Consider the following 57,671-nt stretch of genomic DNA (forward strand, 5'->3'; position numbering starts at 1 on the left):
ATTCCTGAAATTCAGGCAATGCCTTTGTTGACATTTTACACCCTCCCTTACAATTATCCAATATTATACGTATTACGTATTTGCTGATATTATGCCCTAAATACGAAAAACAATATTTTTTCTTTATGAAATAATCAATTAAAATAATCAATTAGAGTTGCATATGTTTCTAACGTGTGCTATAGTGTAAGGAAATTTAGGGAGAAACAAGTAGTTCGTATATTAATTGTTATACCCGAATAAAAAATTAAATAGGTACACAATATTGAGAACAGTATTAGCAACAGATTTGGGCATTTGGCCACTCTTTCAGAATATGCACAAAGTATCTGATTTCATGGTCACTTCGAGAGAAGTAAAACGGTCTTTAGCTAACTACATACTTCTTTATGATCAAATATTTATACCCACAGGTAACTTACAAATATTGCCAGTTCTCCGTATGTTATTAGGTGAGAATATATTTGACGAACTTTTAAAAAACAACATTATCGTTTTAGCACGTTACGACAAGTGGTTTTCATATGTAGGAAATGGAGGAGGATTGATTTTTTTCTCTACTAAATCGGGCGATGTAGAAAACAAACATAATCTATTTCACTCTTTTTTCTCCCCTTTAGATGAATGCATAGAAACAGCACTAATTAGCACCCACCCAAAATCAGATGCAAAAAGAAAAACAATATTAACTAACTTGTTGCTTGATAAAGTAGTTCCAGTTACAAATAATATAAAACCTTCAACATTCAAAAATGAAACCTATCGTGATATCCAAGAAAGCCCTTACCTTAGAAATTTCTTTTCATACAACAGTCGAGGTCGCCCACTATATAGGTTAAGGGGCATAAATAAAAACCAAGTAAGAACTTTCTCTCCTCATAATGATGAGGATGCGAAAAAGAGTCCTGAAATTGCTGCTGTACTTCAAGCAGCATTTGATAACTTTATCTTAGGAATAGGTTCAGACGTATGCGCTGATGAAATCACAGGTGATGAATACTCGCTCGCATTATTAAAGGCAAAAGGTCAGCGTGTTGGCATGCCTATTGAAGGTCAAAAAGCTTTTGCTCAAATCCAAGATATTTCAGGAGTCCCAGATATTGGTTTAGCTTTCGCTGATAAACTAATTACAGCAGAGCAATTACTTGATTTACGTGAATCAAAACACGCTGAGGCATTTCGTACATGGCTTGGTGAGTCTAAGCCACAAGAATCACATGATGAAATTGTTAGAAGATATGTAGAATCTTTAGGTAAGCCTAGTTTAATCGAGTCTATCCCAGCTAAAACACTTCGATTTGCGGCAACAACAGGTATAGGAAGTCTTGAGCCTGTTGCTGGTGGTATAGCAAGTGCCGTTGATAGTTTTTTGTTAAGTAAGTGGTTTCCAGTTAAGTCACCTAGGCTTTTCCTTAAACACGCTAAATCAGTTATTATTAAAAGTGATGAACAAAAATCACCTGGCCGTCCAAAATTAAGTGGAAGAGACAGAAATAGACCATGTTCGTGTGGTAGCGGTCTCAAATATAAAAAGTGTTGCGGAAAATAAGGTATAACAAGTGCATTAACATTGACCGCAAATACGCCGTTTCGCTTTGCTACACTCTGTATTTACGTCAAGTTATGCAGGCGTTCGGCAACTATAAAATGGAAAAATTAAGAATCATTCGTTTGTGTCAATAGGAGGGCTTGCATGAGCAAAAGAATAATAGATTCGCTCGATGTGCTACGACTAATTCGTGATTCTTATCAGAAGGATAATTCGCAAAAGGTAACTGATTTGCGAACCGGAGCAATAAGCATTATTGCTGAAAGAGGCGTTTATGACAAAACAGTCTATGCCCATCTGATCGGTAAAAATGTGCCTTCGAAGTTGCCAGCTGTTGTATTTAATGACTTGCTCAAAAATTGGTTGCAAAATAACTCAACAAAATTAAAAGACTGGTATTTACTTGATGCTGATCGACATGATAAAGTGCTTATTGAAGCTTTTTTTAGTCAACCTCAAGTTTTAGATACTCCCAAAGCCTCAGATATTAATGATCCTCCTGAGACTACTCGAATTGAGACAACAATATATCGAGTTTTACGTGATACAGCTCTTTCACGAGAAGTTAAGATAGCACAAAAATTTAAGTGTCAGCTATGTGCTAAAACTATTCAGTTAAGTGATGGTAGCTTTTATGCTGAGGCTCATCATGTGAAGCCTTTAGGAAGACCATACAATGGACCAGATATAAAAGACAATATTATTTGCGTATGCCCTACTTGTCATGTGCTCTTGGATTACAAAGTAATAAGACTTGATCAATCTCAAATACCCAATGTATCGTCAGCTTATATCGACTACCACAACAATGAAATTTGTGGGCAAAAATAAAAATGCCGAACAAATTGATGGATGGAATGCGAACCAGCAGGCCTCTTTTTGACTTTGAATAGTTTGAGATTTGCAAATCGTTTTTTATGCACTTTGAAGTGCTTCAGGTTCGCATCCCTCATCATGGCGTTATCAAAAATTAAAGATTGATAGAGACAGGCTGATGACCGTTCGACATTTTATTGGTTTACAGATGAGAATGGAACGTTCCAAGTGAACTTTACGGATGGAGATTACTGGGTATTTCTTGCCCTATGTGGGCTTCGCTTCGGGGTCATGGCTTGTTTCTTGCAATTTTACAACAAGACTGATAAAATCACTGCATGGCAAGACCGTTAAGAATAGAATATGAAAGGGCAGTATATCACGTAACCTCAAGAGGCAACACAGGGGAACCTGTGTTTATAGATGACGAAGACCGGGAAGAAGACATACTTGCAACAATAAAAAAAGTGAGGGACCGGTATAACTGGCTGTGTCACGGCTACTGTTGCATATTCCGAGGCAACCCGGCCACTGATTCCAACGCAAAGCGGCCACCCATTCCAAAGTATTCCGGCCACCTATTCCAAGGGAAGGTGGGCGGGGTATAGAGGGAAAAAACTCTAAGCAAAATACCGACCTCAGAAGCAGAAGCCGGCGCTGGTTATTTTCTGAAAAAAAGGTAGCCTGAGCCTTTTTAAATCGAAATGGGGAGGAACTGCTGCCCTACGGAAAACAATATTTTTTTCCTTATAAAATAATCGATTCGTAGAGTTGCATATGTTTCTAAAGTATGCTATATTGAAGGAAATTTGAGGAGGAATAAGTAGTTTGTATATTAATTGATATGTAAAAAAAGAAATGAAAATTATCCGTGCAGAAAAAGAAAACGCAGAAGAAATATTAAAATTACAAAAAAATGCCTATCACAGCGAAGCTGAAATATACAATGATTTCTCCATTCCCCCTTTGACGCAAACTCTTGAAGATATCCAGAATTAAATTAATAACCTCCTAACCTCCCTTTGCCAAAGGGAGGGTTTATCCCCCTCTTTGGCAAAGAGGGGCGAGGGGAGATTTTTAGATTGATGTCAATTCATTTATGAGACTTTTAATATATATGGAAAAAATAAAAAACATATCAATTTAATGGTCTTGAACGAGAGCCAGCGGTGACTGATTGGCTTTTGAGTGCTCTTATACATGGAAACAATATTTTGCTTTCGATTATCATACAGGCTCTCGTCAGACATCATAGCGTTAGGCGATATAAAAACTGAAGAATAGGAAAGATGATAATGTGGTTGCGGATTGGCTTGGGCATGTCAATAGGTATATCGGTGATACTGGGCATATATGTCTTTTCTGAGATAAAGAAGACATATGACAAAAAAGGAACTTATACTAACAAGCTTCTGTCTCTTTGGTTTGCTATGTGGGCCTTCCACCATATTCCATTGATTCTGGCGTCATTCTATGGCGTGTGGCCGATACTGATCGACAAAACATTTGCTATGGCAGGAGGTTTGATTTTATTTGTAATTGGAGCAATCATATTGCCAATGGGAATGATTGAGTTCCGTTCGTTGCGTAGATCCACAGGACAAGATATCTCGAAGCTTATAACCACTGGCATTTATCGGTGGAGCAGGAATCCGCAGTTTGTCGGATGGTTTTTCATGCTTTTTGGAATATCGCTTGCCGGGCGATCTGGGCTTGCATTTGCACTTACAGGCGTATTTGCCATTGTGATTTATCTGTATACTATTCTGTTAGCGGAACCTTACCTTGAGAGTTTGTATGGAGAGGAGTATCGTTTATTCAAATTGAGAACTGCAAGGTGGATTGGGATACCAAGGAATAGATAAAGTTGACATCGCCTAACAACAGCATGCAGTGGACGGCGCAGTACGCCGCCGCTGATGCTGGGTATTATCAAAAATAAAAGATTGATAGAGACAGGCTGATGACGGTCAGACATTTTGTTGGTTTGAAGATAAGAATGAAAAAGAAAAAAACAGAGCAGCAGGAGGTTAAAGGGTGGTCACTTGTTACTTGCGGTATGTAATTGATCCGTACAAAGTTGATGATTTTGAGAAGTATGCCAAAATGTGGATACCGCTCGTAAATAAGTTTGGGGGGACACATCATGGTTACTTCCTTCCATATGAGGGAGCAAATAATATTGCTTTAGCACTATTCAGTTTTCCAAGCCTATCAGATTACGAAAAATACAGAAAAAAAATAAAAAGTAATCCGGATTGTCAGGAAGCCTTTGCCCATGCTAAAAAAACAAGATGTATAATTAGTTTTGAACGAAGCTTCATGCGTCCTGTTTTCAAGTAGTGGAAAATACGGGTTATTTATTAGACTTCGAGATGAGACGTTGTGCTGATAAGTGAGGTGAATATGAGAGACCGTTTAACTTGGCAATTCAATGAATTTAAACAGGTAGGCAAGGACTACAGCACCCCGAATGAGGTTGAGATGTACGATTCAAGCCATTCTGAATTCCGGAATATTGAACAAGAAAGCATTGCTGTTCTTGACACTCTTGGAATCGGTGAAAACGACGTAATAATCGACTTCGGTTCAGGGACAGGCACTTTTGCTATCCAGGCGGCGCTTCGATGTGCCACAGTCTATGCCGTCGACGTTTCACAGGCCATGATCGACTACGCAAAAATTAAAGCTGAGAAGGCGGGTGTCTCAAATATTGTATTTTGTCACAGTGGATTTCTCGCTTTTGAATCTGATGGCCTTGCTGTAGATTTCATTACTACAACACTCGCTTTCCATCATCTACCTGACTTCTGGAAAGGAATAGCCTTAAATCGTATGTACCACATGCTTAAACCCGGAGGTCAACTTTTTATTCATGATGCAATCCTTGAGGAACATCAGGCAATTGAGAATATAGCGTCCTTGATTGAAAAACTGGCAGCAGCAGGTGGTGATTTTCTTCAACAAGACGCAGAAGGGCACTTTAGGGAAGAGTTTTCCACTTATGACTGGATTATGGACGAACTCTTATCACGAGCCGGATTCGTTATCAAGAGTAAGAGAATACAAGAAGGAGTGATTGGAACTTACTATTGCACTAAATAATTAATCAGGAATCGTTGTAATTGGATGCTTTCGCAAATGTAGTCTATGGGGTCAGGCTTGACTATTGATATTTGGCAGTGAATATCTTTTTGCCAAAATAGTTCAAACTCCTGTTTTTTCCTTCCTTCAGTAGACTATTTCCCATATCTTTTGTCAAGATTTCTTTTTTGAGGCAACGATACTGGTTCGTTTCGATTTTTTATGAGGCAATTCGAGGGCTTGACATACACCCGCTACATACACTATTGTTTAAATAACAGGGAAATCACCAATCCGAGTTTGGTGTCTTAGGCCAAACCGCCTGCAAAGGGGAGTAGCTTTATCAGTGGCTGTCGTCAATACGTCTGCCTTAGGCAGACCGGCGCTGCTGGTTAGGTAATTCTAACAAGCGAGACCTTTGTCATGATAAGTTTTTTTATTGTGGCAAGGGTCTTTTTTATTTTTGTTCATAAAGATTAAAATTGAATCGACACAGGGATTGAAAGACCTGTGATAACGAAAGGAGTTTTTATGCACTGGCAGATGGAAGCAGAAAAAGTCGCTGAGGTCCTGAAGACATCACCTCAGGGTCTTTCAAATGAAGAGGCACGTAAACGGCTCAGGGAGTATGGGCCAAACGAGCTTGTTGAGAAGAAGAAAAAAACACCCTTTGAAATGTTCCTTGATCAGTTCAAGGACTTCATGATCCTTGTACTCATTGGCGCTGCCGTTATTTCGGGGATTGTTGGTGAGGTTACCGATACCCTTGTAATTATTCTGATCGTTGTTATTAATGCTGTCATAGGGTTTGTTCAGGAGTACAGGGCAGAGAAGGCAATGGCGGCATTGAAGAAAATGGCAGCCCTGGCAGCAACTGTTGTGAGGGACGGGCAACCTGTTGATATCCCTGCATCAGAACTTGTCCCCGGTGATATTGTAATCCTTGAGGCCGGGAAGATAGTGCCGGCGGATATGCGCCTTATGGAGGTAGCACAGCTGAAGGTTGAAGAGGCGGCGCTTACAGGAGAGTCCGTGCCAGTTGAAAAGGTGGTAACGGCCCTGCATGACGAGAGCCTGTCCATTGGGGACAGGAAGAACATGGTTTATAAGGGCACTATTATTACCTACGGCCGCGGTCTTGCTATCGTTACGGCAACCGGAATGAATACGGAGCTTGGCAGGATTGCCACAATGCTTCAGGATGAAGAAGCAGTAAAAACACCACTTCAGAAGAGGCTTGCAAAGTTCGGCCGTAAGCTTGCCATGGCCGTCCTTGCAATATGTGCCGTGGTCTTTGTCGTTGGTCTCCTCAGGGGAGAGCCCGTGATGTTGATGCTGCTCACTGCCATCTCCCTTGCAGTTGCTGCAATACCTGAGGCCCTCCCTGCTGTGGTAACCATCTCCCTTGCCATCGGTGCAAAAAAGATGGTCAAACAGAATGCCCTGATAAGAAAGCTCCCGGCCGTGGAGACCCTCGGCTCAGTGACCTATATCTGCTCTGACAAGACCGGAACCCTGACACTCAACAGGATGACCGTGGAGGAGCTTTATGTTAACGGAGAGTTGCTTCGCGGTTCAGACCTGAAGGCCGATACTGATCAACTCGTTTCAGGCTCTCCCCTTCACCGTTTAATGACAGCCCTGGCATTAAGCAATGACGCCAGGAGCGGTGTTAACGGTAATATCATCGGAGATCCGACAGAGGCGGCCCTTTACTCCATAGCAAGGAAGCATGGTTTTGACAAGAATAATCTTGAAAAGCTATTCCCGAGGGTGGCTGAGCTGCCCTTTGACTCAGAGCGAAAGTGCATGACTACCTTCCACAGGATGCCTGCCGACTCCCCTTTGACATCAGGGGCTCCGGAGGCATTGACTGCAGGGGGGTATATCTCTTTTACAAAAGGCGCAATAGATGTACTGCTTGATAAATCAACCAATATCCTGACGGCCGCGGGATTGAAGGAGATAGACAGGGAAGAGTTGGAAGAGGTAAATGCGAGGATGGCAGCCGACGGACTCAGGGTCCTGGGGATTGCCTTCAGGTATTGGGAGAACCTGCCTGAAGTTCTGACCCCTTCCGATATTGAAAAGGAACTTACCATTGTCGGTCTTGTGGGCCTGATGGATCCGCCAAGGCAGGAGGCAAGGGAAGCAGTAGCTCTCTGCAAGGCGGCCGGGATAAAACCGGTAATGATTACAGGTGACCACCCGCTTACAGCGGAGACCATATCAAGGAGACTCGGCATCCTTGAAGACGACTCCGAGGCGATACTTACAGGACAGGAACTCGATGCACTCTCTCTGGAGGAGTTTGAAGAGAAGGTTGAGCATATCAGGGTCTATGCAAGGGTGGCTCCGGAGCAGAAATTAAAGATAGTAAAGGCGCTGCAGGACAAGGGCCAGTTTGTTGCCATGACAGGAGACGGGGTTAATGACGCCCCTGCCTTGAAGCGGGCTGATATCGGTATTGCGATGGGTATTACAGGAACGGATGTCTCCAAGGAGGCCGCTTCAATGATACTCATTGACGATAATTTTGCAACGATTGTAAAGGCCGTAAAGGAAGGCCGGAAGATATATGACAACATAAGGAAATTCATAAAGTACATGCTGACCACGAACTCGGCCGAGATATGGACACTCTTTCTTGCCCCTTTCCTGGGGCTTCCCATCCCCCTGCTGCCCATCCACATCCTCTGGATTAATCTTATGACCGACGGGCTGCCGGCACTTGCCCTTTCCGTTGAACCAGAGGAAGGTGATGTCATGAAGAGGCCGCCACGCCATCCCGGCGAGAGTATATTTGCCCATGGCCTCGGCATTCATGCCATCTGGGTGGGACTGCTGATGGCAGGTATTGTCCTGTCAGTGCAGGCGTGGACTATCAGGACGGAATCCGCTCACTGGCAGACCATGGTCTTTACAGTATTATGTATCTCCCAGCTCTTTCATGTGCTTGCCATAAGGTCGGAAAAAGAATCGTCATTCAAGGTAGGTCTCTTCTCAAACAAGCCCCTTCTGGGTGCGGTAATATTGAGTTTCGGCTTGCAGATGGCGGTTATTTATATCCCTTTTCTGAATCCGATATTCAGGACCGAGCCCCTGTCTGCAGGTGAGCTGGCGATTACACTTGCAGTCTCTTCTGTGGTATTCTTTGCAGTAGAGGGTGAGAAATGGGTTAAAAGAAGGTACAGGAAGTAAAGGGGTTATTGATATAAAAGCAGGTGCCTGTTAGAATTTAAATTATGGAAATAGCACTCTTAAATGACATTGTTGTTATATTTGCCTTATCCATTGCAGTGCTGTTTCTGTGCAGCAGGCTGAAGGTGCCCTCTATTGTTGGATTCATCCTGACCGGGGTATTGGCAGGGCCGCATGGGCTTGGCCTCGTGAAGTCGGTTCATGAGGTCCAGGCCCTGGCTGAAGTCGGGGTTGTTTTGCTACTTTTCGCTATAGGGATCGAATTCTCCCTGAAAAGCCTGCTGCAGATCAGGAAATCCGTCCTGCTGGGCGGTTCTCTCCAGGTTTTGCTGACCATACTGGCTGCATCCGTTATAGCGGCTCAATTCGGTCAGCCCATTGGTAAAGCGATCTTTATAGGGTTTCTTATATCCCTCAGCAGCACGGCTATTGTGCTCAAACTCATACAGGAAAGGGCGGAAGTAGACAGCCCCCACGGGCGGACATCTCTGGCCATACTGATATTCCAGGATGTCATCATTGTGCCGATGATATTGCTCACCCCGTTGCTGGCCGGAGAGTCGGGTGGTACAGGCGGGTCCCTCCTCATTCTTCTGGCCAAGGGAATCGCCATCATTGTGCTGGTGGTAGTCAGTGCCAAGTGGGTTGTGCCATGGGTGCTGTACCAGGTTGCAAGGACGCGCAGCCATGAACTCTTCCTGTTGAGCGTTTTTTTAATATGCCTTGCTGTTGCGTGGATGACTTCAAGTGCAGGGCTCTCCCTTGCCCTGGGTGCCTTTTTGGCAGGTCTGGTTATATCCGAATCTGAGTACGGTCATCAGGCGCTTGGTAATATCTCGCCCTTTCGGGATGTCTTTACAAGCTTCTTTTTTGTCTCGATAGGGATGTTGTTTGACGGGGGATTCCTTTTTGAGCATCCTGTCCTCATTCTCCTGATTACTGTGGCCGTCATGATAGTAAAAGCTGCATTGGCAGGCTTTTCAGCAACTCTGCTCGGGTTTCCTGTACGTACTGCAATCCTGGTCGGATTTGCACTCAGCCAGGTGGGAGAGTTTTCTTTTATCTTGTCTAAAACCGGTCTTGAACATGGATTGCTTGAGGGGAATGTTTATCAGATGTTTCTGTCTGTATCTGTTCTCACCATGGCTGCAACACCATTTGTGATGGCCTTTGCGCCGCGGGTGGCGGATTTTGTTTCCCGGCTGCCTTTACCTGTACGGTTGAAGAACGGTCTGCATCCGGTGCAGGTAATAAAGGTTGAAAGCAAAAAAGACCACCTTGTTATCATAGGCTTCGGTGTTAACGGCAGGAATCTGGCACGCGCCGCCAGGGTGGGAAGTATCCCCTATGTTGTCATCGAGATGAATCCCGAGGTAGTAAGGAATGAAAGGGCAAAGGGTGAGCCGATTTATTATGGAGATGCAACACAGGAGGCCGTGCTCCAGCATGCAGATATCAAGAATGCGAGGATTGTTGTAGTGGCCATATCCGACCCGGCTGCAACCCGCAGGATTACCGAACTTGTCCGGAGGCTTAATCCGAACGTTCATCTTATCGTACGGACCCGTTATCTTCAGGAAATGAAGCCCCTCTATGAATTAGGAGCCAATGAGGTTGTTCCCGAGGAGTTTGAGACCTCGGTGGAGATATTTTCCCGGGTTCTGGGAAAATATCTTGTCCCAAGAGACGAGATCGAGCGGTTCATTGCCGAGGTACGTTCAGACGGTTATGAGATGCTCCGGAGCCTTTCCGGAAAGCACGTATCTTTTCCCGATCTGAAGCTTCACCTTCCCGGCGTTGAAGTGAGTGCTTTACGGGTTAAAGAAAAGTCTCCACTGGTTGGTAAAACACTGGCCCAAGCCGATCTGAGGAAAAAACATGGTGTTACTGTAGTGGCAATACGCAGGGATTCACAGATATTGTCCAATCCGGATGGAGACTCGCAGATTCGTGCCGGAGATGTACTCCTCATCCTTGGTTCACCGGAGAAGATTGCCGCTGTCTCCGGCTTGTTCTATCCCTGAGGTAAAAAAAACACGGGATAGCCGGGGAAGTACACGAGCTCCCGGGTACACACAGCTAATTTTACCAGCTTGAATCGAAGGAAAATTCGAAGACTATATTATCTGTATTATTTCCTGAAATATGCCCGGAATCCCTTACCTTTTCGTATCCGCCTTTTAGAGACAGATCCACTCTCTCTGAAACCTTCTGTCTCAAGGCAAGGACAAACTCCTGACTCACCTCGGGATTCTTTCCGGATATGCCCTTTCTCTCCCGGTCATAGTAAAATGAATACTTTGTACTCCCTGTCCCGTAAAGGGATGTGCCTACAAAAAGGTCTTCTGCATCACTGCCCATATGATGGCCGATGAGCCTTCCCTTGTATGTATAGCCGCTTCTGTAAGTATTATGGTGGTAGAGTATTTTCTGGGTTTGTGCATATTCTCCCCTCAGATCAATTGTATCAAGATTAAATATCCTCGGCAGGTATATACCGGCAAGATATCCTCCTTTAATCGTTATGTTCCTTGATATGTCCTCAGCCGCTATCTCTCCATACAGTTGTAATGGCTGCCATTTAAAGGGGAGGGTTATTTTTATATCAGCCCCAACGTGCTGGTCATTTGGTACATCGGGGCCGTCATTCGGTATATCGTATCCGTTCACGAATGTCATTGTCTTATACCAGTTGTTAAAGTCTTCATCTTCGCCCCTTCCACCTAAAAAAAACGTCCTCTGAACCCCTAACTCAAAATATGAGACAGGCTTGAGATTAAAACGGAGTCCCCAGAAATAAGGTTCCGGAAAGGCTCTGTCGGACTCAAGCTTTGTCAAAAAGGTGGTAAATTTAAAAGGACCGATGTATTTAAATATCCACGGCAGGAGTAGGGGGTGCGGATTGGAGAGTTTTATCATTGTCATTGGCTCTGGATTGTTTGAAAAAAGCATGGCTCCATGATTCCCGGGCCCCCACCACTGTGAATCCTTGCCAATCTCAAGCTCCAATCCCAGAAAATCGAGGGTGCCGTAAATTCTCTTCATTGTCAGGTCTGTCTCGTCATCAGAGTTCCTGACCTCGGGATTTATATAGAAAGAAAAGCCCCCGACTTCAACATCCGAGGAAAATCCGAATCTGAAATTGGAGCCTTTTTTGTAGAGGTCACCATCGTTGTTGTAGTTAAGAACTTTTGAGGTGTTGCTGGAATATACATATTTACCATACAGGGTATCCAGGGGTTTAATGGATCGTGCACCCTCTATCTGTGCTCTGAACTTTTCTTTGAGGAATTCTATAATTTGCCGGATATGGGGACTTCTGCCTTCGGAATTCCTTTCTGCCTCGAGTATTAGCCTTGCCACCTCTTTACGGCTTAACGGTTTTGTTGTCATAATTCCGCTCCGTATCAGGCCTTCTGCCTCAAGGCGTAACAGCAGGTCATATGTTATGTTCTCAACTACAACATTGGTGGAGGCAACTGTATCGGGGGCAAATAACAAGAGGCTTATGACTATTAACAGAAAACCAAGACGCCGCAATTGGAACTCCGGTATATACAGTGAATTGAAGAGAGCATTCTGTAAACTGGACCAGACGCTCTTTTATCTCTGGGTTCAGGGCCAACTTATCTTTAGTATAATAGCTTATTTGCCTGTAAAAGACAAGATTCCGGCGAGGAGATCGTGACCGTCAAAAGGTTGCTTTGTAAAAGCTGAGTGGAGATAACCAGACCTGAAGAGAGACCGGGGACTGAATTCCCGGCCTGTCCTGGATATGGTTCGGCAATTCCGCTGCTTATTATACTGTTGACAAGACGTTCAATCTGTGCTAAAAAGAGAGTATGTGGGAATATTCTGAAAAGGTAAAAGAGCTCTTCCTTCATCCAAAGAATGTCGGAGAGATAGAAAATCCCGACGCTGTCGGTGAGGTCGGCAGCATAATATGCGGGGATGCCCTCAAGCTGACCCTCCGGATTGATAAAGAGACCGACAGGATCATTGATGCAAAATTCCAGACCTTTGGCTGTGCCTCTGCCATTGCCAGCTCTTCCGTGCTTACGGAGCTCATAAAAGGCAAGACCCTTGATGAGGCCCTTAAGCTGACCAACAAGGACATAGCAGAGGCCCTCGGCGGCCTGCCAAGGGAGAAGATGCACTGCTCTGTTATGGGCAGGGAGGCCCTTGAGGCTGCAATCGCCAACTACAGGGGTGAGAAGAAACCCGCGGAGACAAAAGAGAGGATTGTTTGCAACTGCTTTCAGGTCTCTGAGGAGAAGATACGGAGGGTTGCCATTGAAAACCATCTCACCACCGTTGAAGAGATAACCAACTATACAAAGGCAGGCGGTGATTGCGGCTCCTGTATTCCGGAGATAGAGGCGATCCTCAAGGATATATGGTCTGCAAGGGGTGCGCCTGAAAGGCCGAAGAAGCCAAAGAAACTGACCAACCTCCAGAAGATAGCCCTCATACAGGATGTTATCGAAAAAGAGATAAGGCCGCGACTTCAGGCAGACGGGGGAGATATCGAACTGATAGATGTTGATGGCAACAGGGTAATTGTGGGCCTGAGGGCGATGTGTGCCGAATGCCCCATGGGTGGAGTCACAATACAAGGTATTCAGGAGAAATTAAGGGAGCTTGTCAGTGAGGATATCGTTGTGGAGGCACAATGAGTGTAATCTATCTTGACAACAATGCAACTACCGCCATAGCCCCCGAGGTCCTGGAAGAGATGTCCCCGTACCTCAGGGATCTATATGGAAACCCTTCGAGCATGCATACATTCGGCGGGCAGGTCCGCAGAAAGATTGAAGAGGCAAGGGCGAGGGTGGCGGCCCTGATCGGTGCTGAGGCAGATGAGATCGTCTTTACAAGCTGCGGTACGGAGAGCGACAACACTGCTGTAATGAGCGCTGTCGAGACATATCCCTACAGAAGACATGTAATCACAACAAGGGTGGAGCACCCGGCAGTACTGAATTTCGCAAAACACCTGGCAAGAAAGGGTTTCCGCGTTACGTTCCTTCCTGTAGACAAATTCGGACGACTCGATATGGAGGCATTTTCCGGGGCACTTGACGATGATACCGCGATTGTCTCGATAATGTATGCAAATAACGAGACAGGTGTTATATTCCCGATACCCCGGTTAGGGGAGCTGTTGCGGGAAAGGAAGATACTCTTTCACACAGATGCTGTCCAGGCAGTGGGGAAGGTCCCCATAAATGTAAGAGAGCTTCCGGTTGACATGCTTTCGCTCTCCGGCCATAAGCTGCATGCCCCGAAAGGGGTGGGTGCGCTTTATGTGAGAAAGGGCACCAGGTTTTATCCTTATATAATCGGCGGGCATCAGGAGCGCGGAAGGAGGGCCGGGACAGAGAATGTGGCCTCCATAATCGGGCTTGGCAGGGCTTGTGAGCTTGCAATGGAGACTCTCGATAAAGAGGCAGAGTATCTGGGCAGGCTGAGGGATAAACTCGAAAGGTCCCTGCTTGAGCGTTGTCCTGATGCCCTGGTCAATGGGGACACTGAACACCGTCTGCCGAATACAACGAATATCAGCTTTCAGTATGTTGAGGGCGAGGCCATCCTGCTGAGGCTCAACGAATACGGCATATGTGCCTCCTCCGGGTCTGCATGTACCTCCGGCTCCCTGCAGCCAAGCCATGTGCTGCGGGCAATGGGTGTGCCTTTTACTGCAATACACGGCTCCGTAAGATTCTCACTGAGCCGTTACAACACAGAGGCTGAAATTGATAGGGTCATCGAGACAGTGCCGTCTGTCATAAAAGAACTGAGGGCTCTTTCGCCGTACGGCAGAGAAGGACTTATAATAAATGCTTCTTCAGGAGGGCTTCATGGCAAAGGTTAAGCTATTCTGGGATCCAAAAGGGCTTGAACTTGACTCCCTTGGCAAAAAGAAACTTCTCAGAATCACAGACGGGGATACCCCCTATATTTCAATGTCCATTCGCATGCTCAGTATCGATACCCCTGAAGTCCACTTCCCGGGAAACCAGAGCCCGTCAAAACATGATGCAAAGTTTCAGGAACTTGCAGACTGGCTACAGGCAGGCAAGGCGCCTGCAGAGCCCGGCCTGGCCTCTTTTCTTTACCCAAAACTTGTTACAGGAAGTGCGGGTACCCTGCAGAAGGAGCAGGGTGTGAAGGCCACAGAGGAATTTCAGAGACTCCTTGACCTGAAACTTGTCAGGCCTAACGGAAAAAAACGGCGACTGTTTCTCAGGGCGGCAGACGAGTACTTCGACGGCTACGGCCGCCTGCTTGCCTACATAGCTCCCTCTTACAGCAGGGATGAGCTAAGCACAATGTCGGACAGGGACCGGGCAACTTTTAACCTCCTGATGATTGAATCCGGATGGGCTGCATCATTTCCGATTTATCCGAGCCTGCCAAAGTACAGGGACCTGTTACTGTTGCAGTCAGTGGCTGAGGATGCCTATAAAAACGGAAAGGGTGCCTGGTCGGATCCCGGGACATTAACAGGCTATGAATTCAGGATGTGTTACAGACTCTGGGAGGTGACCGGCAAGCTGGTAAAGGGAAAACGCTTCACTCCCCGTGAAAAATACGGATGGGTACATCGGTATTGCATCGATATGACGACGCTCGAGATCTACGAGCCGCAACAGTATTACAAGGTCAAGCCATACAATCGCATCTTTATCTGGCCAAAGGATGTCAACGAGGCGGTGGGCAGACTGAATCTTGTGCCGGCAGGATAGCAAGGGGATTTTTTGGCGTCCCCAACGGGATTCGAACCCGTGTTACCGCCTTGAAAGGGCGATGTCCTAGGCCAGGCTAGACGATGGGGACTTTAAATTCAATTAATAACTGCTGATTATTGTGGTGAGCCGCCCGGGGTTCGAACCCGGCACACCCGCCTTAAAAGGGCGGTGCTCTTCCGACTGAGCTAGCGGCCCTGACCTAAAGTCTTATAGAATACTAAGAATTAAACTATTCTGTCAATCCGCCGTTTTTTTCTGTCCCGTCTTTTTCAGTCATGAACCAGGGTTTTCCGGCTACTACCATAAAGAGATAAAAATGTTATAATTACCTGTAAAACTCTAAATGACAGGACATATGTGATTTAAATGCGAAGTGAACTGAGGCGAAACAGGAACCGGAGGGTGATGAGCGAGATAAATGTCACGCCCTTTGTGGATGTGATGCTTGTCCTTTTGATTATCTTTATGGTGACGGCTCCGCTTATGAAGCAGGGGCTTGATGTGGACCTCCCAAAGGCCGGGGGTAAGGCGCTGCCGGTCCAGGAAAGGATAACGGTTACGGTCAAGAAAGACGGCAAGCTTTATTTAAATAACAAGGCGGTCTCAATCCAGGAGATGAGTAGAAGGCTGAAGGCCATCAGCAAGCTGAACCCGACCCTCTATCTCAAGGCAGACAGGCGTGTTTCCTATGGCAAGGTTATGAAGGTGATGGCCAAGATAAAGGATGCCGGGATTGAAAAAGTCGGCTTGATAACAGAGCCGTGGGCAAGGGTCAGATGAGAGAGCCTTCCCTGAAAGAGACGGCTGTCCTGTCACTCATCCTGCATGCCCTTGTCTTCTTTACAGCCTTGCTGTTAATAAAAAAGACTTCACTTGTTACCCTTCCCTCCCCGTATATGGTCAGGCTTGTAAGCCCTGCAAAGGTCACGGTCACCAAGGTCAGGACCGCAAAAAAGGTGAAGGCAAAGAAAAAACCAGCGGCAAAGGTTGAGACTGCCAGGAAGAGCCGGCCTGCCAAGGTGGCGAAGAAGAAGGCAGTGCCAGTAAAGAAAGCGCCTCCGCCTTCTGATGGCGTGACACTCGAGGAGAGGATTGCCGCCATAAGGGCAAAGAAACGGATAAGGACGGTTGTTGCACTCAGAAAAACCGTGCTGTCAGTCAAAAAAGAACAGAAGCCAAAGGAAGTTCAACCGCCTGCAGGGCAGGAGGCAACCACATCCGAGAATACTCCCGGAGGTGGAGAGTCTTTAATCGCAGGGTACTATGCGCTTGTTCAGGAGAGGGTCTGGAGTGAGTGGGTCTTCCCGGAGTTCAGGACAGGGCAGGGGCTTGAGGCAGTGGTTAACATAAAGATTTACAGGAATGGCAGGGTGAAGATACAGGGTATAAAGAAGTCATCAGGAAATACCCTTTTTGACCGCTCTGTGCTGAGGGCCATCTCAAAGGCCTCGCCTCTTCCACCGCCTCCCTATGAGCTGGAAATTGCGGTCAGGTTTACCCCATGAATGAAGTAAAGAGCAGACGGTATGCGGTATACAGCAGGCTGATACTCATTATGCTTGCCGCCTTCTGCCTTCTGCCTGTTTTTATGCATACCCCTGCAGAGGCAAGGGTCTATATCGACATCACCTCACCGGGTTTCAGGCAGATTCCTATTGCAATTTACAGGCTTTCAGGGGCTCCGGCAGGTGGTGAGATTTCAGGCATTATAAAGGACGACCTGCAGTTCTCCGGAGTGTTTTCATATGTTGACAGGGCTGCATACATAGAGACTTCCCTGCCCGTCTTTGACCCGCAGAACTGGTCTCCCCTTGGTGTTGAAATCGTGGTTAAGGGCTCTGTGACCATGGACGGCGATCAGGTATCGGCAACGATCTATCTTTATGATGTGGTTGAGGGAAAGAGGGTTTTTCAGAAAGAGTACAGGGCCGTAAAAAGGCATCTCAGGCCACTTGCTCATACGATCTCAAATGATATTTATAAGGCTGTAACAGGTGAGGACGGGGTTTTTAGGTCAAAAATCGCCTTTATAGGACAAAAGGGCGGGAAGAAAAGCATTTACATTGCGGACTGGGATGGCAGGAGGTTAAAGAATACAGGTGTCGGTGGCGACCTGATACTTGCGCCTCACTGGTCCAGCGATGGCAAGAGGCTCATATATTCTGCTGCAAGGGGCAGACAATGGTTTATTTTCCTCCTGGACTTTAATGAGAAGAAGGAGAGGCTCCTGGTGCGCTCTGCAGGGACCAATATCGCCGGTGATTTTTTGCCGGAGGGCAGTGGTTTTCTCTTCTCTTCATCAAAGGCCGGGACACCGGATATTTACCTGTTTGACCTCAAGACCTCAAAGCAAAAGAGGTTGACACGGTGGAGGGGCATAGAGGTCTCACCCTCTGTTTCTCCTGACGGAAGGCAGGTTGCCTTTGTTTCCGACCATGGAGGGTCTCCCCAGGTTTATATTATGAAGATTGACGGAAGTGACGTAAGAAGGGTTACCTTCAGCGGCAATTATAACACCTCGCCCGTATGGTCGCCAAGGGGGGACAGGATTGCCTACAGCGGCCGTATTTATGGAAAAAACCAGATATTTATTGTCTCCCCCGATGGTGCAGACCCCCTGCAGCTTACAGACAGGGGCAATAACGAGGAACCGTCATTTTCTCCTGACGGCAGGTATATCACCTTTACCTCTGACCGTGACGGCATGAAGGGGGTATATATAATGAGGGCAAATGGAGAGGCACAGAAGAGGATAACAGCTAAAGACATGAGGGCCTTTGGCCCGAGATGGTCGCCCAAAAAAATCTTTTAGGAGGATGATTATGAGGAGGTTTTTGTTTTTGTTGTTGGTTGTTGGTCTGACTTTTTCCTGTGCGCAGAGAAAGGTTACCACATCAGAGCCGGGAAAGGTGATTCCTTCAGAGGAAGTAAAGGCAGAGCAGCCCCAGGAGGAGACGCCCGCCATTGTGGGGGAGCAGGATATCTCAAATATCGAGACCACGGAAATCAAGGAAGCCCCTGTGGCGATGAAGGTCTCTGAAGAAGAGAAGAAGAATGTTTTGAGGGATATATACTTTGACTTTGACAGGTATGACGTTAAAGCTGAGGACAAGCCGGTCCTTCGTGCAGTTGCCGACTGGATGCTTGAAAACCCTGATGTAAAATTGGTGATAGAAGGTCATTGCGATGAGAGGGGTACAAGTGAGTACAACCTCGGACTTGGCGACAGAAGGGCAAAGTCAACAAAGGACTACCTTATAACCCTTGGTGTTGCAGCAGACAGGCTGCAGACCGTCAGTTACGGCGAGGAGAAGCCGCTCTGTACTGAAAGCACTGAGGAGTGCTGGGCAAAGAACAGAAGGGCACACTTTGTAGTATTACAACAGGAGGCAGGTAAATGAGCAGGGGGCTTCGTGCAGGGGGGAGGTTGATCAACCGGCTCTGCCCGGCCTTGCGCAGTGCTGCCATCCTCAAGCTCTGCGGGGTGGTTCTTCTCTTGTCCGGATGTATAACCGGCGGTAATTTTGAATCTCTCCGCAGTGATGTTAATCAGCTGAAACGCGAGGTCTATGCCCAGAAACGGGAGGTTACAGGGCTCAAGGAGGGGCTCGGCAGTCTTGAGGGGAAGACCGCAAAGGTAGTAACCAAGGAGACCCTTGAGGCCATAAGAAACAGTCAGGAGATGATTTACGATCAACTAACCGGGTTGAACAGGGATATACAGCTTCTGCAGGGCAAGTTTGACGAGAAGAACTATGCTGTGGAAAAGGCCCTGTCAGAGAACAAGGCCGAGATGACGGAGCTGAAGTCCAGGGTCGAGGAGATGGCAGGAGAGGTTAAGCAGCTGATGGCAAGGGTGCAGGTGCTGGAGCAGAAGTTTGATGCCCTGTCAAAGGGGCCGCTTGTTGAGAAGAAAGCAGAGAAGAAAAAAGCACCTGTTGTTACTGAAGAAGGTATTTACCAGCAGGCCTTAAAGACATTCCGTGACGGGAAATACAAGGAAGCAAGAAAAGAGTTTGAGTCCTTCCTCAGGAGATACCCTGACTCGGATCTATCGGATAATGCGCAGTTCTGGATTGCCGAGTCGTATTACAAGGATGGACTTTACGAGGATGCAATCCTTGCCTATGAAACCCTGATAAGGAAGTTCCCGAAGAGTGATAAAGTCCCAGGGGCAATGCTGAAGCAGGCGTATTCATTCCTGGAGTTGGGAGACAAAAATACTACAAAGGTTATCCTCTCGACTCTGAAGGAGAGGTTTCCGAAGTCAAAAGAGGCAGAGCTTGCTGATAAAAAACTGCAGGCACTCGGCAAGAATGCTCAACAGAAGAAGACCCCCTGAGGGGCAGGAAATGAGCTTATCGGATCGGTATCACAGGGTTATCGACTATATGAGGGTTTCCGTTACCGACAGGTGTAACCTCAGGTGTCTCTACTGTATGCCCGGTGATAGCGACCCTGTAGTCTATAAGGAGATACTCTCCTACGAGGAGATAGCAAGGATTATCTCTGTTGCGGCCGGATTGGGGGTAAAAAAGATTCGGCTTACAGGTGGTGAGCCCCTTGCCAGAAAGAATATTCAGTATCTGATTAAAAGGCTTGCCGAGATGGAGGGTATTGAGGATATAAGCCTTACCACAAACGGGCTCCTCCTGAAGAGGTATGCAGCGGAGCTTAAAGAAGCAGGCCTGAACAGGGTGAATGTCAGTCTTGATTCCATACGGCCGGAACGTTTCAGGGAAATTACCGGCGGCGGGTCTCTGGAGCAGGTACTTGGGGGAATAGAGAGTGCCCATGCAGCAGGGCTCAGGCCTGTAAAGATAAATGTTGTAGTCATAAGGGGAGTAAATGACGATGAAGTTGAGGACTTTGCCCGCCTTACATTAACCACGCCATACCACATCAGGTTCATTGAGTTTATGCCTGGTTCAGACAATCTGTGGACCAGGGACAAGTGTATCCCGGTTGAGGAGATTAGAGAGAGGATAGAGGCCATAGCGCCTGTTGTTGCTGTGAAGGAGAGGAGGCATGGACCGGCAAGGTACTTCAGGTTTGCAGGTGCAGAGGGAGTAATCGGTTTTATAAGTGCGGTTTCACACCATTTTTGTTCAGACTGTAACCGCCTGAGACTTACTGCCGACGGGAAGATAAGACCCTGCCTCTTTTCCGGGAGCACAATAGACCTCAAAAGCGCCATCACCATGGGGGCCTCGGATAAAGAGATAGAAAGGCTTTTGAGGCTTTCGGTTGCTGTCAAGCCGGAGGGGCATAAGATAAATCAGGGAGTCTGCGGGGATTTCATCCGGTCAATGTCAAAGATAGGGGGGTAGCCGGGGCTGATGTGGCAGTTACTGAGGAAAGAACTTCTCCATATGCTCCGTGACCGGGGGCTTGTCATCTTCATCCTCTACGCCTTCACCCTCGATATATACATGGCTGCCAAGGGCTTTAATCTTATCCCTGAAATGATCTCCATAAGCGTATATAATGAGGATAATTCACCCCAAAGCCGTGAGCTGACAGACAGGATCAAGCCGCCCGCCTTCCGCCCGCCCCGCATGATTAACAGCCGCCAGGAGATAGACAGGCTTTTAAATGCATCCGAGACCGTGCTTGTCCTTGTCATCCCCCAGGGATTTCAGAGAGACCTGTACAGGGGCGGGGCATCTGTGCAGGTTCTGGTTGACGGCACACAGAGCACGGCTGCATATCTGAGTTCAGCCTATATCGGCAGTATTATAGAGCGGTATTCAGCAGAGTTGTTGAGGGAGAGGCAAAGGCTGAGAAATATAACGGGATTGCCGTATGTTGATATAAAGAGCAGGATCTACTTTAATCCCGGCGCACGGGACGACATCTTTGAGGGCCTCAATGAATTCTTTATGGTCGTCACGCTGATCGGGATGATACTGCCTGCAGCAATACTTATCAGGGAGCTGGAGTACGGAACAATCGAGCAGATACTGATTTCACCTTTCAGCATAAAGAAGCTCCTGCTTATAAAGATAATAGCATCATCTGCCTTCCTGCTTACAATGATAGGATTGAGTTATGAATTTGTGCTCAGGCTGTGGCTCGGGTTTCCCCTGCGGGGTACGGTTTACGGCTTTCTCCTTATAAGCATGCTCTACGGGATTGCCACCACCGGACTCTCCTTTATAATCGCCTCAATCGCCAGGAGGTTCAGCCAGATAGGGATGCTGACCATCGTATTTTTTGCCCCGATGCTCCTGCTCTCAGGCGGATGGGTGCCGCCGGAGGCCCTTCCGGAGTGGCTGAGGTCCCTGACCTTTATCTCTCCCCTCAAGTATTACATGGAGCTGGGGATCGGCCTTCTGATCAGGGGCGCTGATCTGGAGATGCTCCTCCCAAACATACTGAAACTCTCGGCACTGGCGGCAATCCTGATGGGGACAGGCTACAGTCTGTATAACAGGAGAATATCAAGAGGGGAATATTGAGATGCCCTTGATTTGTCACCCTGAACTTGATTCAGGGTCTCATATATCGTTCTTTTCTGTTTGTACGACAAAAAATTAACCAGCAAAAAACTCTGTATATTCTTATCCAACAGCGTATACATGTTGATGGATTGCGTGGTTTACTGAAATATTCAGGATTTGAAAAGAGGACTCGTGGTAGCCATTATATCTTCACGAAAGATGGCATTGAAGAGATTCTTAATTTACAACCTAAAGGTGCTAAAGCCAAGCCGTATCAGGTAAAACAAGTTCACAGTCAGGCCCATAAGCCCTGTTTTACGAGCTTATGGGCCTGACTGTGAATATTTAACAGTTAAGATGTTCTCTTCTAAATACGATAATCAATAAATTTTTCTTTATGGCAATTCTGCGCTTGAAACATATCGTGACAGTGTAAGAGCTGAAGAGAAAAGGATAGTATGCCTCCCGATGCTTCTCATCACGAATAATCCTAATTGTCAGATTACCCCTACCGCAGTGATGTGATATGTTACTCTGTAAAGCCATCCATCTATATCACGAATAGCAAGCCCAAACTTTAGGTAAACCTGATGGTTTAAATTATACCAGTTGCACCAATCAACAGCCCATCCTGCATCGACAGCGTGATGATCGTTTCCAATAGCTGCCAGGGAGACAATTGAGGCAACATCATCAAGGCGATTCCAGACCGGACCACGCACCATCTCACCAGTTACATGTCTCCATGAGCCGCCAGAACCTTTCAAGTGGAAACCTGCATAACCAGACAAAACTACAAGATCCCGTCCGTCCCCGGTTTTTGTTCTTAACTCTTGTGGGGATGCATACCATATTGGCCACATAAAAACCTCCTCTTGTTTAAACTTGAAAGTTTGACACCCATTCCAAGAAGTCACGCCTGAAAACCTATCGGCGGACCTCCTTTTTCATAAACGACTTCGCTCCACGATTTCTCCTCTGGAATATCTGGGATGTCACCAACTTCTGTTGGCTGAATCATCGTCCTTTCCTCTCCTCGTGCCATCTCAACTCCTGTGCTAACGCCCTCAGGACCGATCTCTGGAATTTCCGGAATACGTATACCTGTGCTTACCGGTATTACTTCTTCATAAGTTACATCCTCCTCACTTGAGGGTGCCACTGCTTCTGGTCCAGGACCCCCTAATTTCTCCGTTGTTTCCTCCGGCGTGGAAGGTGTCTGAGGTCTTTCCGACATAGAATCTTCCCTCCTTTCAATAATAAGAATTTACTTCAATGCAATTCATATTGCACTTCAACGTATCTCTCGGGTAAACATAAGAGTATGCTACTCCTACTGTTACATTAACGAAAAGGTAAGTAAAGGTATTATTCACATTGCAGAGAATCAGAGCGTTACCAACTAAATTTGATTTAAAATAATTGCTTCCTACAAAAAAACCGGCTCAAGGCTGTTTAGGTAACGGAAACGACATGGTTCAGGCCTGTGCATTTGACATTCATGTCGTAATTTTGTGCCCAGGAGAAAACCTCTATTACTTATGTCAAGATGTATCCCTGTTTCTCTGTTGTCATTCAGCTATTTGGATTTGTTATAATTTCATATACACCAGTTGGATGTATTGAGCGAGAACCGGAAACAAGAGTATATGCAGGGATTCCCTGACGCCCACACACAAGCTGAAACATTAGATGAACTACAGGAAATGGACAATGAAGACATGAAGACTACCCTGAAACATAGGGATGCAAACGTTGTTGTTGAAGAACTTGCATCTGGTAAAAAGAAAATCCATGTAGAGATTCCAAGCGGCGATTTATTTATGACCACAAAGACTTGTGAGACATCTTATCCCTTAGATTTGATTGATAAAATCCTGAGCGTGAAAGGACCTGCTTATTTATGTGATGAGATTTTGCGAGACGAATCACCAGATTATGTTCAGAAGAGTTTAAAATATGATCTGTTGAGTTATCTGCATGATAATGAATTCAAAAACAAAAGACTACTTGATTTCGGTTGTGGTAGTGGAGCATCTACAATGATACTTGCGAGAATGTTCCCACACACTGAGATAGTTGGGATAGAACTTGAAGAAAAACTACTATCTATTGCGAAACTCAGAGCTAATCATTATGGTTATAACAACATAGAACTGCTAATCTCTTCAAATCCCGATCAATTACCTCCCGATACAGGTTATTTTGATTATATTATATTAAGTGCCGTATACGAGCATCTTCTTCCAAATGAACGTGCAATGCTGTTACCGAAACTTTGGAGCATACTAAAAACCGGTGGAATTCTTTTCTTAAACCAAACTCCTTATAGATATTTTCCTGTTGAAACACATACCACCAGTGGTTTGCCGTTTATTAACTATTTACCAGACAGAGCTGCCCTCTTTTGTACTCGACACTTTTCCAAAAGGAAGTTGAAAAACAATAGCTGGCAAGAACTGTTAAGAAAAGGTATACGAGGCGGAAGTATCAAGGAGATATCCAAAATTCTAAGCCGTTGTTCTCAAAAGCCGCTTCCCTTAAATCCTTATAGATTTGGAATAAAAGACAGAATTGATCTTTGGTATATCAAATCCGGGAAGACCGGATTTTCAGTAATTAAAAAATCATTCCTGTTCTTAACCAAGTCTCTGAATAGCGTAACGGGAATAAGTATATTACCCAGTTTATCTTTAGCGATTAAAAAAAGTGATCGGTAACTTGAGGTTAAACAAGGTTCAATAATGACAAAAAATGTCATAACAAAAATGGGGTCAGACTTGACTACTGACATTAACAGATGCGGGTCTTAAAAAATCTTTTTGAAAGAAACAGGAATTGGGCAGAAAAAGTAAAAAAGTCTGACCCTGATTTCTTCCTGAAACTTTCAAAGCAACAAAATCCAGAATATTTATGGATTGGTTGTTCGGACAGTCGCGTGCCGGCAAATGAAATTGTTGACATGCTGCCAGGTACGATATTTGTTCACCGAAACATTGCCAATCTCGTAATCCATACGGATTTGAACTGCCTGTCGGTTATTCAATATGCCGTAGAAGTATTAAAAGTAAAACATATTATTGTTTGCGGCCATTACGGTTGCGGTGGCATTCAGGCAGCCATGGAGAATAAGGAGCATGGATTAATTGACAACTGGCTTCAAAACATCAGAGATGTTTATCGCTATCACCAGGACAGGATTGATACACTTCAGGATGAAAAGGAAAAAATCAATTTACTGTGTGAACTCAATGTCGTTGAACAGGCAGCAAATATATGCCACACAACAATCGTTCAGAGTGCATGGAAATCCGGACAGGAATTGGCAGTTCATGGCTGGATATACAATATTGAAGACGGGATACTGAAAGATTTGAATGTCTGCATCACAAACCTGGACGAAATGTCTCAGGCGCACAGGACAAAATAGCACTCCACCCAACCAAAACAAAAAACATCATTTAATAACGGGGAAAACCTGACAGCAGGAACCCCAGGGGGATTACAGCCCGGACTGTTGAAAAAAGTCCTGAAATGGTTATAATATCGCCCTATACATTTTGACAGGTGATACAGGGAAAGCTAAGGTGGAGAGAGCAGGAAACAGAATGCTTTAATTTTTGGACTTTTTTCTGCAGACTTGTTATGTACAGTAGAACCCAGGTTTTTAAATGAATATAATCGAAGAATTTATAGAGAAAGAATCAACAAGCGGTATATTGCTGATACTTGCAACTGTCCTGGCTTTAGTATTCAGTAATACATCGTTATCAGTATGGTATGAGTCATTCCTGCATGTCCCTGTTGGAATACATATTGGCACATTAAATCTGGAGAAATCACTCTATCTCTGGGTAAATGATGGGCTGATGGCTGTTTTCTTTCTGTTAATCGGCCTGGAAGTCAAGAGGGAAATAATAGAAGGGCATTTATCATCCTTAAGCCAGGTTGCACTACCTGGAATCGCCGCTGTAGGGGGAATGGCTGTTCCAGCGGTAATCTATTTAATATTCAACCTAAACCATCCAATCGCTGTTAATGGTTGGGCAATACCAACTGCTACTGATATTGCTTTTGCATTAGGCGTTCTCTCCCTGTTAGGCAAGCGGGTTCCTGTTTCACTCAAACTGTTTTTAATGACTTTGGCAATTATAGATGATTTGGGGGCGATTGTCATTATTGCCATATTTTATACAAGCAAACTATCCATGCTATCAATTGCTGTTGCAGCGGTTTCCTTTGCAATCCTGGTCGTTCTTAACAGATTCGGTATATCAAAGAAAGCGGCTTATTTCATTGTCGGCAGTGTATTATGGGTCAGTGTTCTTAAATCGGGGGTCCATGCAACCCTGGCAGGAGTGATACTGGCATTTACTATCCCTTTGCACGCAAAAGGTGAAAACAATAAACCCGTCTCACCTGCAAAAGAGATAGAACATAATCTTCACTTTTGGGTAGCATTCTTCATTCTGCCCCTGTTTGCCTTTGTTAACGCAGGGGTGAATGTTACACAACTATCCCTCAGCCAAATGTCTGGTTCAGTACCGCTGGGTATCATTCTTGGATTATTTGTCGGCAAGCAACTGGGGGTTTTCGGTTTCAGCTGGCTTGCAATAAAATTTAAAACAGCAGAACTTCCAAAGGACAGCAATTGGGTCCAACTCTATGGGGTATCAGTATTAACGGGCATTGGCTTTACCATGAGCCTGTTCATCAGCTCATTAGCATTTGAAGATGCACGCGTCTTTCAATATACAGATAAGCTGGCTATACTTATTGGGTCGTTCCTCTCGGGAATTGTTGGTTATTTAGTGCTGAGAACAGGTAGAAGCAGATAATACTGAAACAAAACCTGCAACAAACAGCGATACGGTTGTATCTATAACCCGAATCCGGCAATAAACAATTTCTGATTTGCATGTTTCAGCAACGTCACTCTAAAGTTGATACAAGGTTACCTTCCCTGTCCATCCGCCACTCTATGTGGTAGTAACAGCCCTCTTTTTGAGGAAAGTCCGACCTGTAATGGGCCCCAAGACTGCAACGTCTCAGAAAAGCTCCCTCGGTAACGAGTATCGCTGTCTGAAGCATGTTTTTGAGCTCGATCTCCTCTCTTGTGCTGTACTGGTGTTCAAGAATCTGCAGAAAGCAGGACAGCTCCTCCCTTGCACCACTAAGCGACTCAGCACAACGGATTATACCCACACGGTCCCACATAACCCTCCGCAAGCGCGTCCTTATCTCCTCATAATCCTCAATCCTTCCATACTCTGAAGGGGCTGTCACTGATAACTCACCCGGATCAGGCACTTCTGATCTGCCCTCACCGGTAGCAGCCTGTCCTGCCCTTGCACCAAAGACGAGCCCTTCGAGGAGACTGTTGCTTGCAAGACGGTTTGCCCCGTGAACCCCTGTGCAGGTAACCTCGCCTGCGGCACAAAGCCCTGTTATGCTTGTACGTCCCATCATGTCGGTCTTGACGCCTCCCATCATATAATGGGCTGCCGGCGATACAGGAATCCTGTCCCTTGTTATATCTATATCGTACTGAAGGCAGGTTCTGTATATCCTCGGAAACCTCTTCTTTACAAACCGGGGATCAAGGTGTGTAAGGTCAAGGTAGACATACATGCTCCTTGTCCTGACCATCTCTGATATTATTGCCCTTGATACCACATCCCTTGGGGCGAGTTCGGCATCAGGATGATACTTTTTCATGAAAGGCTCACCATAGATGTTCCTCAAAACCCCACCCTCTCCCCTCATTGCCTCACTCAGGAGAAACTGGGGCGCAGCAGGTGCAAAAAGTACGGTGGGATGAAACTGGACAAACTCCATATCCTCCATCACAGCCCCGGCCCTCAGGGCAATCGCCATTCCATCAGAAGTGCTCACCTGGGGATTAGTGGTCCTGGAAAATATCTGGCCACCCCCGCCTGTTGCCAGCACTGTAGCACGGGCAAGTACCAGATGCATCCTGCCCTCCTTCAAGATATAGGCCCCGCAACAGATGCCGTCCCTCATGACGAGGTCTACAGTCATTGCAAAAGGAAACTTCCTGACACACTTCAGGGAGACAACCTTGTTAATCAATACCCGCTCTATCTCTTTACCTGTTGAGTCACCATGGGCATGGAGCACCCTCCGCCTTGAGTGAGCAGCCTCAAGGGTAAAATCAAGCTTTGTTCCTTCGCGGTCAAACTCCGCCCCCCATTCAATCAGCTCAAGTATCCTTTGAGCCCCCTCCTCAACCAGAACCCTCACTGCCTCTTCCCTGCAAAGACCATCACCAGCCTTCAGGGTATCTTCAAAATGAATTCCAACCCTGTCCTCATCACTCATGGCAACAGCAACCCCGCCCTGGGCGTACTCTGTGCTTGATTCTCTCAGGACGTCCTTTGTCACCACAAGGACCTCCCCATGAGGCGCAAGTTCAACAGCAGCCCTGAGGCCGGCCACACCGCTACCAATAATCAGAAAATCTGTTTTCTCCGTCTCTATCATTTAATATCCTCAATGTAGAACCAGAAAGGCTCAGTAAACCACAGAGGCACCGAGACACAGAGAGAAAAAAGTAAAGTGGTTTTAAAAAACATATATCTCTGTGCCTCAGTGTCTCTGTGGTTTATAGTCTCCTGAATATACTTGAAAACAGCTGCATAGCTCTGCAACATCACGCTAAAACTCCTACATCGGGCAGATTATTCTGCCAAGGACCTCGGTCAGTCTGAGGTTTTCAGTATAATCAACCGGACAATCAATCAGCACAGGCCCTTCTTCGTCAAAAGCATGCTTCAGGATAATCTCCAGATTGTCATCCCTGTCAATCCTGAAACCCCTGAAACCAAAACCCTCAGCCAGCTTAACCCAGTCGGGATTCCCGAACCTCGTAAAAAACTCCTGCCTGTATTTTATCAGTTCCTTCCACTCAATAAGACCCAAACCTTTATCATTAAAAACAATGATAACAATATCAAGACCAAGCCTCTTTGCAGTCTCAAGCTCGCCAAGGCTCATCATCAATCCGCCATCCCCTGTAACCGCAATCACTTTTCTTTCAGGATACAGGAGTTTTGCTGCAATCGCCCCGGGGATGGATATACCCATTGCCGACAGTCCGTTTGAAATAATTACCCTGTTTTCCCTCAAGGGTCTCAGGAATCTTGCAAGCCATATCTTGTGGGCACCAACATCCGAGACTACAATATCATCATCATTAAGCACTGCCCTCAATGCCTTAACTATTCTTATGGGTTTCAGTGGATATCCGTCTTCGGGAAAATCATCCTCGCATATAACCAGATCCCTCAGCGTATTATAATAGGAAGGGTCTTTGGGGGCAGTTATCTTCTCTGTCAGATAATCAAGGGACTTGTTAATGTCACCCACAACCTCAAGCCCCGAGTAATGAGAGTCCACTTCTGCGCCTGTTGTGTCAACATGAATAATGGATTTATTTCCCTCAGGGTTCCAGTATTCCGGGAGGAACTCTACCGTGTCGTATCCAACGGTAATTATGAGGTCGGCCATCTCAAACCCGCAGGATATATAGTCACGGCTCTGAAGTCCCACCGTTGATATAAAAGACTCATCCTCTGAGGCAATCACACCCATTCCCATAAAAGTCGTTGTTACACCTATGAGTGATTTATCTGCAAATCTCCTCAAGGCCTCGGATGCCCCTGACCTCACAACTCCATTACCTGCAATAATAATGGGGAATTCAGCATCATTGATAAGCCTTGCCGCCTTTTCGAGCAAGGCCTCGGGAGGCGATGGATAGACTATCTCTTCAGGGGGGAGCGGCCTTGCATCTGTATGCTTCAGCGCAACATCCTCAGGGAGTTCCATATGTACAGGACCCTTCTTCTCAGTCCTTGAAACCTTAAAGGCCTTCCTTACAATCTCGGTCAATGTCCCGGGCATGGTAATCCTTGTATTCCATTTGGTAATGGGGGCGAAAAGGGAAAGGATATCTATGTATTGATGTGACTCCTTATGTATCCTTGACAGCTCTACCTGGGCAGTAATTGCAACAAGGGGTGAGAAGTCAAGAAGTGCATCGGCAACACCTGTGATCAGATTTGTCGCACCGGGGCCGAGTGTACTCAAACAGACCCCCGGCCTGCCGCTCAACCGGCCATAAACGTTTGCCATAAAGGCTGCGCCCCGCTCGTCCCTTGTGAGTATGAATTTTATATGCGAGGATGCGAGGGCGTTGAGGAACTCGAGGTTCTCTTCGCCGGGAATACCAAAGATGTACTCCACTCCCTCTGCTTCAAGACACGTGACAAAGAGCTCCGCAACCTTCATGCCGACATTATAGCAAAAAACAAGCGGTACTTGACCCCGAAGACATGTGAAAGGTCTTCTGCACTTGAGTTTTAAAAAGGTTTACTGATAAAGTAATTCATGATGCGGATTGCCGTAGTAGATGGGCAGGGTGGCGGTATCGGAAGCACGGTTGTAAAGAGGCTGAGGGAAGAATTTGGCACCGATGTAGAGATATTAGCCCTTGGCACAAATTCGGCTGCCACCTCAGCGATGATGAAGGCCCGGGCCAATAAAGGCGCAACAGGTGAAAACGCCATCATCCGCAACACCGGGAGGGTGGATGTAATTGTAGGACCACTCAGTATCGTGCTTGCCAATGGAATGCTTGGGGAACTGACCCCGGGAATTGCAGAGGCCATAGCTTCTTCAACGGCAAAAAAGATACTTCTTCCAATCAATCAGGAAGGCGTTGAGATTGCCGGTGTACAGAGGGAGCCACTTCCACACCTTATAGAAAAGGTGGTAGAATACTTAAAACCCGGAATAAGAGGGAGGTAATGTAATGTGTGAAGCGAATGCATATATTTATGACAATGGTGAGGAGTCCCTGTATCTTGAAAATGTGGACATACTCAGACCTGAGGGAGACAAGATATTCATGCGCAACCTTTTTGGAGAACAGAAGGAATTTGAAGGAAAAATAAAGGAGATATCGCTTATCAAGCACCGGATTGTACTGGAAAAGATAAAAACCTGAACCCAAAATTGAGGTAAAAATGAAAAAAACCATTGTTATAATGATGACTATCTTCACGGGGCTGGCACTACTGTTTGTCGTTGAAACAGGAGCATCAGCCTTTGGTGGATGTGAACAGGACTGCGGAAAGTGTCACTCCCTAACAAAGGAAGAGGCCCAGGAGACATTAAAGCAGCTGATACCTGATATTCATGTCATAGGGGTAAGAATGTCCCCGTCAAGGGGGCTTTGGGAGGTATCCCTGGAGACACGCGGCAAGAAGGGTATCGCCTATATGGACTTCTCAAAAGAAAATGTCATCATTGGACAAATTGTGAAGATAAAAACAAAAAAGAACCTCACCCAAAGACGACTCATAGAGCTTAACAGGGTGGATTTCGCACAGATCCCACTCGATGATGCCCTTGTTATGGGAGACCCGGATGCAACATACAAGGTCGTTGTCTTTGACGACCCTGACTGCCCATTTTGTGCAAAACTCCACAAGGAGCTAAAGGAAATTATTGAAAAGAGAAAAGATATAGCATTTTTTATCAAACTCTTTCCCCTGAAAATGCACAAAGATGCCTACCGGAAGGCTGTGGCCATCCAATGCAGCAAGTCTTTGCAGCTTCTGGAGGATGCCTTTGCAAAAAAAGAGATCCCTGACCCTGAATGCAAGACAGATATTATAGACAAAAATATCCAGCTTGCAGAGAAACTCGGAATAACCGGCACGCCGACCATTGTGCTTGAAAACGGCAAGGTCCTGAGTGGTGCAATAAAGGCAAAGCAGCTTATAGAGCTTATTGAGAAAAAAGAGGACAATTCCGGAGCAGATGAAACAAAGGAGTAGATTTCTGCCTTTAGTTACAGTCCTTGCAGAACTCCGTGAGATACTTCTGTAAATTCTTTTCCTGCAGCATAATCGTTTCCAGCTCAAAAGCAAAAAGGCAGGTTTTTAGCTGCCTTTTTGCTTTTTTCTTGACTAATAATTTTTTGAACAATTATTATAGCTGTGCTGTTGAACAATGCAATGACCGTGTTGCATTTAAAAACGTTCTGTGGAGGTTTACGTGAAGGCAAAGGATATTATGGAGAAGGTAAAGGATTATTTATCTCCTGACGACACCATCAGAAACGCTGTAAACAAGATGAGGGTTGTGAAGAGAGATGATGGCATAGTCGGAGTAAAGGGTATGATAGTGCTCGACAACGAAGGCAACATAATGGGAATGGTTTCAGTTAAGGACATCCTCAAGGCGATCATACCTTTTTATATGACTATGACGGAACTCGGGGAGTTTACCTGGGAGGGTATGCTTGCGGAGATGACCAAGAAGGTTGCCGACAAAAAGGTAGCGGAGATAATGATGAAGGATGTAATAACGGTTTCCGAGGATGCCCCGCTCATGGAGTGTGCTGACCTTATTGTCAAACATAATCTCCAGAGGGTTCCTGTTTTAAACAAGGAGAAGAAAGTCGTTGGAATCATCTATGTGCGGGACCTCTATAATGCAATTGTAAAAGTGCTCCTGGATGACAAGGAGGTACAGAATCTATGACTCACGAAGTTGCCGCTGCATCCCAGCCCTTTGTAATGGATACAACTTTCTGGACTGCAACAACCATATTCCTGATCTCCTACGTTGTTATAATATCGGAAAAGGTACACAAGACGGTTGTTGCGCTTTTCGCTGCATCGCTGATGCTTGTGTTAAAAATACTTTCGCAGTATGAGGCTTTTCATGTTGAGGAATTAGGGGTAGACTGGAATGTTATCTTCCTGCTTATCGGAATGATGGTAATAATAAACCTTATGCGGCCGACAGGTTTTTTTGAATACATTGCAATAAAAAGTGCTAAGGCCGGTAAGGGTGACCCCATGAGGATAATGATCATATTCGCTGTTGTCACGGCAGTGCTTAGCGCCCTGCTTGACAATGTTACCACAGTGCTCCTGCTTGCCCCGGTTACCCTTCTGATTGCAGATGCCCTTGAGGTTGATCCGATTCCGTTCCTGATTGTTGAGGCTATTGCATCCAATATCGGAGGTACGGCCACACTTATCGGTGACCCACCCAATATCATGATTGCCTCAAAGGCAAAGCTCAATTTCATGGATTTTATCTATAATCTTACGCCGATTGTCATCGTATTGATGGTTGTGCTTCTCTTTGTTATCAAGCTTGTCTTTGGCAGGAAACTGAAGACCAGGGAAGAGCTCAAACAGAGAATAATGCAGATGAACGAGAAAGAGGCGATAAAAGACCCGTTAATGCTCAAAAAGTCTCTCTTCGTCCTCGGTCTCGTACTTGTCGGGTTTGTATTCCATGGAACACTGGAACTGCAGCCTGCCACAGTAGCACTCTTCGGGGCAGGTCTGCTGCTTCTACTGTCAGGCACTCACGAACCACACCACGTCCTTGCCGAAGTCGAGTGGCCTACCATATTTTTCTTTATAGGTCTCTTTATACTCGTTGGCGGGGTGGTAAAGGTTGGACTTATTAAATGGATGTCTTTAAAGATGCTCGCCGTGACACAGGGCAATCTCCTTGCAACAAGCATGATCGTAATGTGGTTCTCTGCCATAGCATCAGCAATCGTTGACAATATCCCCTATGTTGCCACCATGAATCCCCTGATAATCGACATGGCCAAACAGATGTGGCCGCAGGAGACAGGCCTGGCACTCCTCAGGCATCCTGACCTGATGCCTATCTGGTGGTCTCTGGCACTCGGGGCATGTCTTGGAGGTAACGGCTCACCAATCGGTGCCTCGGCAAACGTAATAGTAGTTGGAATGGCCGAAAAGGCAGGGCAAAAGATATCCTTCATGAGATTTGTTGCATACGGCTTCCCGATAATGCTTCTGACCGTGTTTATCTCCATGATATACGTGTGGCTGAGGTACTACGTCCTTAACTTCTGATATCCTGCATTTGATAGTCCGAAATAGCGCCCCCCTCAGGGGGGGCTCAACAGTTTGCACGCCTTTCATCCTCCCAGCTTATAACTTAGCCTTAATCTCCTATAAAAATAAAAAATCCTGTTTGCTTGACTAAGAATTTAGCCTGGCATTATGATATCGTGTATAGTTGCGTAATGCAATGTTTGTTGTTGCAGTAAATAACAATACAACTGGAGGGTCACGTGAAGGCTAAAGACATAATGGAGCCGGTTAAAGAGACCTTGACTCCGGAGACCACACTGAAAGAGGCAGTTAACAGGATGAGGGTTGCCAGGCGGGGAGATGGCCGGGTTGGGGTAAAAGGCATGATAGTACTTGATAATGGAAAGCTTGCAGGTATAGTCTCAATCAAGGATATACTGAAGGCCATTATCCCATCATATATGACCTTGACCGAACTTGGAGAATTCACATGGGACGGGATGCTTGAGCAAATGGCAAAAAAGGTTGCCGGAAGGAAGGTTGAGGAGATAATGACAAAGGATGTGATAACCGTTTCAGAAGACTCCCCGCTCATGGAGTGTGCTGATCTTGTTGTAAAACACGGGCTGCACAGGCTTCCTGTCCTGGATAGGGACAAGAAGGTGGTCGGCATGATATATATACGAGATCTGTACCAGGCAATAGTGCAGGCCCTTTTTGAAAAGGAGGACAAGAGATGACACATGAAGCTGCCCCTTTTGTAATGGATGCAACCTTCTGGACAGCCACTACCATATTTCTCCTTGCCTATGCATTAATTGTCTCGGAAAAGATACATAAGACGGTTGTTGCCATCTTTGGTGCAGCCCTGATGCTTGTGCTCAAGATACTGGAGCAGAGAGAGGCCTTTCATGTTGAAGAGTTCGGCATAGACTGGAATGTCATATTCCTCCTCATCTCGATGATGATAATAATAAACCTCATGAAGCCAACCGGTTTTTTTGAGTACATAGCCATAAAAAGCGCTAAACTGGGAAAGGGTGAGCCCATGAGGATAATGACCATATTCGCTGTTGTTACGGCCGTTCTGAGCGCCCTTCTTGACAATGTCACCACGGTGCTACTGCTTGCCCCGGTCACTCTTCTGATTGCAGACGCCCTTGAGGTCGACCCGATACCCTTTCTGATTGCCGAGGCACTCGCCTCCAATATAGGAGGCACTGCCACACTTATCGGTGACCCGCCCAATATCATGATTGCCTCAAAGGCAAAACTCAATTTCATGGATTTTATCTACAATCTGACACCTGCAATCATTGTAATAATGGCCGCCTTCCTCTTTGTCCTGAAAATAATGTTCGGCAAGAAGCTCCATGTCAGGCCCGAACTTAAACAGAGGATATTGGAAATGGACGAAAACGAGGCTATCAAGGATCCAATCATGCTTAAAAAATCACTCTTCGTCCTCGCAATTGTTGTAGTTGGTTTTGTCCTGCACGGCACGTTTAACTATGAACCGGCCACAGTGGCCCTGTTTGGAGCAGGACTTTTATTGCTGCTATCAGGCACTCATGAACCACACCACGTCCTTGCCGAGATCGAGTGGCCGACCATATTCTTTTTTATGGGTCTCTTTATCATTATCGGGGGCGTTGTCAAGGTCGGGCTTATCAAGTGGATGTCCATAGAGGTGCTTGCAATTACACACGGAAACATGTTTGCCACGAGCATGCTCATAATGTGGTTCTCTGCCTTTGCCTCGGCCTTTGTGGATAACATTCCATACGTTGCAACAATGAATCCCTTAATAATCGATATGGCTAACCAGATATGGCCTCACCTTCAGGGCCTGAAACTCCTGCACAATCCCGAGCTCATGCCCGTCTGGTGGTCTCTCGCACTTGGGGCATGTCTGGGGGGCAATGGCACGGCTATCGGGGCATCTGCAAATGTGATTGTGGTCGGGCTGGCCGAAAGGGCAGGAAAGAAGATATCATTTATCAGGTTTATGGCCTACGGAATGCCCGTTATGATAATAACGGTATTTATATCCACGATTTATGTCTGGCTGAGGTATTATGTACTGAAGATATAGGAAATACCGTGATGTTCGGACCTATAACTTCCCTTTAATATCTTATTAAAATAAAAAATCGCCATTTTCTTGACATATCTACTAACAGAGGATTATCATATCTCAGCAATTGCGTATTGCAATATTATTGTTACAATAATCAACAGTACTGAATAGATGACGAAGGAGGCATTACGATGTCACGCACTTTGCGAAGGTTTCTCTTTCTTTTTGCAGTAGTGGCTATAACTATAGGATTTTATAGCATTGCATTTGGTGAAGAACAGATAGTTGAGGTAGCCCAGAAAGGAAGCACCATTGTCTGGTGGATGTGGCCGGTAATCCTGTTTATCTTTACCTTTTTCCTTGGTATCCTGGCAGTTGTTGCAGGTGTTGGAGGAGGGGTGCTGTTTGTTCCCATAGTAAGCAGCTTTTTTCCCTTTAATCTTGATTTTGTAAGAGGTGCCGGCCTGCTGGTGGCCCTTACCGGGGCACTCTCTGCAGGTCCCGGATTGCTCAAGCGCGGACTCGCAGATCTCAGACTCGCGCTCCCCATGGCCCTTATAGCCTCTACATGCTCAATCTTTGGCGCAATGGTGGGCCTTGCACTCCCTACGAATGTAGTCCAGACCGCACTCGGGGCCACGATCATAATGATCGTCATCATTATGGCTACAGCCAAGCGCTCGGATTTTCCGGAAGTTAAAGAGGCTGATACACTCTCTTCAGTCCTCAGGATAACAGGTATTTATTACGAGGAGTCTGCCGGCAAGCAGATTAACTGGCAGATTCACAGAACACCACTTGGTCTTTCACTCTTTATAGTAATAGGCTTTATGGCAGGCATGTTCGGCCTCGGTGCCGGATGGGCAAACGTACCCGTCCTTAATCTGCTCCTCGGCGCACCACTGAAAATCTCCGTGGCAACAAGTGTATTTCTGCTCTCCATAACTGATACAGCAGCAGCATGGGTATACATTAACAAGGGTGCGGTGCTACCATTAATTGCCGTACCATCAGTTGCCGGCATGATGCTCGGCACGAGAATAGGTGTAAGGATACTGGCAAGGGCAAAGCCCAAGGCAGTAAAATGGATGGTGGTAACCATTCTCTTCCTTGCCGGATTCAGAGCACTCTTAAAAGGTCTTGGAATATGGGGGTGACAAATCATGAGTAATAAAACAAAGCCATCAGAAGAACAGCTAAAGTATGCATCCGTACTTCAAACAATATCCCTTGGGGGGTTGGCGCTCCTGATCATCGGTTTCTTTGTTTATCTAAGCGGCATGCTTCCAACCCTGGTTCCGGCTGATGAGATCCCGAACTACTGGGGAATGAGGGTACACGAGTTCGTTGAAAAAACGGGAATGCCAACCGGATGGGACTGGGTACCCTTGCTTAATAATGGTGATATAGTAAGTTTTCTCGGAATAATCCTGTTGGCTGCAGGCACACTCGTCTGCTTTGCAGTTATACTCCCTAATTTTATACGTAAAAAAGATACACCTTTTGTGATTATTGTCATCGTGCAAATCCTGATCCTCTTGCTTGCAGCAAGCGGGTTTATTACAGGGGGTCATTAATATGAGCACACTTGATTCATGCCCGGTTACAAGCCTTGAAAGAATCCTCTTATGCACAGACGGGTCGGAATTCAGCGAAGGGGCTATCAGGGAGGCTATAAGCATCGCAAAAAGCTGCAAGAGCAAACTGTACGTCATCTCTGTAGTAGAAGTAAATCCTGAACTTGAGGCTTATGCCCCCGGACTTGTAGAAAAGATAGAGAAAGATACGAGAAAACACCTCGAAGGCATAAAAGAAAGGGCTGAAAAAGAGGGAATTACCTGTGAAACAATAACACACGAAGGCGAGGAGCCTTACAGATACATAGTCAAGGAGACGTCCAGACTGAAGGCTGACCTGATCATAATGGGAAGACACGGCAGGACCGGCATTAACAGACTGATGATGGGAAGTGTCACCGCAAGGGTCATTGGACATGCTGACTGCAATGTCCTTGTTGTGCCAAGAGCGGCAGTATTTACGTGTAAAAAGATACTGATTGCTACTGACGGTTCGGAATTCAGCGACAAGGCAGTCGAGGAGGCCCTCGATATTGCGGCGGCAAGTAAGAGTGAAGTTGTCATTGTGTCAGTGGCTTCAGGCGACTCTGACCTCAAGGAAGCCGGGATGAATGTCCGAAAGGCGCAGGAAATGGCCGATAAAAAGGGCATAAAGGTTACAACCGAAATACCCGTGGGAACTGTTTACGAGATGATCATTGATGTTGCTGAAAAAGAAAAGGTTGACCTCATCGTTGTAGGAAGCCACGGCAGAACAGGGCTTAAAAGACTATTGATGGGAAGTGTAGCTGAAAGGGTTATCGGCCACGCCTCATGTACAGTACTGGTAGTTAAGTAAGAACAAAAACAGGTAATCCGGAGTATTGCAGCACAATACTCCGGATCTGATAAATTCCAGCACAAAGAGACTTTCCCGCCTTTATGTAGTTATTCCATAGAAAACATACATTGTCCCAATCATGACTACAAGGAACAGGATTGTCATAACAGAGCCGGCCTTTATATAGTCAACCGTCTTGTACTCTCCGGGTCCCATGATATAAGCGTTTACCTGGTGTGTGGGAAGGACAAAGGTATTTGACGCCGCCACAGCCACGGTCAGCGCAGCCATTCTCGGATCCACACCTCCACCCATTGCCATGTTGATAGCCAGAGGCACCAGCAGCACGGTTGCACCCACATTGGAAACAACAAGTGTAAATGCCGATGTGAGGAGCCCTATAACTGTAAGCAGTACAATTGGCGAAACATCGCCGATCAGAGAGAGTATCTGGGTTGCTATGTATGCTGCTGCACCTGTCTTCTCGGTTGCCACACCCAGAGGTATCAGTCCACCTAAAAGAAAGACCGTTCTCCAGTCCACGGCATTATATGCCTCGTCAACTGAAAGAACCCCCGTCAGGATCATCCCGACTGCACCTGTCATCAAAGCTACTGAGAGCTTCACACTACCTGAGACAACAAGGACGAGTGCAACTGCAAAGCAGAACAGGGCGGCCTTTGCCTTGTGAGTCTTCATCACTTCTGCTTCAAACGGAGTTATAAAGGACAGGTCTTTTGAGTCCTTCAGAATTGCAAACTTCTCCCAGAGCCCCTGCAGGAACATCATATCTCCTGACTGTAAGGGAATGTCTGAAAGGCCTCCGTAAAAAACCCTTTGTCCCTTCCTTATAGCAATCGGATTAACCTGATATTTTTCTCTGAAATGCACCTCTCGGAGGGTCTTCCCCTCAAGTGCAGAACGGGGGGTAACAATCACCTCCACCATCCCTGCATTGTTGTCTGAAAGATCATCTTCAAAAGTCTCCAGCTTGTCCTTCAGTTTCAACCCGAAGTCCTGGGCAAATCTTTCCACATTATCCTTGGCCCCCACCACCGCTATGTCATTTCCAGGACTGAGTTTCATGGTCCTTGTAGGGGCAAATATCTTTCTTTCCTCAGCATGCTTTGCCACGGCAACTACTGTTACAAGATAATCAGGCCTTATCGCCATATCCTCAAGGGTATGACTGCAAACACGGCAGTCATCAGGAACCTTCAGCTCAAACAATCCGCTCGCCGCATGATATATTTTGCCGAAATCAACATCCCCTTCAGCCCCTTCGGTTGCCAACCCCCTGCTTGGGAGTATAAACCTGCCGAACAGGACAAAATAGAGCAAGGCTGCTATAACAAGTGCGATCCCTATCGGGGTAACATCAAAAAGCCCGAACGGCTCAAGATTATTCGGGATGAGAAGATCGTTTAAAAGGATCAGGGGACTTGACCCCACAAGGGTAAGACATCCACCTATAATACCAAGATACCCCATGGGAATGAGAATCCTCGAAGGGGGAACATTCATCTTTTTGCTTACCCTCTGGGTTGCCGGCAGAAAGAGGGCAACAGCTCCAATGTTCTGCATAAATGAAGAAATTACGGCAACTGTGGCAGAGACAAGCGTTATCAGCCGGGATTCACTATTGCCGGCAAGCCGGGTAATCGGTTTTGCCACCTTGTTCATTATGCCGGTCCCGTCCAGACCGGCCCCTATTATTATCACGGCAATAATAGAGATAACGGCATTACTGCTCAGGCCCATAAAGGCCTCGTTTCCGCTCACCAGTCCCAAAAGCGGTAAGGTCACCATCACGATCAGGGCTACTACGTCCACCCTGACCCATTCAACAATAAATAGAAAAACTGCGGCTACTATAACACCCATTACCAGAATCATGTCCATTGTGAGCATTTAAATCCTTCCTCCTTTTCCTGACAAATCCTTGAATTTTAAAAAAAGATTTCACACAATAATACAACTTAAGTTGGCTGAAGATGCAAGCTATTTTTCAGCCTGCACCTTAACAGCCAACTCAAGTTTCCAGACAAAACTTTGAGGGACAGAGTCCCTCAAATAATTTTAAGGTCTTGTGTGCAACGAACTGTGGAGTGGAAAAGCTGCAAGTTTGCTATATATCAAGACAAAAAACGGGAATACCTGCCTTTGCCGGGGACCTGTCAGCTACATGCTCCGGCTCCGTCAGAACAAATGAAATCCGCTTAAAATCTTTGTGTGCATCCTTGATTGACTTGTCAAAGTCCCCAAACCTCACGTTGTGACTGAAGAGTATATCCTTATCTTCAGCCTTCTTTCTGAAAGTATCCGCCTCTCTCACCGTCCTTTCCCTTAACTCTTCCCTGACCTTCTCATTCAGCAGGGAAAAAAGACGGTTTCCAGCTGGTATTACATTGAGGGCGACAATCTCGTAATCCATTCTCTCGGCCATCCCGAGGGCATAATGAACAAGCTTCTCCGAAAAGCCCTCCTCAGCACCTACAACGAGTATCTTCTTCTTCTCGTTATCATCCCTCTTTAGTATCTCCCTTGCATACTCATACTCACCTGCCTCGGCAAAGACGATGGCTTCCTCTGTCCTCTCATGTTTCTTGATTAAAGACTCTACCCTTTCATCCTTGACATTGAGAGACCTGCCTTCTTTTTTTGTCATCCTCATCTCGCTTATTATCTGACGTGCTGTCTTTTCGTCCCCTGATTCGGCAAATGCTACTGCTGCCATGGAATCCTCAAAGTTTTTGATAAAGTTTTTCATTGTTATCCTCCTTTTCAACATTTTTAAGCTGTTTTTGTCAGGCCTGACTCGCCTGCTTATTTGCCTTACTAAAAGCAACAAGCATGCCAACTTTAAAAGTTATTGATTTTAAAGGATATTTTTGTGAGGAGGCAGTATAGGAAGGATATTAATGTTGCTTATTGCAACGCATTACTTCTCCATATCATATCTCTTAATCTTTCTCCAGAGGGATACCCTGTCTATTCCGAGTATCTGGGCTGCCTTTGACTTATTTCCACCAACCTCTTTCAGCACCCATTGTATGTATGCCTTCTCCTGGTCTTCAAGTGACGGGACTTTCCCTGCGCTCTTTCTGAATGTCCTGATGCTCAATTCCCTGAGATCATCAGGGAGATGTATGGTTTCAAGGGTGTTTACCTTGGAGAGCGCAATCCCCCTCTCGATGATATTCTCCAGCTCCCGTACATTTCCCGGAAAGTTGTAACTGTTAAGCACTCCTAACATATCCTCGGAAATATCAGTCACTTCCTTTCCCATGATTGAGGAGTATTTCTTGAGGAAGTGATAGCAGAGCAGTGGAATATCTCCTTTTCTCTCTGAAAGCGGCGGGAGGTGAAGCGTTACGACATTCAGACGGTAATAAAGGTCCTGCCTGAACTCACCGCTTTCGATAACTTCCTGAATGTTTCTGTTGGTGGCTGCAATAAACCTCACATCAACCTTTACCGGTTCAGTGCCCCCAACACGCTGGTACTCTCTTTCCTGCACAACCCTGAGGAGTTTTACCTGCATGGAAGGGCTCATTTCCGTAATCTCATCCAGGAACAAAGTGCCCTTGCTTGCCACCTCGATAAGACCTTTTTTAAGAAATGTAGCACCTGTAAATGCCCCCTTCTCGTGTCCGAAAAGCTCGCTTACGAGGAGCCCCTCTGAAAAGGCCCCGCAATTGATTGCAATAAAGGGTCCTTCAGACCTCTTGCTGTAAAGGTGGACATAGCGTGCCACCAGTTCCTTACCCGTTCCGCTTTCACCCGTGATAAGGATATTGCAGTCAGTAGGCGCAACATCCTTGGCCGTATCCAGTATCCTGAGCATCTGGGGGGCCTGGGTGATTATCCTCACCCTGTCCGTAATGTTCTCAAGGCTCTCCCTGAGTTGCCTGTTCTCTTTCTTGAGCCTTACCTTTTCCGAGGCCTCCCTTACAACCTTTCTCACCTCATCCAGCTTAAAAGGCTTTGCTATATAATGGTACGCACCGTGTTTCATTGCCTCTATGGCGGTCTCAACCGTGGCATATCCTGTAATCATTATCACCTCTAAATCGGGGTTGGCCTCCTTGCATCTCTTGAGTATCTGCATTCCGTCAACCTTCTCCATCTTCAGGTCGGTCAGAACAACGTCGAAATCATGTCTGTTCAGGAGTTTTAAGGCGTTCTGCCCGTTTGTGGTTGTCTTTATCTCATAACCCTCCTTCTTCAAAACATGCTCAAGGTTCTTTATGGCTATCTTTTCGTCATCAACAATCAGAAGTTTGATCTTGTTTTCCATCCTCGTCTCCTTTCAGTGGGAGTTTTATGATAAAGGTTGTTCCTGTGCCCGACCGGCTTTCCAGATCAATAGACCCGTCGTGCTGCTTTATAATCTCATGACTAATATACAGTCCAAGCCCCGTACCCTTTCCAATATCCTTTGTTGTAAAAAAAGGGTCAAATATCTTGTTGATTATCTCCTCGGGTATGCCCCTGCCCGTATCTGAAAAGCGGATCTCAACCTCTTTCTTTTCCCTGTCCACTCTGGCAGTTATTATGATCTTGCCTTCCACACCCTCATCGGGTATCGCATCGACTGCATTTCTCAGAAGATTGAGAAAAACGTGCTGAATCTTCTGTTTGTCGGCAAGAATTACCAAATCTTCCGGTATGTCAATGGCAATCGTTATATACGTTGGCATATCGGTCCGAATAAACCTCAGGGTCTCCCTTAATGCATTCAGGAGATTTATCTCTTCCTTTTTAAAGTCCCTGTCCCTTGTGAACTCAAGCACTGACTTAACGATGTCACGTGCCCTGTCAGTCTCCTGAATAATCTGCTCAATCAGCTCCTCCCTGAACTCACGGTCTTCATTGCTGTCTATCTCCTCAGACAGTATCTGGGCAGAAGTAGATATGTTCGAGAGGGGGTTGTTTATCTCGTGCGCGATCCCTGCAAGCATTGTCCCGAGGGAGGTAAGCTTTTCTGAACGAATAATGTCCCTCTGGGAGAATATCTCGTTTATCATGCGATTAAACGCTTTATTCAGAGATACTATCTCTTTATCCTCAAAGTTCAAGGAGAGCATTTCAAATTTTCCTGAGGCAATCTTTCTCATGCTTGACTCCAGTTCCCGCAATGGCTGTATTGCCACCCTTGATATCGTTCTTGCAATCAATACAGTCCCAATCAGGAAAACCGCTACGGATACTACAAGGCTCTTCCTTGTTGTGGAAAGCATTCGCTGTATCTTTATACGTTCAGCCTCTGAAAGCCTCTCGGCGATCTCCGTAATCTCCCGTCCCTTCTGCCGTATTCTCGCCTCCGGCTTCTTTGAGGGATCCTGCTCAGCAAAGTCCTTTTTTAACAGTTCCCGGTACTCACGAAGAACATTAAGGCTTCGTTCGGATGTCTTCTCTGAAAGCGGTAAAGGCTCCTTCTTTTTCCTGAATATGCCCAAAGGCCAGTCACCATAAAAGGACGACAACAGTCCGTCAAATTTTCCCCTGTTATTCTGTATTAATTCCTCGGCAACCCTTAGGTAAGCGAGTGTTTCAGCAAAGTCCTCTTTTTTTCTGTACAGAAAATAATTCTTTTCGAATCTCCTCATCTCAAGGGTTGTGTCAAGAAACCTCGATATCACTGCATAAAAACTGATTCTCTCGTCTATTACTATTAAATTGACGAATATGATTGAGGCGATGACAAGTATAAGCAGAAAGCTTACTATATACCCAAGCTTTATCTTCTGAAGTATACTCTTGTTCTTCGCAAACATATAATATTGTAACATTCAATATTGCAAATTGCAACTATAGCACTGCATTCAAAGCTTCAGATATGATACAATATATATAGTTTTTGCAAGGCTCCAAACACGGCAAAAATGAATTATATCTACATTAAAAGGAACTTTACAGGTCCGTGTCGATAAAAAAGAAAATTATTCTCAGTTTCTTCATCAGTTTTTCAATCATTGCAACACTTGCCATAGCAGCTTATATAGACTTTCGCGAGACCAGAAACGAGTTCAAGTATCTTGAACTTGCAGAAAGCATCAGGGGCAAGACCTTACAGTTAAGGAGGCATGAAAAAAACTTCCTTCTTTATGGAAACAAAAAAGAAATTGACTCTATTCACAGATATATCAGGGAAATTGAAGCACTCATTAAGAATGCCAAGCCTTACACCCGCAGTGACAACCTTGACAGGCTGGATGTTGAACTGAAGAAATTCAGCCTGAGGTTCGAAAGAATTACCTCCATGGCTTCCGGTTTCCATGAAGAGCTGGCCAGCTTAAAGCCAAAAGAGCCCTCATATCTTTTTCTGATTCCCATAATTAAAGCCACTTTTCTGGAACACCCACAGCAAAATGCACAACTCCTGAAGCGTTTTTTCAGGATATCCAAAAAAGACGGCTACATTTCATTCCTTAAAAGACTGGGAGACGAGATTAAGGACCTGAGAAAGACCGGTGAAAAAATTACCGGAATATCAAAAGAACTTGACAGGGGTGCCAGGGAACGGGTTCAAAAAATTATCGATGTCACCAAGGTGGCTGTTCTGGTATTTTTGCCTGTATCCTTCCTGATCGGGTTTGTATCGCTCTTTTATATCAGCCAGAGCATAGTTAACAGGTTGCAGAAACTGATGCTGACGATTGAAAAAAGCGGTGGCGGTTTCTTTTCTCCCATGCCTTTTCCGGCAGGCCACGACGAGGTCAGCACACTTATAAGGACATACAACAATATGGCAGAGGCATTACAGGCGCGGGAGGAACAACTCAGGAAGAAAGAAGAAGAGTTGATTCAGAGCAAAAAGCTTGCAGCCATAGGCACTCTTGCATCCGGAGTGGCACACGAACTAAATAATCCCCTGAATAACATTCATATCTCGGCACAGATATTGGCAAAGGAGATGGGTGCGGACTGTACAGGTGTTATAGAGGAGACGGTTGATGATATATTGAGTCAGACATTCAGGGTAAAGAAAATAGTAGGAAACCTGCTGGATTTTGCAAGGTCAAAAGAGCCGGACTTTCAAAAAGTAAATATCGTTGATATTATAAAAAAGACATACGCGCAGGCACAGAAAATAACGGCTTTCAAGGATATAGAGTTTTTATTTGAGTCCCCGCCCGAAGTCTTCCTCCAGGCAGACCCGGTCCAGATTGAACGGGTATTCGTCAATCTCTTCACAAACGCAGCTGATGCGATGGAGGGCAAAGGAGAACTTCATGTGAAGGTCTTTCCCGAAGAAGATGGGGTTAAAATAGAGGTGACGGATACAGGTAACGGGATTCCTCCTGAGGTTAAAGACAAGATTTTCGACCCCTTCTTTACAACCAAGGACAGGGGAACCGGCCTCGGCCTCTCCATAGTATATAACATCATCAAAAACCATGGCGGAAGTGTCAACGTGGAGAGCACGGTAGGCGCTGGGACCACATTCAGAATCTTCTTACCGAGGAAGAAAGAGGTATAAATGAGCATTAAAATCTTTATTGCAGAAGACGAAGAGATAACCCTGAAACATCTGATGTATGCCCTTAGGAACGAGGGATATACTGTTTCCGGCGCAAAAAATGGTCTTGAGGCAAGGCAGGCAATTGAGAAAGAGCACTTTGATATTGTTATTACGGATATAAAGATGCCCGGTCTCGACGGCCTGAGCCTGCTCGAGGGGATTAAAGAGAAAGGAATGGAGACGGACGTGATCGTTATCACGGGTTTCGGGAGCATTGATTCAGCAGTGGAGGCCATGAAAAAAGGGGCTTATGATTATATTACAAAACCCTTTAATCTGGATGAATTACTATTAAGGGTCAGAAAGATATGTGAAAAAAAAAGCCTTGAAAAAGAAAATATAGCACTGAAGATTTCACTCGGTATAGATAAAAACCTCCCCACCTTTATCGCAAAAAGCAAAAAGATGAAAGAGGTTATTAATATTATCAAGAGCATAACGGCGTCTGATTGCAATGTTATCATCACGGGAGAAAGCGGTGTCGGCAAGGGACTTGTTGCAAAGCTTATTCATTATACCGGGACAAGGGCAAACAGGCCTTTTCTTGCAATCAACTGTGCAATCTTTACAGAGGAACTCCTTGCCAGTGAACTTTTCGGCCATGAACGGGGGGCATTCACAGGGGCGGTTACCACAAAAAAGGGACTCCTGGAGATTGCAGATACAGGAACAGTCTTCCTTGACGAGATAGCCGAGATGGCGCCATCCCTGCAGGCAAAGCTCCTGAAAGTCATTGAAGACAGGGAGTTTTTCAGGGTGGGGGGCACAAGACCGATCAAGGTGGATGTCAGATTCATTGCTGCCACAAACCAGGACATAAACGGACTTGTCACCAAAGGCACTTTCAGAAAGGATCTCTTCTACAGGCTCAATGTAATGGATATCTACATACCCCCATTGCGCGAAAGGAAAGAGGATATTCTGCCCCTGAGCAAATACTTCCTTGAAAAACACGCCAAAAAGGCCAGGAAAGACATAAAGGGTTTTAACAGGGAGACAACCGAGATACTGAAGTCATACAGCTACCCTGGAAATGTCAGGGAGCTGGAAAATATTATCGAAAGGGCAGTGATTCTGGAACAATCATCGCTTATCCAGCCTGAAAACCTCCCGGTTACCATGCAGATGTTCCAGATTGAAACAATAGACCCGGGCAGGTTAAAGACAATTGACGAGCTTAACAGGGAATATGCCTTAAAAATTCTCGACCACCTTGAAGGAAACAAGACACGGGCAGCTAAAATGCTGGGAATTTCAAGAACCAGCCTCTGGCGCATCCTTAGAGAAAAAGAGTAAGCTCAAAAACTTCTTTTAGCCTCACGATTTAAAGGAATCAAGAAGTTTCTCTCTGTTTCAACTCCTCAACTCCAAAACTATCAGCATCTCCGTCCCGAAACCGTTCAGCACTGTCCAAATATGAAACACTGCATACCACACCCCTCTCTGAAAATATTCTTAAAAATCAACTGGTTACCTGTTGGCATGAGATTTGACTATATGTTATGTAGAAATTGAATAAATCGGATGAAAGGAGAAGAGACATGAAAGGCAGGGTTTTATTTGTAACAAAGGAAGATGAGAACTTCAGTGATGGGTTTTCATATGCAATGGAGCTGTCAAAGATAGTGAACGGTGGTATATACATCCTGTTGTATCACGACACAAACATCCTGAAAAGATTTGAAGATGATATGGCAGCTGCTGCACTTGCCGAGGCAGGTGAGTTTGAAACTGCGGATCAGATTCTTAACGAAGAGGAAACCCTTCTCAAGGCCGATGCAAACAAGAAGGTCGCTTTGCTGGCACAAGAATGCTCTGACCCTGCAATGCTTGTGGATTACCGCCTCGCTACAGGAGACCTCGTCTCTGCAATAAGGGGTGTCCTGCAGGATAAAGCAAGTATCGAGATGGTAATACTCAGCCCTTCACTAATGGACAATGGCAAGGCTATCAGCCTGAAGAAATTAAGAAAGTATATAACAAGACCTATTGTGACTATGTCAAGAGCGGCAAGTGCCCAATAGGTAACAAAAAGGAGGAACAAAAAATGAAAATCTTAAGAAAAATGTTAAGGAAGTTCGAAGGTGAGATGGCGGCTGTAGCATTTGCAGAGGCCGGTGAATTTGAGACTGCAAGAGAGATTCTGAAGAGTTCTGTGAGTGAAGAAAGGTCCAATGGCAACATGGTCTTTGACAGTGAGGAAAGCCAGGGATTGAATATCTTAAAGCACGCTGAGAGCAAGTAAAAGGAGGCAGTGAAAAATGGGCATGTTCAATGTATTGTTAACCCTTGGGGTTGTAGGCGGTTTCCTTTCAGGTCTGCTGGGACTTGGAGGGGCAATTATCATGATCCCTCTCATGTTAACTGTTCCGAAGATACTGGGGGTAGGTGCACTTTCGATGAAAGCAGTTGCCGGACTATCCATGATTCAGGTGGTATTTGCATCTTTATCCGGTGTTGCCCGACACAGAAAAAACAAGTTTGTCAGCATGAAACTGATATATACACTTGGAATAGCAATGGCAATTGGTTCGGGGTTTGGCTCCATAATCTCAAAGTATATGAGCAACCAGGTGTTGATGATTGTGTTTGGCTTTATAGCGGTGATTGCAGCCTTGATGATGTTCATACCACCAAAGTCACAGGATTCTGAAAACATTTCCAATCCTGATGACATTCAGTTTAACAAACCACTTGCCGCTGTACTTGGAGTAGTAATCGGAAGCCTGGCAGGGATGGTTGGTGCAGGCGGCGGGTTTATATTGATTCCGGTAATGATTTACGTTCTTAGAATCCCGATAAGAGTTACTATAGGTACCAGCCTGGGAGTAGTACTTATCGGTGCTGTTATCGGTGCTGTTGGTAAAATGGTGACAGGACAGGTAGACTGGCTACTTGCGTTGGCCCTCATTATCAGCTCGGTCCCATCAGCCCAGTTAGGCAGTCTTGTAAGCAAGAAAACACCGGCACTGATTCTGAGATATTCCCTTACTATCCTGATAATTTTAACGAGTGTTGAAATATGGTATAAGATTATAGTGGTATAAGGCATACTTACCCCACTCCACCCCATTAAGAGAAACACACAGAGGTAAATACCCCTGTGTGTTTCTTACTTTTTATTTTTAGCTCTTAGGATTTATCCCAACTTTTTCAGGACTTCAACAGCGGAATCTCTCAAATTAGGTTATAATTTAACAATGAAAAAGCGTTCAAAAATACTGATCCTTGATAACTCAAAAAATACAGAAAACCTGTTGACTTTTGCGATCCAGTGGGCAGACCTGATAAATGCATCCATAAAGGTTATACGGGTTATAGATGAAAAGGTTATCAGGAACACCACCATGGCAGTTGATGCTATTGGCCCAATCGCCAGAATGATCAAGGATGACTTAATTAAGGAGGCCAGGGAACAGATTAAAACCCTATCCGAAAGATACAGTCTTAACGACTTGATAAGCATAGAGGTTATAGTGGGCAATACCCGGGAGGAGATTACCCGGGCTATAGATAAATCTGAAGCTGATTTCCTGATATTAACCTCTACCCTCAAAGGACCCCTCGGAAGCATTGCATCAGAAGTTATCGGATACAGCAAGAACAACTGTATTGTGCTCCCCACAGAGGCTCACCAGTTAAAGTGGGAGAGGGTTCTACTCGCAACCGACTGTTCGGAGAAGGCGGAGAGTGCTACCGAGATGGCAATTGAGATTTGCGAAAGGTTTAAGGGCAGGCTATTTATTGTATCAGTGGTTACTTCCAATGAGGAAGTGCAGATACATGCACCCGCACTCCTCGATAAAATGGCTGACGAAAGGAAAGAGATGGTAAAAGAGATTGAGAATCGGGCCCGGAAGAGGGGAATACATGCAGAAGGCATAGTAAGGGAAGGCATAATTTCCAATATTCTGATTGACCTCAACAGGACCATACGCCCTGATGTAACCATTATGGGCAGCGAGAGCAGAACAGGGTTAACCAGACTCTTTATGGGAAGTGTTGTCGGAAGCATAATCAACAAGGTTAACCATCCGATCCTTGTAATCAAAAAACCCTTTATCTTCAAAAACGATTAGAGAGAAAGACAAGACTAAAAGAGTGTGACAAGCTGGTATAATATCTCACGGTGAAAAATAAATATACAACCAGAAAGCTATCACCACATCAACTCCTTGTCTTCGGTTTTACCGGCATGATACTGCTGGGAACCGCACTCCTCATGCTTCCCTATTCAACGACAAACGGGATTACTCTAATTGATGCCCTTTTCACCTCCACATCTGCTGTCTGTGTCACAGGACTGATAGTAAAAGATACGCTGGTTGACTTCACATCATTCGGCAAGGGTGTTATCCTCCTGTTAATCCAGATTGGGGGGCTGGGCTACATGTCCATGGCAACATTTCTGGCCCTGCTGATAGGCAGGAAGATCGGTCTCTCCGAGAGAATTTTAATAAAGGAATCCCTGAATATAGCAACCCTTGAAGGTATAATCAGGTTCATGAAGGGGATGCTCGTCTTTGTCTTTTTGGCAGAAGGCATCGGGGCCGTAATCTTATCCCTGAAGTTTCTGAAGGAATTTCCCTTAAAGGATGCCGTCTTTCAGGGTATATTCCATTCTGTCTCTGCCTTTAATAATGCTGGATTCAGCCTTTTTCAGGACAGCCTGATACGCTTCAGGGATGACGCCACCATAAATATTACCATTATGAGCCTCATCGTCCTCGGTGGAATAGGGTTTCTGGTCGTTGATGATATTTACGGCTGGGTGAAGAAGAGACAGAAAAAGCTGATGCTTCACACGCTCATTGTCCTCACGTCAACATCCTTCCTGATTATTGTTGGCGCCTTTCTCTTTTATTTTAATGAGAGAAAATACTTTTTTGCACTCTCAGGTCTGAGCAGCCCTGAAACCGTCCTCACCTCCCTATTTGCCTCGGTTACTGCAAGAACTGCGGGATTCAATACAATCGATTACTCCATTCTCCAGCCTGCAACCATCTTTCTGACCATTATTCTGATGCTCATAGGGGCCTCACCGGGAAGCACAGGCGGAGGCATAAAAACCACGACATTTACTGTTGTGATTATGAATTTATGGTGTACAATAAAGGGGAGAAAGGACACGGTCATGTTTAAGAGACGGGTACCGGAGGCACTGATATCGCGATCCTTTGTTGTCCTTGCCCTTGCGGTTATCTTTATAAATATCATAACACTGGTAATCATCGACATAGAGCACACAGGGTTTCAGCAGACAATGTTTGAGGTGGTCTCGGCCTTTGGAACAGTGGGGCTGTCAACCGGTGACGGAGGGTCAAGGAGTTTTTGTGCAACATTTTCTGATCCCTCAAAGATTATAATAATATTTACAATGCTTGCCGGAAGACTTGGTCCCTTAACACTCTTTATGGCCCTGCTCGGACAGAAAGAGGAACGGATCCGTTATCCGGAAGGGAGGATCATGATAGGATGAAAAAACAATTTGCGGTAATCGGACTTGGAAGGTTTGGCTCAGCAGTGGCACTGACACTCGCTGAAAGCAACTGTGACGTAATAGTAATAGACAGAAATGAGAACAAGATAAAGGCAATCGCAGACCATGTAACCCTTGCCATCCAGATGAATGCAATAGATGAGGATGCATTGAAGGAGGCAGGGGTGCAGAATGTGGATGTGGTTATTGTGAGTATAGGGGAAAACGTTGAGGCGAGTATCCTTGCGGTTATGATACTCAAGGAGATGGGCATAAAGGAGATAATAGCAAAGGCCGTAAATGATCTTCACGGAAGAGTCCTTGCCAACCTCGGCGTTGACAGGGTGGTACACCCTGAAAGGGATATGGCACAGAGGGTTGCCCGCAGTTTGATAAAACCCCAATTCCTCGAGCATATAGAACTCTCGCCTGAATACAGCATTGTTGAACTGCCGGCACCGAAGTCCCTGTGGGGCAAGAGTATAAAAGATACCAACCTCAGGGCAGAATACGGCATAAACATAATCGCAATAAAAAAAAGATACACTATTAACGAGACGGAGAAAGAGACCTGGAACATCAATCCCTTGCCAACAGATGTAATTAAAAAAGACGATGTCCTGGTCGTCCTTGGTGCAGACAGAGAGATAGAAAGGCTGAAGTAAAACAGAGCGTATGACCAGGTAAAGAAGCTTTAATCTACCAATGCTGACTCTCTTAAATGAAATCTGGCCTCATATTGCCGGAGGGCTTACCCTGCTTGTCACGGTTGTGGCTTCGGGTCATGCCGTCTTGCACAAGCGGGATGCACGTTCGGCAGTAGCATGGGTGGGGGTGATCTGGCTGGTTCCTGTAGTCGGTGCCCTGCTCTATCTCCTCCTGGGGATTAACCGCATCAGGCGGCGTGCCAGGGCCTTACGTAGTGATCAGAGCCATCTGCCGTGCCACTCTCAGTGCTCGAGTAAATATCAATGCAGGATTGACGCTGATCAGGCGCTCCAACAGCACGGGCAGTTCCTTTCCCTGTCCCGGCTGGTGGAAGGAATCGTGCAAAAACCCCTCCTGCAGGGTAACAGGATTACCCCTCTTGTCAATGGCGACACCGCATATCCTGTAATGCTCAGTGCCATCGAAGGGGCAGAGTCTTCCGTTACCCTTTCTACATACATCTTTGACAACGACAAGGCAGGCAGGTTATTTCTCGACGCCCTTACCCGTGCTGTCAACCGTGGTGTGGATGTGCGGGTGCTTGTCGACGACGTTGGAGCACGTTATTCATGGCCCCCGATGACACGTATACTGCAACGTGCAGGCATTACTGTTGCACGCTTTCTCCCAACCTCTCTCCCCTGGCGAATGCCGTATATCAATCTCAGGAACCACCGCAAGATACTTGTGGTAGATGGGAAAACAGGATTTACTGGGGGCATGAATATACGGGTGGGGCATATGCTGAAGGCGAACCCCGGGTATCCTGTACAGGACCTTCACTTTCATGTGGAGGGACCTGTTGTTGCACATCTGCAGGAGATCTTTGCCAAGGACTGGGCCTTCTGTACAGGGGAGACCCTGGAGGGAGAAGATTGGTTTCCATGTATTGAACCAAAGGGCTCTGTAGTAGCACGCGGGATTCCGGATGGACCTGATGAGGATTATGAAAAACTGCTCTGGACCGTTCATGGTGCGCTTACCTGCGCAAGAAAATCCGTGCGGATCGTGACCCCATACTTTATTCCTGATTCCACCCTTACAACATCGCTGAACCTTGCTGCAATGCGCGGGGTGGATGTGGATATTATCCTCCCGCAGAAAAACAACCTGAGGATAGTCAAGTGGGCATCCACTGATCTGCTTCTGGAGTGCCTGGAGCACGGCTGCCGTGTCTGGCTGACCACACCCCTGTTTGATCACACAAAGCTGATGCTCGTGGATGACGTCTGGGGCCTGTTTGGCTCTGCAAACATAGACACCAGAAGCTTTCTGCTGAATTTTGAGTTCAATGTAGAGTGTTATGATCAGGGGTTGGTAGCGGAGATGAATTCACTCGTAGATACAAAGCTGAAGAATGCTCACCAGGTAACGCTGCAAGAGATAAGGAACCGGAGGCTTCCGATTAAATTACGCGACGGTATTGCACGGCTATTCTCACCGTATCTGTGAAACAATATCAATTATGCGATCTCGGGTCGCAAACAACGTGGAATTCACCTGCCACGACCTGAGAAGCGACTAATTCTAAATACCGCTAAAACTTAAAACTTTGGTAGCAGTGCCATCGCTCAAAAAGGGACCGCTGTTCGTGGTCAGCATAAATGACTGGTTATGTCAGTTCTTTTATTATATGTTTTGCGAGACGCTCGTCTATTTCGTTATGTCTAGGAACAGGTTGCTTTTTTCCTGTTTTAGGATTTTTGTAAAGATCATGACGACTCCCGTGTCTGTGAAGTACACATCCTGCAGAAGTAATTTCCTTGATGAGGTCTTTTCTTTTCAAACAGCAAGGGTAAGTTCTTTTACCTTGTGTTTTTCAGGGACATCCTCCAAGGTCATAAGTATGTATGCATCCTTCATGTTTTCCTCAAGTTCTTCCAGTGTCTCGCCTTGCGTCATTATTTCAGGATGTTCGAGAAGCTTTCCCACCCAAAACTTTTCACCTTTCCAATAAACCATTTTTAATTTGGTTTTCATTTTTCACCTCAGATAACATTTCTTTATTTATAATAACATAAGTACTGATAGTTGCAATATATTTTTGACATAACGACCGCATTCAGGGGCTGGCGGGTTTACGGCAACCAACTTCGATAAACCAAAAAGTTAATTTGAAAGACTGAACTTCGAAAAACCGCACTGGTAGCCAGTCCCTTGCAATGCATTGTTGGCCTAAAATATTCCTCCGATCTCTGTTGATGGAGACCATGTTATTACATCCTTTTCGACTTTACCTTTAAAGTCAGTTTCTATTGCCATTGATACCAAATTATAGAAGGGATGGGCTCTAAATTTATGGATATGATTTGATACATGCTCTTTTTGAACCAGACGAACAATTCGGATGTCTTTTATTTCAATTTTTTTCCTTGCGGACTCAGGCTTTAAGGCAATATTATTTTTATTTGACTGCACCGATGGATATAACCAACCATCTGATTCATCGCTATGAAACCAAACTCTGCACATTGAAGAAGATATTTTATGAAGGTACTCTGTCCCTTTGCCAACAGGTTTTAAAAATTCTGACCGTACAAACTCACGAAGAATTTGATACGACAACATGCTTTGATCATCATAGATAGGCTTATGATTCTCATCTGTTGTAATCAATTCCTTCGGAACAATTCTTTTTAAATTAAGTGGGTCTGTAACCCTATACTTGATTGTGTAAACTGGTTCACCAACTTGAATATTTAATTCCTCAAATGGCGTTTCTAAATTATCTGATACATATAATACCGGACTACACTTACTATTACATCTACCCAAGGGGGTTTTTGAGGATGGGGGCTCCCAACATTCAGATACGTCTTTGAAAAGATATTCAAATTTTCTGATTCTCCAAAACTTGAAAGGTTGAGTTTCCGTTGTTGATACTGGATAAACTTCTAACGAATCTAAGAAATTGGATAATTCAGTATCAATTTCCGAATCTGACATTTTTCTTAAGTCATGTTTTCTCCATTTTTCAATACATTCCATTACGGTATGTGGAGAAGGCAAAGTCCATTTTTTAGAATTATAAGTCATTTTTCCAAAGGCCAACATTTAATATACGAATTTCCAGTTTCCCTGTTTAATGGTAAGCGTCAAATAAAGCCCATCTTCCCAGGAAGAGGTAAGAGATGCCATGATAAGCCAATCAAAAATAAGGAGGCGAGTCATGGCAAAGAAAGGGTCAAGAGAGGGAGAGAAAGAGGAATACTGGAAGGGGCATATACGGGAGTGGAGCAGAGGGGGAATGAGTCAGGCAGAGTATTGCCGACGGCAGAAACTGAGCCCGAAATCATTTACATACTAGGCCTAAAACAAGCGAGGTTTTTCTATGAGTTGCATAGAGCCCCATCTTATCCATTGACGAATTACATTTTTGCCTGTTAATCTCTCGAAGCGCTGATTTAATAGTATGAATGCCTCGATCAGTCCCATCATAAAACCTAAAACACATTCTTACCGGTAAAACTTCCATGATTCCGGCGCACCTTTTCCGCTTTCATCTTTTCTTGTTTTAACTTTCTGCTTAAATCGTATCTTCTTTAAGTAATCGCTAATTTTAATCGTCGTATTCGCTCCCATGTTGCAAAGAAATCTTTCAGCCATGCATTATACCCAAGTATTCGATATACTATCTTTCGTCCTGTCCTGATTATCTGAGCAGGCAGCAAAATCAGCGTATATAGAAACCGGCGGAACTCCATCTTTATTACTTCAGTCCCACGAACTTTATCGGGCATCAATAATCCAAACCATGACTTCAGATTCCACGCCAATGCAGCCATCACCATATACGCCCAGTTGCTTTCCAGATCCCGCACCGGCACTCTCATAGCATTTACTCCGTTTTTTAACTGCTCCACTACATTCTCCTGATCGCAGCGTCCATTTGCTAATCTCACCACCTCTGCTGCCGTCAAATCTCTGCGCGTTGTGATATAGAAAAAATACCTGATATCGTCAAATAGTACTTCCTCTCCTTTTTCAACACTCAGGTTCTTTCTTATTACCACCATCCGGTATGTCTGCCTGCATTTGCCCGGCCTATACTCAAATTCCGATACCTCTTCACCCTTCAACTTTATGTTCTTGAATTCACGCTTCCTCACTATCTCCTCTTTGACATTCTCCGGCTTCAAACGCTCCTGTGTCTGTACCTCGTATTTAGGTTTCCGCTTCAATGCCGTCCAATCCTCCTCAGAAACCTCTTCTGCTCGTTTTACCAATCCTTTGCGTGCATCCATTCCGAATACAAAATCTACTCTCTCTGCCCACCGGTCAAAATTGCTCGTCAATGAAAAATCAGTGTCTCCACGTAAACAGATCTTCTTCGCATAGGGCTTCACTAAATCTATTGCACGATCAATCCACTCCGTCGCTCCCTGGTGACTTGCTGCATTCCCCGACCGGTTTACTATGTACAACACCTCTTTTGTGTTGGCTAACGAAACAATCAGGGGCGCATATCCCCATATCCCCTTGTACGATATGTCCATTCCCTTCTTGCACTCCCCCAGCGTCCCGGCTATCGTCCCATCTATATCTATCAGCCCCTCCTCCAGTCTTCCTTTTCCACCCTCTGCCCACACTCGCTGCCGCGTCCTGTTTATACTTTCCATCAGTATCCCTATGTCTTCCCTGTCAAATCGACGTGTGAAATCTCCCGCTGTCGTCGGGTCAGGTATGCGCTGCGTTCCCAATGCATTCAGAAACACTTCGTCTTTCCGTCTCAACTCTATATCCTCCAGACGCATACCCCCGACCAATATGTTATACGCTATGTTCAATACATGATCAGATTCATGATAGGGTATATGTACCTTTAGTAATTTTAGATTTGCATTAATCTCTTTCTCTAATCCTATCCTTTTTACCATCTGGTGGAACACTCCTATTCCCCCGCAACTGATCGCCTGCGTCTTCTCGCTCATCTCGTAATGTATGTTGCTGCCCTTCATTATCGGCTCCGCCTGTTCCTTCCACTGCCTCTTCCCCAATCGTCCCTCTATTCTCCGTTTACTTTTCCTCATTATTTTGCTATACTTGTTTTTAGATATTTTGCTCACTTGAAATGCCCCTTTCTTTGGTTATTGCGCTTCCCACGCTTCTTATTTTAACCAATAGATTCGGGGCATTTCTACCTCTTACTGTTTGTTTTTTGTTTTATCGCGCTTCTTTAAGGGTTAGTGCGTGAAAGATCAGCAACTGCTATTGGGATTTTATTAGCAAATTCATCCAAAAAAGAAGAAATATACAATCGGCTTTTAAAATGGATAAAAAGTTGGAAAATTGAAAGTATTATTGCTATTGGTCTGCTGCCAATCATCAAATCTTTTCATGTATGTAAAAATAAATCAGATGTATCTTTCATAAAGACAGAGGATATTTTGAGTGTAAGCGTCAAATAAACCCCACGTGATTAACCAAGAAGGACGATGGAGCCACGATTAACGTACTGGGGCAGAAGAGCCCTGTAATCTTCCTCTGTATTGGCACCGGGCAGTTCTTCAAAGAGGAAGCGCAAATAGGCATAAGGCTCCAGGCCGTTGGCCTTGGCGGTCTCGATCAGGCTGTAGATAGCGGCACTTGCCTCAGCACCCCGTGGATGACCCGAGAATAGCCAGTTCTTGCGGCCTACCACAAACGGCCGGATGGCATTCTCCGCAATATTGTTGTCTGGACGAAGTCTGCCGTCATCAAGATAACGCACCAGATTGTCCCACCGTTTAAC

At 45.5% G+C, this 57,671-nt stretch carries 55 protein-coding genes, 2 tRNA genes and 1 pseudogene (1 of these 58 running past the window's edge); 42 read left to right on the top strand and 16 right to left on the bottom strand.

The features are described 5' to 3' along the window. Positions 1-316 precede the first annotated feature (316 nt). The 7 genes from VST71_00365 to VST71_00395 all read left to right on the top strand — a co-directional run bounded on the left by VST71_00365 (position 317) and on the right by VST71_00395 (position 10,674). Complete coding sequence (locus VST71_00365; protein ID MEC4684176.1) at positions 317-1,549, top strand: SEC-C domain-containing protein; 1,233 nt, start codon at positions 317-319, stop codon at positions 1,547-1,549. 144 nt (positions 1,550-1,693) lie between these two features. Continuing rightward, positions 1,694-2,380, top strand: a complete 687-nt coding sequence (locus VST71_00370; GenBank protein MEC4684177.1) for an HNH endonuclease — start codon at positions 1,694-1,696, stop codon at positions 2,378-2,380. 1,304 nt (positions 2,381-3,684) lie between these two features. Next, the gene (locus VST71_00375; GenBank protein ID MEC4684178.1) at positions 3,685-4,230 is read left to right on the top strand and encodes an isoprenylcysteine carboxylmethyltransferase family protein; all 546 of its coding nucleotides are present in this window, start codon (positions 3,685-3,687) and stop codon (positions 4,228-4,230) included. Between the two features lie 172 nt (positions 4,231-4,402). After that, on the top strand, positions 4,403-4,708 hold the full coding sequence (locus tag VST71_00380) for an NIPSNAP family protein (protein MEC4684179.1): 306 nt from the start codon (positions 4,403-4,405) through the stop codon (positions 4,706-4,708). A gap of 63 nt (positions 4,709-4,771) precedes the next feature. Continuing rightward, entirely contained in the window at positions 4,772-5,470 is a 699-nt protein-coding gene (locus VST71_00385; GenBank protein ID MEC4684180.1) for a class I SAM-dependent methyltransferase, read from the top strand. Positions 5,471-5,980: 510 nt separating this feature from the next. Next, positions 5,981-8,650: a cation-translocating P-type ATPase gene (locus VST71_00390; protein ID MEC4684181.1), complete on the top strand. Its 2,670-nt coding sequence runs from the start codon at positions 5,981-5,983 to the stop codon at positions 8,648-8,650. A 44-nt stretch (positions 8,651-8,694) separates the two neighbouring features. Continuing rightward, entirely contained in the window at positions 8,695-10,674 is a 1,980-nt protein-coding gene (locus VST71_00395) for a cation:proton antiporter (GenBank protein MEC4684182.1), read from the top strand. 61 nt (positions 10,675-10,735) lie between these two features. Here the strand turns inward: VST71_00395 and VST71_00400 are convergent, their stop codons facing one another. Further along, positions 10,736-12,190, bottom strand: a complete 1,455-nt coding sequence (locus tag VST71_00400; GenBank protein MEC4684183.1) for a capsule assembly Wzi family protein — start codon at positions 12,188-12,190, stop codon at positions 10,736-10,738. A gap of 302 nt (positions 12,191-12,492) precedes the next feature. Between VST71_00400 and nifU the strand changes: the two genes are divergently transcribed. Genes nifU through VST71_00415 form a run of 3 tightly spaced genes read left to right on the top strand, consistent with a single transcriptional unit; the run spans position 12,493 to position 15,399 of the window. Further along, positions 12,493-13,326 carry a Fe-S cluster assembly protein NifU gene (nifU, locus tag VST71_00405; protein MEC4684184.1) on the top strand — a complete coding sequence of 278 codons (834 nt, stop codon included), beginning with the start codon at positions 12,493-12,495 and terminating at the stop codon, positions 13,324-13,326. Beyond that, on the top strand, positions 13,323-14,525 hold the full coding sequence (gene nifS / locus VST71_00410; GenBank protein ID MEC4684185.1) for a cysteine desulfurase NifS: 1,203 nt from the start codon (positions 13,323-13,325) through the stop codon (positions 14,523-14,525). The genes nifU and nifS overlap by 4 nt, the downstream gene beginning before the upstream one ends. Then, the gene (locus tag VST71_00415; GenBank protein MEC4684186.1) at positions 14,512-15,399 is read left to right on the top strand and encodes a thermonuclease family protein; all 888 of its coding nucleotides are present in this window, start codon (positions 14,512-14,514) and stop codon (positions 15,397-15,399) included. Before nifS ends, VST71_00415 begins: the two co-directional genes overlap by 14 nt. 13 nt (positions 15,400-15,412) lie before the next feature. Here VST71_00415 and VST71_00420 read toward each other — a convergent pair. Further along, positions 15,413-15,490, bottom strand: a tRNA-Glu gene (locus VST71_00420). A 31-nt stretch (positions 15,491-15,521) separates the two neighbouring features. Next, a tRNA-Lys gene (locus tag VST71_00425) sits at positions 15,522-15,597 on the bottom strand. Between the two features lie 210 nt (positions 15,598-15,807). On the opposite strand from VST71_00425, the gene tolR reads away from it, so the two are divergent. The 8 genes and pseudogenes from tolR to VST71_00465 all read left to right on the top strand — a co-directional run bounded on the left by tolR (position 15,808) and on the right by VST71_00465 (position 22,180). Next, positions 15,808-16,182, top strand: coding sequence for a protein TolR (tolR, locus tag VST71_00430; protein MEC4684187.1), 375 nt, complete (start codon positions 15,808-15,810; stop codon positions 16,180-16,182). Beyond that, positions 16,179-16,907 (top strand): cell envelope integrity protein TolA, encoded by a 729-nt coding sequence (locus tag VST71_00435; protein ID MEC4684188.1) that lies wholly within the window; start codon positions 16,179-16,181, stop codon positions 16,905-16,907. The genes tolR and VST71_00435 overlap by 4 nt, the downstream gene beginning before the upstream one ends. Further along, a complete protein-coding gene (gene tolB, locus VST71_00440; GenBank protein ID MEC4684189.1) occupies positions 16,904-18,214 on the top strand; it encodes a Tol-Pal system beta propeller repeat protein TolB in 1,311 nt (436 codons plus the stop codon). Before VST71_00435 ends, tolB begins: the two co-directional genes overlap by 4 nt. Before the next feature lie 10 nt (positions 18,215-18,224). Next, positions 18,225-18,803 (top strand): peptidoglycan-associated lipoprotein Pal, encoded by a 579-nt coding sequence (pal, locus tag VST71_00445; GenBank protein ID MEC4684190.1) that lies wholly within the window; start codon positions 18,225-18,227, stop codon positions 18,801-18,803. Continuing rightward, positions 18,800-19,744 (top strand): tol-pal system protein YbgF, encoded by a 945-nt coding sequence (gene ybgF / locus VST71_00450; protein MEC4684191.1) that lies wholly within the window; start codon positions 18,800-18,802, stop codon positions 19,742-19,744. The genes pal and ybgF overlap by 4 nt, the downstream gene beginning before the upstream one ends. Positions 19,745-19,754: 10 nt before the next feature. Beyond that, positions 19,755-20,732 (top strand): GTP 3',8-cyclase MoaA, encoded by a 978-nt coding sequence (gene moaA, locus VST71_00455; protein ID MEC4684192.1) that lies wholly within the window; start codon positions 19,755-19,757, stop codon positions 20,730-20,732. Positions 20,733-20,741: 9 nt separating this feature from the next. Then, positions 20,742-21,863: an ABC transporter permease gene (locus VST71_00460; GenBank protein ID MEC4684193.1), complete on the top strand. Its 1,122-nt coding sequence runs from the start codon at positions 20,742-20,744 to the stop codon at positions 21,861-21,863. 140 nt (positions 21,864-22,003) lie between these two features. After that, positions 22,004-22,180 (top strand): annotated as a pseudogene (locus VST71_00465) (type II toxin-antitoxin system HicA family toxin). A gap of 162 nt (positions 22,181-22,342) precedes the next feature. On the opposite strand, the gene VST71_00470 reads toward VST71_00465, so the two are convergent. Beyond that, a complete protein-coding gene (locus VST71_00470; protein MEC4684194.1) occupies positions 22,343-22,708 on the bottom strand; it encodes a hypothetical protein in 366 nt (121 codons plus the stop codon). Positions 22,709-22,758: 50 nt separating this feature from the next. Further along, complete coding sequence (locus tag VST71_00475; protein ID MEC4684195.1) at positions 22,759-23,082, bottom strand: hypothetical protein; 324 nt, start codon at positions 23,080-23,082, stop codon at positions 22,759-22,761. Positions 23,083-23,467: 385 nt separating this feature from the next. Here VST71_00475 and VST71_00480 point away from each other — a divergent pair, with 385 nt between their 5' ends. From VST71_00480 to nhaA, 3 genes are all read left to right on the top strand, one after another. Beyond that, complete coding sequence (locus VST71_00480; protein ID MEC4684196.1) at positions 23,468-24,565, top strand: class I SAM-dependent methyltransferase; 1,098 nt, start codon at positions 23,468-23,470, stop codon at positions 24,563-24,565. Positions 24,566-24,645: 80 nt separating this feature from the next. Continuing rightward, complete coding sequence (gene can / locus VST71_00485; protein ID MEC4684197.1) at positions 24,646-25,275, top strand: carbonate dehydratase; 630 nt, start codon at positions 24,646-24,648, stop codon at positions 25,273-25,275. Between the two features lie 241 nt (positions 25,276-25,516). Further along, positions 25,517-26,683 carry a Na+/H+ antiporter NhaA gene (gene nhaA / locus VST71_00490; protein ID MEC4684198.1) on the top strand — a complete coding sequence of 389 codons (1,167 nt, stop codon included), beginning with the start codon at positions 25,517-25,519 and terminating at the stop codon, positions 26,681-26,683. A gap of 94 nt (positions 26,684-26,777) precedes the next feature. Here nhaA and nadB read toward each other — a convergent pair whose 3' ends face one another. Continuing rightward, positions 26,778-28,349 carry an L-aspartate oxidase gene (gene nadB / locus VST71_00495; GenBank protein MEC4684199.1) on the bottom strand — a complete coding sequence of 524 codons (1,572 nt, stop codon included), beginning with the start codon at positions 28,347-28,349 and terminating at the stop codon, positions 26,778-26,780. A gap of 183 nt (positions 28,350-28,532) precedes the next feature. Further along, positions 28,533-30,158, bottom strand: coding sequence for an acetolactate synthase large subunit (locus VST71_00500; GenBank protein MEC4684200.1), 1,626 nt, complete (start codon positions 30,156-30,158; stop codon positions 28,533-28,535). 102 nt (positions 30,159-30,260) lie between these two features. On the opposite strand from VST71_00500, the gene VST71_00505 reads away from it, so the two are divergent. The 10 genes from VST71_00505 (at position 30,261) to VST71_00550 (ending at position 38,243) form a co-directional block, all read left to right on the top strand. Beyond that, a complete protein-coding gene (locus VST71_00505; GenBank protein ID MEC4684201.1) occupies positions 30,261-30,677 on the top strand; it encodes a DUF3842 family protein in 417 nt (138 codons plus the stop codon). 4 nt (positions 30,678-30,681) lie between these two features. After that, positions 30,682-30,876, top strand: coding sequence for a CooT family nickel-binding protein (locus VST71_00510; GenBank protein ID MEC4684202.1), 195 nt, complete (start codon positions 30,682-30,684; stop codon positions 30,874-30,876). Between the two features lie 19 nt (positions 30,877-30,895). Further along, positions 30,896-31,711: a DsbC family protein gene (locus tag VST71_00515; protein MEC4684203.1), complete on the top strand. Its 816-nt coding sequence runs from the start codon at positions 30,896-30,898 to the stop codon at positions 31,709-31,711. 220 nt (positions 31,712-31,931) lie between these two features. After that, a complete protein-coding gene (locus VST71_00520; GenBank protein ID MEC4684204.1) occupies positions 31,932-32,420 on the top strand; it encodes a CBS domain-containing protein in 489 nt (162 codons plus the stop codon). Beyond that, positions 32,417-33,787 carry an ArsB/NhaD family transporter gene (locus VST71_00525; protein ID MEC4684205.1) on the top strand — a complete coding sequence of 457 codons (1,371 nt, stop codon included), beginning with the start codon at positions 32,417-32,419 and terminating at the stop codon, positions 33,785-33,787. The genes VST71_00520 and VST71_00525 overlap by 4 nt, the downstream gene beginning before the upstream one ends. Before the next feature lie 221 nt (positions 33,788-34,008). Further along, positions 34,009-34,488: a CBS domain-containing protein gene (locus VST71_00530; protein MEC4684206.1), complete on the top strand. Its 480-nt coding sequence runs from the start codon at positions 34,009-34,011 to the stop codon at positions 34,486-34,488. Beyond that, positions 34,485-35,843: an ArsB/NhaD family transporter gene (locus VST71_00535; protein MEC4684207.1), complete on the top strand. Its 1,359-nt coding sequence runs from the start codon at positions 34,485-34,487 to the stop codon at positions 35,841-35,843. The genes VST71_00530 and VST71_00535 overlap by 4 nt, the downstream gene beginning before the upstream one ends. Before the next feature lie 308 nt (positions 35,844-36,151). Next, positions 36,152-36,985: a sulfite exporter TauE/SafE family protein gene (locus tag VST71_00540; GenBank protein MEC4684208.1), complete on the top strand. Its 834-nt coding sequence runs from the start codon at positions 36,152-36,154 to the stop codon at positions 36,983-36,985. A 6-nt stretch (positions 36,986-36,991) separates the two neighbouring features. Further along, the gene (locus VST71_00545) at positions 36,992-37,405 is read left to right on the top strand and encodes a hypothetical protein (protein ID MEC4684209.1); all 414 of its coding nucleotides are present in this window, start codon (positions 36,992-36,994) and stop codon (positions 37,403-37,405) included. 1 nt (position 37,406) lies between these two features. Further along, positions 37,407-38,243: a universal stress protein gene (locus tag VST71_00550; protein MEC4684210.1), complete on the top strand. Its 837-nt coding sequence runs from the start codon at positions 37,407-37,409 to the stop codon at positions 38,241-38,243. A gap of 81 nt (positions 38,244-38,324) precedes the next feature. On the opposite strand, the gene VST71_00555 is transcribed toward VST71_00550, so the two are convergent. The 4 genes from VST71_00555 to VST71_00570 form a co-directional block, all read right to left on the bottom strand. Then, entirely contained in the window at positions 38,325-40,136 is a 1,812-nt protein-coding gene (locus VST71_00555) for an SLC13 family permease (GenBank protein ID MEC4684211.1), read from the bottom strand. A 217-nt stretch (positions 40,137-40,353) separates the two neighbouring features. After that, a complete protein-coding gene (locus tag VST71_00560; protein ID MEC4684212.1) occupies positions 40,354-40,995 on the bottom strand; it encodes a universal stress protein in 642 nt (213 codons plus the stop codon). A gap of 171 nt (positions 40,996-41,166) precedes the next feature. Further along, entirely contained in the window at positions 41,167-42,525 is a 1,359-nt protein-coding gene (locus VST71_00565; GenBank protein MEC4684213.1) for a sigma-54 dependent transcriptional regulator, read from the bottom strand. Then, positions 42,494-44,005, bottom strand: a complete 1,512-nt coding sequence (locus VST71_00570) for a HAMP domain-containing sensor histidine kinase (GenBank protein ID MEC4684214.1) — start codon at positions 44,003-44,005, stop codon at positions 42,494-42,496. The genes VST71_00565 and VST71_00570 overlap by 32 nt, the downstream gene beginning before the upstream one ends. 146 nt (positions 44,006-44,151) lie before the next feature. Here VST71_00570 and VST71_00575 point away from each other — a divergent pair, with 146 nt between their 5' ends. From VST71_00575 to cls, 9 genes are all read left to right on the top strand, one after another. Next, positions 44,152-45,711 carry an ATP-binding protein gene (locus VST71_00575; protein ID MEC4684215.1) on the top strand — a complete coding sequence of 520 codons (1,560 nt, stop codon included), beginning with the start codon at positions 44,152-44,154 and terminating at the stop codon, positions 45,709-45,711. Continuing rightward, a complete protein-coding gene (locus VST71_00580; protein MEC4684216.1) occupies positions 45,712-47,049 on the top strand; it encodes a sigma-54 dependent transcriptional regulator in 1,338 nt (445 codons plus the stop codon). It abuts the gene before it with no gap. A 245-nt stretch (positions 47,050-47,294) separates the two neighbouring features. After that, positions 47,295-47,777, top strand: coding sequence for a hypothetical protein (locus VST71_00585; protein ID MEC4684217.1), 483 nt, complete (start codon positions 47,295-47,297; stop codon positions 47,775-47,777). A 23-nt stretch (positions 47,778-47,800) separates the two neighbouring features. Further along, positions 47,801-47,998: a hypothetical protein gene (locus VST71_00590; GenBank protein MEC4684218.1), complete on the top strand. Its 198-nt coding sequence runs from the start codon at positions 47,801-47,803 to the stop codon at positions 47,996-47,998. Between the two features lie 16 nt (positions 47,999-48,014). Beyond that, positions 48,015-48,800, top strand: coding sequence for a sulfite exporter TauE/SafE family protein (locus tag VST71_00595; protein MEC4684219.1), 786 nt, complete (start codon positions 48,015-48,017; stop codon positions 48,798-48,800). Between the two features lie 153 nt (positions 48,801-48,953). Then, a complete protein-coding gene (locus tag VST71_00600) occupies positions 48,954-49,832 on the top strand; it encodes a universal stress protein (GenBank protein ID MEC4684220.1) in 879 nt (292 codons plus the stop codon). Positions 49,833-49,882: 50 nt separating this feature from the next. After that, positions 49,883-51,232 (top strand): TrkH family potassium uptake protein, encoded by a 1,350-nt coding sequence (locus VST71_00605; protein ID MEC4684221.1) that lies wholly within the window; start codon positions 49,883-49,885, stop codon positions 51,230-51,232. Continuing rightward, the gene (locus VST71_00610; GenBank protein ID MEC4684222.1) at positions 51,229-51,897 is read left to right on the top strand and encodes a TrkA family potassium uptake protein; all 669 of its coding nucleotides are present in this window, start codon (positions 51,229-51,231) and stop codon (positions 51,895-51,897) included. Before VST71_00605 ends, VST71_00610 begins: the two co-directional genes overlap by 4 nt. A gap of 40 nt (positions 51,898-51,937) precedes the next feature. Beyond that, positions 51,938-53,392: a cardiolipin synthase gene (gene cls / locus VST71_00615; protein MEC4684223.1), complete on the top strand. Its 1,455-nt coding sequence runs from the start codon at positions 51,938-51,940 to the stop codon at positions 53,390-53,392. Between the two features lie 160 nt (positions 53,393-53,552). Here cls and VST71_00620 read toward each other — a convergent pair whose 3' ends face one another. The 3 genes from VST71_00620 to VST71_00630 all read right to left on the bottom strand — a co-directional run bounded on the left by VST71_00620 (position 53,553) and on the right by VST71_00630 (position 54,994). Continuing rightward, positions 53,553-53,726, bottom strand: a complete 174-nt coding sequence (locus tag VST71_00620; protein MEC4684224.1) for a type II toxin-antitoxin system HicA family toxin — start codon at positions 53,724-53,726, stop codon at positions 53,553-53,555. After that, a complete protein-coding gene (locus VST71_00625) occupies positions 53,723-53,920 on the bottom strand; it encodes a type II toxin-antitoxin system HicB family antitoxin (protein ID MEC4684225.1) in 198 nt (65 codons plus the stop codon). The genes VST71_00620 and VST71_00625 overlap by 4 nt, the downstream gene beginning before the upstream one ends. A gap of 195 nt (positions 53,921-54,115) precedes the next feature. Then, positions 54,116-54,994 carry an RES domain-containing protein gene (locus tag VST71_00630; protein ID MEC4684226.1) on the bottom strand — a complete coding sequence of 293 codons (879 nt, stop codon included), beginning with the start codon at positions 54,992-54,994 and terminating at the stop codon, positions 54,116-54,118. Positions 54,995-55,109: 115 nt separating this feature from the next. Here VST71_00630 and VST71_00635 point away from each other — a divergent pair, with 115 nt between their 5' ends. Further along, on the top strand, positions 55,110-55,247 hold the full coding sequence (locus tag VST71_00635; protein MEC4684227.1) for a hypothetical protein: 138 nt from the start codon (positions 55,110-55,112) through the stop codon (positions 55,245-55,247). Between the two features lie 235 nt (positions 55,248-55,482). Here VST71_00635 and VST71_00640 read toward each other — a convergent pair whose 3' ends face one another. After that, positions 55,483-57,006, bottom strand: coding sequence for an IS1380 family transposase (locus VST71_00640; GenBank protein MEC4684228.1), 1,524 nt, complete (start codon positions 57,004-57,006; stop codon positions 55,483-55,485). A gap of 120 nt (positions 57,007-57,126) precedes the next feature. Between VST71_00640 and VST71_00645 the strand changes: the two genes are divergently transcribed. Beyond that, entirely contained in the window at positions 57,127-57,348 is a 222-nt protein-coding gene (locus tag VST71_00645) for a hypothetical protein (GenBank protein ID MEC4684229.1), read from the top strand. A gap of 11 nt (positions 57,349-57,359) precedes the next feature. Here VST71_00645 and VST71_00650 read toward each other — a convergent pair whose 3' ends face one another. After that, positions 57,360-57,671: the 3' portion of an IS66 family transposase gene (locus VST71_00650; protein ID MEC4684230.1), read on the bottom strand. It continues 1,227 nt past the right edge of the window; the window shows 312 of its 1,539 coding nt (coding positions 1,228-1,539); its start codon lies beyond the right edge, outside the window; it ends in the stop codon at positions 57,360-57,362.

Source organism: Nitrospirota bacterium (assembly GCA_035873375.1).
Classification (GTDB): domain Bacteria; phylum Nitrospirota; class Thermodesulfovibrionia; order Thermodesulfovibrionales; family JdFR-85; genus BMS3Bbin07.

Bases quoted from the DNA above. Each gene is read 5' to 3' on its own strand.
- moaA (MEC4684192.1), top strand. From the start codon at position 19,755: ATGAGCTTATCGGATCGGTATCACAGGGTTATCGACTATATGAGGGTT.
- VST71_00470 (MEC4684194.1), bottom strand. From the start codon at position 22,708: ATGTGGCCAATATGGTATGCATCCCCACAAGAGTTAAGAACAAAAACC.
- VST71_00635 (MEC4684227.1), top strand. From the start codon at position 55,110: ATGGCAAAGAAAGGGTCAAGAGAGGGAGAGAAAGAGGAATACTGGAAG.
- VST71_00625 (MEC4684225.1), bottom strand. From the start codon at position 53,920: ATGAAAACCAAATTAAAAATGGTTTATTGGAAAGGTGAAAAGTTTTGG.
- VST71_00515 (MEC4684203.1), top strand. From the start codon at position 30,896: ATGAAAAAAACCATTGTTATAATGATGACTATCTTCACGGGGCTGGCA.
- nifU (MEC4684184.1), top strand. From the start codon at position 12,493: ATGTGGGAATATTCTGAAAAGGTAAAAGAGCTCTTCCTTCATCCAAAG.
- VST71_00535 (MEC4684207.1), top strand. From the start codon at position 34,485: ATGACACATGAAGCTGCCCCTTTTGTAATGGATGCAACCTTCTGGACA.
- VST71_00365 (MEC4684176.1), top strand. From the start codon at position 317: ATGCACAAAGTATCTGATTTCATGGTCACTTCGAGAGAAGTAAAACGG.
- pal (MEC4684190.1), top strand. From the start codon at position 18,225: ATGAGGAGGTTTTTGTTTTTGTTGTTGGTTGTTGGTCTGACTTTTTCC.
- VST71_00550 (MEC4684210.1), top strand. From the start codon at position 37,407: ATGAGCACACTTGATTCATGCCCGGTTACAAGCCTTGAAAGAATCCTC.
- VST71_00570 (MEC4684214.1), bottom strand. From the start codon at position 44,005: ATGTTTGCGAAGAACAAGAGTATACTTCAGAAGATAAAGCTTGGGTAT.
- VST71_00630 (MEC4684226.1), bottom strand. From the start codon at position 54,994: ATGTTGGCCTTTGGAAAAATGACTTATAATTCTAAAAAATGGACTTTG.
- VST71_00590 (MEC4684218.1), top strand. From the start codon at position 47,801: ATGAAAATCTTAAGAAAAATGTTAAGGAAGTTCGAAGGTGAGATGGCG.
- VST71_00580 (MEC4684216.1), top strand. From the start codon at position 45,712: ATGAGCATTAAAATCTTTATTGCAGAAGACGAAGAGATAACCCTGAAA.
- nifS (MEC4684185.1), top strand. From the start codon at position 13,323: ATGAGTGTAATCTATCTTGACAACAATGCAACTACCGCCATAGCCCCC.
- VST71_00435 (MEC4684188.1), top strand. From the start codon at position 16,179: ATGAGAGAGCCTTCCCTGAAAGAGACGGCTGTCCTGTCACTCATCCTG.
- VST71_00595 (MEC4684219.1), top strand. From the start codon at position 48,015: ATGGGCATGTTCAATGTATTGTTAACCCTTGGGGTTGTAGGCGGTTTC.
- VST71_00395 (MEC4684182.1), top strand. From the start codon at position 8,695: ATGGAAATAGCACTCTTAAATGACATTGTTGTTATATTTGCCTTATCC.
- nadB (MEC4684199.1), bottom strand. From the start codon at position 28,349: ATGATAGAGACGGAGAAAACAGATTTTCTGATTATTGGTAGCGGTGTG.
- VST71_00370 (MEC4684177.1), top strand. From the start codon at position 1,694: ATGAGCAAAAGAATAATAGATTCGCTCGATGTGCTACGACTAATTCGT.
- VST71_00500 (MEC4684200.1), bottom strand. From the start codon at position 30,158: ATGAAGGTTGCGGAGCTCTTTGTCACGTGTCTTGAAGCAGAGGGAGTG.
- VST71_00375 (MEC4684178.1), top strand. From the start codon at position 3,685: ATGTCAATAGGTATATCGGTGATACTGGGCATATATGTCTTTTCTGAG.
- VST71_00525 (MEC4684205.1), top strand. From the start codon at position 32,417: ATGACTCACGAAGTTGCCGCTGCATCCCAGCCCTTTGTAATGGATACA.
- tolR (MEC4684187.1), top strand. From the start codon at position 15,808: ATGAGCGAGATAAATGTCACGCCCTTTGTGGATGTGATGCTTGTCCTT.
- tolB (MEC4684189.1), top strand. From the start codon at position 16,904: ATGAATGAAGTAAAGAGCAGACGGTATGCGGTATACAGCAGGCTGATA.
- VST71_00390 (MEC4684181.1), top strand. From the start codon at position 5,981: ATGCACTGGCAGATGGAAGCAGAAAAAGTCGCTGAGGTCCTGAAGACA.
- VST71_00600 (MEC4684220.1), top strand. From the start codon at position 48,954: ATGAAAAAGCGTTCAAAAATACTGATCCTTGATAACTCAAAAAATACA.
- VST71_00610 (MEC4684222.1), top strand. From the start codon at position 51,229: ATGAAAAAACAATTTGCGGTAATCGGACTTGGAAGGTTTGGCTCAGCA.
- VST71_00565 (MEC4684213.1), bottom strand. From the start codon at position 42,525: ATGGAAAACAAGATCAAACTTCTGATTGTTGATGACGAAAAGATAGCC.
- VST71_00545 (MEC4684209.1), top strand. From the start codon at position 36,992: ATGAGTAATAAAACAAAGCCATCAGAAGAACAGCTAAAGTATGCATCC.
- VST71_00415 (MEC4684186.1), top strand. From the start codon at position 14,512: ATGGCAAAGGTTAAGCTATTCTGGGATCCAAAAGGGCTTGAACTTGAC.
- VST71_00560 (MEC4684212.1), bottom strand. From the start codon at position 40,995: ATGAAAAACTTTATCAAAAACTTTGAGGATTCCATGGCAGCAGTAGCA.
- VST71_00510 (MEC4684202.1), top strand. From the start codon at position 30,682: ATGTGTGAAGCGAATGCATATATTTATGACAATGGTGAGGAGTCCCTG.
- VST71_00505 (MEC4684201.1), top strand. From the start codon at position 30,261: ATGCGGATTGCCGTAGTAGATGGGCAGGGTGGCGGTATCGGAAGCACG.
- VST71_00555 (MEC4684211.1), bottom strand. From the start codon at position 40,136: ATGCTCACAATGGACATGATTCTGGTAATGGGTGTTATAGTAGCCGCA.
- VST71_00475 (MEC4684195.1), bottom strand. From the start codon at position 23,082: ATGTCGGAAAGACCTCAGACACCTTCCACGCCGGAGGAAACAACGGAG.
- nhaA (MEC4684198.1), top strand. From the start codon at position 25,517: ATGAATATAATCGAAGAATTTATAGAGAAAGAATCAACAAGCGGTATA.
- can (MEC4684197.1), top strand. From the start codon at position 24,646: ATGCGGGTCTTAAAAAATCTTTTTGAAAGAAACAGGAATTGGGCAGAA.
- VST71_00585 (MEC4684217.1), top strand. From the start codon at position 47,295: ATGAAAGGCAGGGTTTTATTTGTAACAAAGGAAGATGAGAACTTCAGT.
- ybgF (MEC4684191.1), top strand. From the start codon at position 18,800: ATGAGCAGGGGGCTTCGTGCAGGGGGGAGGTTGATCAACCGGCTCTGC.
- VST71_00460 (MEC4684193.1), top strand. From the start codon at position 20,742: ATGTGGCAGTTACTGAGGAAAGAACTTCTCCATATGCTCCGTGACCGG.
- cls (MEC4684223.1), top strand. From the start codon at position 51,938: ATGCTGACTCTCTTAAATGAAATCTGGCCTCATATTGCCGGAGGGCTT.
- VST71_00385 (MEC4684180.1), top strand. From the start codon at position 4,772: ATGAGAGACCGTTTAACTTGGCAATTCAATGAATTTAAACAGGTAGGC.
- VST71_00540 (MEC4684208.1), top strand. From the start codon at position 36,152: ATGTGGCCGGTAATCCTGTTTATCTTTACCTTTTTCCTTGGTATCCTG.